This window comes from Achromobacter sp. 2789STDY5608615 (genome assembly GCF_001298995.1).
Classification (GTDB): domain Bacteria; phylum Pseudomonadota; class Gammaproteobacteria; order Burkholderiales; family Burkholderiaceae_B; genus Achromobacter; species Achromobacter insuavis.
The window spans coordinates 1-55361 of the sequence record NZ_CYTY01000002.1 but is presented as its reverse complement, the minus strand read 5'-3'; the positions used below and the strand labels follow the sequence as shown (position 1 = coordinate 55361).

49 protein-coding genes and 1 pseudogene (1 of these 50 running past the window's edge) are annotated in these 55361 nt (G+C 69.3%); 24 read left to right on the top strand and 26 right to left on the bottom strand.

What is annotated here, in order from left to right; all coding sequences use genetic code 11:
• The 4 genes in view from AOZ49_RS01900 to AOZ49_RS01885 are tightly spaced (at most 22 nt apart) and all read right to left on the bottom strand, a layout consistent with a single transcriptional unit that may run on beyond the window.
• A protein-coding gene (locus AOZ49_RS01900; RefSeq protein ID WP_054474166.1) for an amino acid ABC transporter permease crosses the window boundary here: on the bottom strand, positions 1 to 316 show its 5' end (the start). It extends 344 nt beyond the left edge of the window; the window shows 316 of its 660 coding nt (coding positions 1-316); the start codon lies at positions 314 to 316; its stop codon lies beyond the left edge, outside the window.
• Positions 317 to 326: 10 nt separating this feature from the next.
• A complete protein-coding gene (locus AOZ49_RS01895; RefSeq protein WP_006387173.1) occupies positions 327 to 1010 on the bottom strand; it encodes an amino acid ABC transporter permease in 684 nt (227 codons plus the stop codon).
• Between the two features lie 22 nt (positions 1011 to 1032).
• Positions 1033 to 2265 (bottom strand): UxaA family hydrolase, encoded by a 1233-nt coding sequence (locus AOZ49_RS01890; protein WP_054474165.1) that lies wholly within the window; start codon positions 2263 to 2265, stop codon positions 1033 to 1035.
• A gap of 10 nt (positions 2266 to 2275) precedes the next feature.
• Positions 2276 to 2602, bottom strand: a complete 327-nt coding sequence (locus AOZ49_RS01885; RefSeq protein WP_054431974.1) for a UxaA family hydrolase — start codon at positions 2600 to 2602, stop codon at positions 2276 to 2278.
• Positions 2603 to 2851: 249 nt separating this feature from the next.
• On the opposite strand from AOZ49_RS01885, the gene AOZ49_RS01880 reads away from it, so the two are divergent.
• Genes AOZ49_RS01880 through AOZ49_RS01870 form a run of 3 tightly spaced genes read left to right on the top strand, consistent with a single transcriptional unit; the run spans position 2852 to position 5391 of the window.
• Positions 2852 to 3622, top strand: coding sequence for an SDR family oxidoreductase (locus tag AOZ49_RS01880; protein ID WP_054474164.1), 771 nt, complete (start codon positions 2852 to 2854; stop codon positions 3620 to 3622).
• A gap of 37 nt (positions 3623 to 3659) precedes the next feature.
• The gene (locus tag AOZ49_RS01875; protein WP_054474163.1) at positions 3660 to 4514 is read left to right on the top strand and encodes a fumarylacetoacetate hydrolase family protein; all 855 of its coding nucleotides are present in this window, start codon (positions 3660 to 3662) and stop codon (positions 4512 to 4514) included.
• Positions 4515 to 4542: 28 nt separating this feature from the next.
• The gene (locus AOZ49_RS01870; RefSeq protein ID WP_054474162.1) at positions 4543 to 5391 is read left to right on the top strand and encodes an IclR family transcriptional regulator; all 849 of its coding nucleotides are present in this window, start codon (positions 4543 to 4545) and stop codon (positions 5389 to 5391) included.
• Positions 5392 to 5408: 17 nt separating this feature from the next.
• On the opposite strand, the gene AOZ49_RS01865 is transcribed toward AOZ49_RS01870, so the two are convergent.
• The 4 genes from AOZ49_RS01865 to AOZ49_RS01850 form a co-directional block, all read right to left on the bottom strand.
• Positions 5409 to 6404: an AraC family transcriptional regulator gene (locus AOZ49_RS01865; RefSeq protein ID WP_231689779.1), complete on the bottom strand. Its 996-nt coding sequence runs from the start codon at positions 6402 to 6404 to the stop codon at positions 5409 to 5411.
• Between the two features lie 140 nt (positions 6405 to 6544).
• The gene (locus AOZ49_RS01860; protein ID WP_054474161.1) at positions 6545 to 8047 is read right to left on the bottom strand and encodes a fumarate hydratase; all 1503 of its coding nucleotides are present in this window, start codon (positions 8045 to 8047) and stop codon (positions 6545 to 6547) included.
• Positions 8048 to 8059: 12 nt separating this feature from the next.
• Positions 8060 to 9040 (bottom strand): Bug family tripartite tricarboxylate transporter substrate binding protein, encoded by a 981-nt coding sequence (locus AOZ49_RS01855; protein ID WP_054431881.1) that lies wholly within the window; start codon positions 9038 to 9040, stop codon positions 8060 to 8062.
• 50 nt (positions 9041 to 9090) lie between these two features.
• A complete protein-coding gene (locus AOZ49_RS01850) occupies positions 9091 to 10446 on the bottom strand; it encodes a class-II fumarase/aspartase family protein (protein WP_054474160.1) in 1356 nt (451 codons plus the stop codon).
• Positions 10447 to 10540: 94 nt separating this feature from the next.
• Here AOZ49_RS01850 and AOZ49_RS01845 point away from each other — a divergent pair, with 94 nt between their 5' ends.
• Positions 10541 to 11293, top strand: coding sequence for a GntR family transcriptional regulator (locus AOZ49_RS01845; protein WP_231690223.1), 753 nt, complete (start codon positions 10541 to 10543; stop codon positions 11291 to 11293).
• Positions 11294 to 11369: 76 nt separating this feature from the next.
• Here AOZ49_RS01845 and AOZ49_RS01840 read toward each other — a convergent pair whose 3' ends face one another.
• The 3 genes from AOZ49_RS01840 to AOZ49_RS01830 form a co-directional block, all read right to left on the bottom strand.
• Positions 11370 to 12506, bottom strand: coding sequence for an AAA family ATPase (locus AOZ49_RS01840; protein ID WP_054474156.1), 1137 nt, complete (start codon positions 12504 to 12506; stop codon positions 11370 to 11372).
• Positions 12503 to 13372: an RNA ligase family protein gene (locus AOZ49_RS01835; protein ID WP_054474154.1), complete on the bottom strand. Its 870-nt coding sequence runs from the start codon at positions 13370 to 13372 to the stop codon at positions 12503 to 12505. The genes AOZ49_RS01840 and AOZ49_RS01835 overlap by 4 nt, the downstream gene beginning before the upstream one ends.
• 316 nt (positions 13373 to 13688) lie before the next feature.
• Positions 13689 to 14732, bottom strand: a complete 1044-nt coding sequence (locus AOZ49_RS01830; RefSeq protein WP_054474153.1) for an alpha/beta hydrolase — start codon at positions 14730 to 14732, stop codon at positions 13689 to 13691.
• Positions 14733 to 14901: 169 nt separating this feature from the next.
• Between AOZ49_RS01830 and AOZ49_RS01825 the strand changes: the two genes are divergently transcribed.
• Positions 14902 to 16089, top strand: coding sequence for a serine hydrolase domain-containing protein (locus tag AOZ49_RS01825; protein WP_231689781.1), 1188 nt, complete (start codon positions 14902 to 14904; stop codon positions 16087 to 16089).
• Between the two features lie 64 nt (positions 16090 to 16153).
• Here the strand turns inward: AOZ49_RS01825 and AOZ49_RS01820 are convergent, their stop codons facing one another.
• A complete protein-coding gene (locus tag AOZ49_RS01820; protein WP_054474144.1) occupies positions 16154 to 17599 on the bottom strand; it encodes an HD domain-containing phosphohydrolase in 1446 nt (481 codons plus the stop codon).
• Positions 17600 to 17757: 158 nt separating this feature from the next.
• Between AOZ49_RS01820 and AOZ49_RS01815 the strand changes: the two genes are divergently transcribed.
• Positions 17758 to 18531 carry an alpha/beta fold hydrolase gene (locus AOZ49_RS01815; protein ID WP_054431874.1) on the top strand — a complete coding sequence of 258 codons (774 nt, stop codon included), beginning with the start codon at positions 17758 to 17760 and terminating at the stop codon, positions 18529 to 18531.
• A 76-nt stretch (positions 18532 to 18607) separates the two neighbouring features.
• Here AOZ49_RS01815 and AOZ49_RS01810 read toward each other — a convergent pair whose 3' ends face one another.
• Positions 18608 to 19306, bottom strand: a complete 699-nt coding sequence (locus AOZ49_RS01810; RefSeq protein WP_054474141.1) for a Crp/Fnr family transcriptional regulator — start codon at positions 19304 to 19306, stop codon at positions 18608 to 18610.
• 39 nt (positions 19307 to 19345) lie between these two features.
• On the opposite strand from AOZ49_RS01810, the gene AOZ49_RS01805 reads away from it, so the two are divergent.
• From AOZ49_RS01805 to AOZ49_RS01770, 10 genes are all read left to right on the top strand, one after another.
• Entirely contained in the window at positions 19346 to 20494 is a 1149-nt protein-coding gene (locus AOZ49_RS01805) for an ABC transporter substrate-binding protein (protein ID WP_231690222.1), read from the top strand.
• 52 nt (positions 20495 to 20546) lie between these two features.
• Positions 20547 to 21548: a FecCD family ABC transporter permease gene (locus tag AOZ49_RS01800; RefSeq protein ID WP_054474270.1), complete on the top strand. Its 1002-nt coding sequence runs from the start codon at positions 20547 to 20549 to the stop codon at positions 21546 to 21548.
• Positions 21541 to 22275, top strand: a complete 735-nt coding sequence (locus AOZ49_RS01795) for an ABC transporter ATP-binding protein (protein WP_054474137.1) — start codon at positions 21541 to 21543, stop codon at positions 22273 to 22275. Before AOZ49_RS01800 ends, AOZ49_RS01795 begins: the two co-directional genes overlap by 8 nt.
• A gap of 5 nt (positions 22276 to 22280) precedes the next feature.
• On the top strand, positions 22281 to 22883 hold the full coding sequence (locus AOZ49_RS01790; RefSeq protein ID WP_054474136.1) for a hypothetical protein: 603 nt from the start codon (positions 22281 to 22283) through the stop codon (positions 22881 to 22883).
• On the top strand, positions 22880 to 23530 hold the full coding sequence (locus AOZ49_RS01785) for a hypothetical protein (protein WP_054474132.1): 651 nt from the start codon (positions 22880 to 22882) through the stop codon (positions 23528 to 23530). The genes AOZ49_RS01790 and AOZ49_RS01785 overlap by 4 nt, the downstream gene beginning before the upstream one ends.
• Before the next feature lie 42 nt (positions 23531 to 23572).
• The gene (locus tag AOZ49_RS33285) at positions 23573 to 24040 is read left to right on the top strand and encodes a TonB-dependent receptor plug domain-containing protein (protein WP_231690221.1); all 468 of its coding nucleotides are present in this window, start codon (positions 23573 to 23575) and stop codon (positions 24038 to 24040) included.
• A gap of 289 nt (positions 24041 to 24329) precedes the next feature.
• Entirely contained in the window at positions 24330 to 25742 is a 1413-nt protein-coding gene (locus AOZ49_RS33280) for a TonB-dependent receptor (RefSeq protein ID WP_369815766.1), read from the top strand.
• Between the two features lie 100 nt (positions 25743 to 25842).
• Positions 25843 to 26325 carry a TonB-dependent receptor plug domain-containing protein gene (locus AOZ49_RS33275; RefSeq protein WP_231690220.1) on the top strand — a complete coding sequence of 161 codons (483 nt, stop codon included), beginning with the start codon at positions 25843 to 25845 and terminating at the stop codon, positions 26323 to 26325.
• Positions 26326 to 26440: 115 nt separating this feature from the next.
• Positions 26441 to 28006 carry a TonB-dependent receptor gene (locus tag AOZ49_RS01775; protein WP_231690219.1) on the top strand — a complete coding sequence of 522 codons (1566 nt, stop codon included), beginning with the start codon at positions 26441 to 26443 and terminating at the stop codon, positions 28004 to 28006.
• A 121-nt stretch (positions 28007 to 28127) separates the two neighbouring features.
• Positions 28128 to 28988 carry a hypothetical protein gene (locus AOZ49_RS01770; protein ID WP_156355559.1) on the top strand — a complete coding sequence of 287 codons (861 nt, stop codon included), beginning with the start codon at positions 28128 to 28130 and terminating at the stop codon, positions 28986 to 28988.
• Positions 28989 to 29012: 24 nt separating this feature from the next.
• On the opposite strand, the gene AOZ49_RS01765 is transcribed toward AOZ49_RS01770, so the two are convergent.
• The 4 genes from AOZ49_RS01765 to AOZ49_RS01750 all read right to left on the bottom strand — a co-directional run bounded on the left by AOZ49_RS01765 (position 29013) and on the right by AOZ49_RS01750 (position 34532).
• Positions 29013 to 31175: a TonB-dependent siderophore receptor gene (locus tag AOZ49_RS01765; RefSeq protein WP_369815765.1), complete on the bottom strand. Its 2163-nt coding sequence runs from the start codon at positions 31173 to 31175 to the stop codon at positions 29013 to 29015.
• A gap of 436 nt (positions 31176 to 31611) precedes the next feature.
• Entirely contained in the window at positions 31612 to 32595 is a 984-nt protein-coding gene (locus AOZ49_RS01760) for a FecR family protein (protein ID WP_054474126.1), read from the bottom strand.
• Complete coding sequence (locus AOZ49_RS01755) at positions 32592 to 33095, bottom strand: sigma-70 family RNA polymerase sigma factor (RefSeq protein ID WP_054431866.1); 504 nt, start codon at positions 33093 to 33095, stop codon at positions 32592 to 32594. The genes AOZ49_RS01760 and AOZ49_RS01755 overlap by 4 nt, the downstream gene beginning before the upstream one ends.
• Positions 33096 to 33200: 105 nt before the next feature.
• Entirely contained in the window at positions 33201 to 34532 is a 1332-nt protein-coding gene (locus AOZ49_RS01750; protein WP_054431865.1) for an MFS transporter, read from the bottom strand.
• A gap of 120 nt (positions 34533 to 34652) precedes the next feature.
• Between AOZ49_RS01750 and AOZ49_RS01745 the strand changes: the two genes are divergently transcribed.
• The gene (locus tag AOZ49_RS01745) at positions 34653 to 36155 is read left to right on the top strand and encodes a MocR-like pyridoxine biosynthesis transcription factor PdxR (protein WP_054474123.1); all 1503 of its coding nucleotides are present in this window, start codon (positions 34653 to 34655) and stop codon (positions 36153 to 36155) included.
• A gap of 51 nt (positions 36156 to 36206) precedes the next feature.
• On the opposite strand, the gene AOZ49_RS01740 is transcribed toward AOZ49_RS01745, so the two are convergent.
• From AOZ49_RS01740 to AOZ49_RS01725, 4 genes are all read right to left on the bottom strand, one after another.
• The gene (locus tag AOZ49_RS01740; RefSeq protein WP_054474121.1) at positions 36207 to 37535 is read right to left on the bottom strand and encodes an aspartate aminotransferase family protein; all 1329 of its coding nucleotides are present in this window, start codon (positions 37533 to 37535) and stop codon (positions 36207 to 36209) included.
• Positions 37532 to 38611, bottom strand: a complete 1080-nt coding sequence (locus AOZ49_RS01735; RefSeq protein WP_054474119.1) for a phosphotransferase — start codon at positions 38609 to 38611, stop codon at positions 37532 to 37534. The genes AOZ49_RS01740 and AOZ49_RS01735 overlap by 4 nt, the downstream gene beginning before the upstream one ends.
• On the bottom strand, positions 38608 to 39906 hold the full coding sequence (locus AOZ49_RS01730; RefSeq protein ID WP_035359184.1) for an ArgE/DapE family deacylase: 1299 nt from the start codon (positions 39904 to 39906) through the stop codon (positions 38608 to 38610). The genes AOZ49_RS01735 and AOZ49_RS01730 overlap by 4 nt, the downstream gene beginning before the upstream one ends.
• 123 nt (positions 39907 to 40029) lie before the next feature.
• Entirely contained in the window at positions 40030 to 40620 is a 591-nt protein-coding gene (locus tag AOZ49_RS01725; RefSeq protein WP_231690218.1) for a DUF4304 domain-containing protein, read from the bottom strand.
• Positions 40621 to 40855: 235 nt separating this feature from the next.
• On the opposite strand from AOZ49_RS01725, the gene AOZ49_RS01720 reads away from it, so the two are divergent.
• Positions 40856 to 41848: a non-homologous end joining protein Ku gene (locus tag AOZ49_RS01720; protein WP_054474111.1), complete on the top strand. Its 993-nt coding sequence runs from the start codon at positions 40856 to 40858 to the stop codon at positions 41846 to 41848.
• Positions 41849 to 41850: 2 nt separating this feature from the next.
• Positions 41851 to 44400 carry a DNA ligase D gene (ligD, locus tag AOZ49_RS01715; RefSeq protein ID WP_054474109.1) on the top strand — a complete coding sequence of 850 codons (2550 nt, stop codon included), beginning with the start codon at positions 41851 to 41853 and terminating at the stop codon, positions 44398 to 44400.
• An 18-nt stretch (positions 44401 to 44418) separates the two neighbouring features.
• Here the strand turns inward: ligD and AOZ49_RS01710 are convergent, their stop codons facing one another.
• Together AOZ49_RS01710 and AOZ49_RS01705 are read right to left on the bottom strand one after the other, a co-directional pair.
• Entirely contained in the window at positions 44419 to 45831 is a 1413-nt protein-coding gene (locus AOZ49_RS01710) for an amino acid permease (protein WP_054474107.1), read from the bottom strand.
• A gap of 246 nt (positions 45832 to 46077) precedes the next feature.
• The gene (locus tag AOZ49_RS01705; protein ID WP_156355558.1) at positions 46078 to 47790 is read right to left on the bottom strand and encodes a hypothetical protein; all 1713 of its coding nucleotides are present in this window, start codon (positions 47788 to 47790) and stop codon (positions 46078 to 46080) included.
• A gap of 292 nt (positions 47791 to 48082) precedes the next feature.
• Between AOZ49_RS01705 and AOZ49_RS01700 the strand changes: the two genes are divergently transcribed.
• From AOZ49_RS01700 to AOZ49_RS01680, 5 genes and pseudogenes are all read left to right on the top strand, one after another.
• Positions 48083 to 48661, top strand: coding sequence for a hypothetical protein (locus AOZ49_RS01700; protein ID WP_054474102.1), 579 nt, complete (start codon positions 48083 to 48085; stop codon positions 48659 to 48661).
• Between the two features lie 2 nt (positions 48662 to 48663).
• The gene (locus AOZ49_RS01695) at positions 48664 to 49743 is read left to right on the top strand and encodes a hypothetical protein (RefSeq protein WP_156355557.1); all 1080 of its coding nucleotides are present in this window, start codon (positions 48664 to 48666) and stop codon (positions 49741 to 49743) included.
• Positions 49740 to 50069, top strand: a complete 330-nt coding sequence (locus AOZ49_RS01690) for a hypothetical protein (protein ID WP_156355556.1) — start codon at positions 49740 to 49742, stop codon at positions 50067 to 50069. Before AOZ49_RS01695 ends, AOZ49_RS01690 begins: the two co-directional genes overlap by 4 nt.
• A 13-nt stretch (positions 50070 to 50082) precedes the next feature.
• Positions 50083 to 50507 (top strand): annotated as a pseudogene (locus tag AOZ49_RS01685) (hypothetical protein); the annotation flags it as partial.
• Between the two features lie 125 nt (positions 50508 to 50632).
• The gene (locus tag AOZ49_RS01680; RefSeq protein WP_054474092.1) at positions 50633 to 53017 is read left to right on the top strand and encodes a catalase; all 2385 of its coding nucleotides are present in this window, start codon (positions 50633 to 50635) and stop codon (positions 53015 to 53017) included.
• Here AOZ49_RS01680 and AOZ49_RS01675 read toward each other — a convergent pair.
• Genes AOZ49_RS01675 through AOZ49_RS33270 form a run of 3 tightly spaced genes read right to left on the bottom strand, consistent with a single transcriptional unit; the run spans position 52956 to position 54813 of the window.
• A complete protein-coding gene (locus AOZ49_RS01675; RefSeq protein ID WP_054474090.1) occupies positions 52956 to 53669 on the bottom strand; it encodes a glycosyltransferase family 2 protein in 714 nt (237 codons plus the stop codon). The two genes, AOZ49_RS01680 and AOZ49_RS01675, sit on opposite strands and share 62 nt — an antisense overlap.
• Complete coding sequence (locus AOZ49_RS01670) at positions 53666 to 54268, bottom strand: SAM-dependent methyltransferase (RefSeq protein WP_054474085.1); 603 nt, start codon at positions 54266 to 54268, stop codon at positions 53666 to 53668. The genes AOZ49_RS01675 and AOZ49_RS01670 overlap by 4 nt, the downstream gene beginning before the upstream one ends.
• A complete protein-coding gene (locus AOZ49_RS33270) occupies positions 54256 to 54813 on the bottom strand; it encodes a hypothetical protein (protein ID WP_231690217.1) in 558 nt (185 codons plus the stop codon). Before AOZ49_RS33270 ends, AOZ49_RS01670 begins: the two co-directional genes overlap by 13 nt.
• Between the last annotated feature and the right edge of the window lie 548 nt (positions 54814 to 55361).

Below are 55361 nucleotides of genomic sequence, written 5' to 3'. Positions count from 1 at the left end.
AGATCTCGCCCAGGAAGGCGCTGGAGTAGATCGTCATGGCCAGGCCGGCCGCGGCCAGCGCCGACAGCTCGCCCAGGCCGAACAAGCTGGGGCCGAAGAAGCACAGGCCCATCAGCACCAGCAGCGGCGTGCCCTGGATCACCTGGATGTAGCCGGCGGCGGCCGCGCGCAGGGCGCGGCGCGGCGAGACGCGGGCCAGCGCCAGCAGCAGGCCGGCCAGGCCGCCGCCGGCGAAGGTCCAGGCCGACAGCTTGACGGTGCCCCAGGCGCCTTCCACCAGATACCAGGCGTGTTGTTCGGGAATGAAGAAAGCCATGGCGCGTCCCCTACAGCGGCGTGCCGAGCTTGCGCCGGCGCGGGAACACGACCTGGGCCAGCAGCCAGAACCCCAGCCGCATCAGCCACGACAGCGCCAGGTACACGCCCCACAGCACGATGAAGACCTCGAAGTTGCGGTAGGTGTCCGACTGGATGCGGTTGGCCACGCCCAGCAGTTCCTCGGCGCCCACCGCCGACATGATACTGGAGGCCAGCATCAGCAGCACGAACTGGCTGGTCAGCGACGGATAGACCCGTTCGACCGCCGGACGCAGCACCACGTGCCAGAACACCTGCAGCCGCGACAGCGCCAGGCACTCGCCGGCCTCGAGCTGGTCCTTGGGGATGGATTCGATGCCGGCGCGCACGATCTCGCAGGTGTAGGCGCCGATGTTGATCACCAGCGCCAGCACCGCGCCCGCCATGATCGGCATGGTGAGGCCGGCGCTGGACAGGCCGAAGATGAGGAAATAGGCCTGGATCAGCAGCGGCGTGTTGCGGATCAGTTCCACATAGCCGCCGGCCACGGCGCGCAGCCAGCCCAGGCGGCTGTTGCGCGCCAGCGCGCACAGCGTGCCGAGGATGAAGCCCAGCACGGTGGCGCAGAACGACAGCTTGACCGTGACCCACGCGCCCTGCGCGAGCAGGGGCCACTGTTCAAGCACCGAGGCGAAATCAAACGTGTAGTTCACCGTCTCGCTCCCTGGGGCCGCGTCAGGCGGCGCGACTCAATGGCAGGCAGGTCGGGCCGATCGGCTCGAACGCCTTGTAGGTGAGGATGAATTCGCGGTGGCCCAGGTCCTCGGACTTGCTGGGCGCGCCGTTGGCGACCGCGCGGACCTGGGCATGGATCTCCTCGGCCACCTCCTGCAGCGAGCCGCGGCCCTCCAGGATGCGGCCGGCGTCCACGTCCATGTCCTCGCCCAGGGCGCGGTAGGTGTCGGGGTTGGCGCAGACCTTGATGACCGGGGAGACCGCCGAGCCCACCACCGAGCCGCGCCCGGTGGTGAACAGGATCACGTGCGAGCCGCAGGCGATCAGTTCGACGATCTCGGCGTTGTCGCTGATGTTGGGAAAGCCGAAGCGCGGTTCGCCGTCGGGCACCACGTCCAGCAGGTACAGGCCGCCGAAGGGCGGCACGTCGCCCGGCTTGATGATGCCGTCGATGGGCGAGGCGCCGCTCTTGGCGTAGGCGCCGAGCGATTTTTCCTCGATGGTCGAGAGACCGCCGTCGGCGTTGCCGGGCGCGAAGCTGCCGTGGCCCATGATGCTGTAGTAGCGCGCCGCCTTGTTGACGCAGGCCACGATCTCCTCGCCCAGCTCGGGCGTGGCGGCGCGGCGCCGCATGTGGAATTCGCAGCCGACCAGTTCGCCGGTCTCTTCGAAGATACAGGTGGCGTCCTGCGCGATCAGCAAGTCGAAGGCGCGGCCCACCGCCGGGTTGGCGGTGATGCCGCTGGTGCCGTCCGAGCCGCCGCAGATGGTGCCGATCACCAGTTCGTCGATGCCCATGGGCACGCGCTGCTGTTGCGCCAGGTCCCTGGCGGTGGCGCGCACCCAGGCGCGGCCCTCGGCCACGGTGCTGCGGGTGCCGCCGCGCTGCTGGATGGTGAGGGTCTGGACCGGGCGGCCGGAGTCGGCGATGGCCGCTTCCAGCTTGCGCTTGTTCATGCTTTCACAGCCCAGCGACACCAGCAGCGCGGCGCCGACGTTGGGGTGGGTGGCGATGGCCGTCATCATGCGTTCGGCATAGGCGTTGGGGTAGCAGCCGGGAAAACCCACCAGGTGCACCTGCACGTCGCCGGCCAGGTCGCGGAAATCCAGCGCGATCTCGCGCGCCACGTGATGGGCGCATTCGACCAGGTAGGCGACGACGACCACGTTGCGGATGCCTTTGCGGCCGTCGGCGCGCGGATAGCCCTGCAGGGGCTGGGACAGATCGGTCATGGCGGAAACCTCAGTGCCGGTCGGTGAAGGCGCGGCCTTCTTCCAACGTGTAGGTGGGGGTGTAGTCGCTGTCGAGGTTGTGGGTGTGGATGTGGTCCCCGGCCGCGACGGCGGCGGTCAGGCTGCCGATGATGGCGCCGTACTTCAGGATCTTTTCGCCGGCCGGCATGGCGTGGCGCGCCAGCTTGTGGCCCAGGCCCAGCGGCGCGGCGATGACGGCGCTGCCGTCTTCGAGCTGCACGCGGGCGCCGGCGGGCAGGGCGTGGCGCACGATCAGGCAGTTGTCTTCGGGGGAAATCAGCAGGAGCTGAGGGTCCAGGGTGGCTTGTCTCGTCATGATTTTTTGTGTGTTGATGTTTTGCATATAAAAGCAAGTTTCATATTCGTGGTCAACACACGTTTGCCCTTGGGTGAGGAAAAAGGGGTTGAAATTCGGGTAATTACTGAGTTTTTCGGCATGTCGTCGGCTTGCGGTGCGCCATAAATCCCGTATATTTGTTTTTATGAATGAAATTTAATTTTCATAAGGCAAATGAAGACGGCCATCCGGCCGGCACTCCAGGCCTATCCACCCACGGGAAGAGACATGACCCTACGTTTGCAGGACAAGCGGGCGCTGGTCACGGCGGCCGGCAACGGCATCGGCCGCGCCAGCGCCCTGGCCATGGCGCGCGAGGGCGCCCAGGTCTGGGCCACCGACATCAACGAGGCCGCGCTGGCCGACCTGGCGAAGGAGGCCCGCGCGGCCGGCCTGGACGGGTTGCGCACCCGCGTGCTGAACGTGCGCGACGGCGCCGCCGTGGCCGACTGCGCGCGCGAGACCGGCGCGGTCGACGTGCTGTTCAATTGCGCCGGCTTCGTCCACGCGGGCTCGGTGCTGGACTGCGACGAGGCCGACTGGGACTTCAGCATGGACCTGAACGTCAAGACCATGTACCGCACCATCCGGGCCTACCTGCCGGCGATGCTGGAGCGCGGCGGCTCGATCATCAACATGGCTTCGGCCGCCTCCAGCGTGAAGGGCGTGCCCAACCGCTTCGTCTATGGCGCCTCCAAGGCCGCCGTGATCGGCCTGACCAAGGCGGTGGCGGCCGACTTCGTGGCGCGCGGCATCCGCTGCAACGCCATCTGCCCCGGCACGGTCGAATCGCCCTCGCTGCGCGAACGCATCGCCGCCCAGGCGCGGCTGCAGGGCAACGACGAGGCCGCGGTGCGCGCCGCCTTCGTGGCGCGCCAGCCGATCGGCCGCGTCGGCCGGGTCGAGGAGGTCGCGGCGCTGGTGGTCTACCTGGCCAGCGACGAATCCGGCTTCACCACCGGTACCATCCAGGTTATCGACGGCGGCTGGTCCAACTGAGCCGCCGTCCCGCTTTGTTCCCTTTCAAGGATTCCGCATGAAACTCGTACGCTACGGCCAGCCCGGCCAGGAAAAACCCGGCCTGATCGACGCCCAGGGCGCGCTGCGCGACCTGTCGGGCGTGGTCGCCGACATCGACACCGCCGCCATCGCCCCGGCGATGCTGGCCAGATTGGCCAAGCTCGACCTCGCCGGCCTGCCGCGCGTGGACGGCGCGGTGCGCTACGGCTGCCCGGTCAACGGCGTTGGCAAGATCGTCTGCGTCGGCCTGAACTACGCCGACCACGCCGCCGAGTCCGGCCTGCCGGTGCCGGCCGAGCCGGTCCTGTTTCTCAAGCCCAGCTCGTCGCTGAGCGGCCCGAACGACCCGGTGATCATCCCGCGCGCCTCGGTCAAGACCGACTGGGAAGTGGAGCTGGGCGTGGTCATCGGCAAGAAGGCCTCGTACGTGGAAGAAAGCGAGGCCATGGACTACGTGGCCGGCTACACCGTGGTCAACGACGTGTCCGAGCGCGAGTACCAGATCGAGCGCGGCGGCCAGTGGGACAAGGGCAAGGGCTGCGACACCTTCGCGCCGGTCGGCCCGTGGCTGGTGACGCGCGACGAGATCGCCGATCCGCAGGACCTGGACATGTGGCTGGAAGTGAACGGCCACCGCTTCCAGAACGGCAGCACCCGCACCATGGTGTTCGGCGTGAAGACGCTGGTCAGCTACATCAGCCGCTTCATGTCGCTGATGCCGGGCGATATCATCAGCACCGGCACGCCGCCGGGCGTGGGCCTGGGCCAGAAGCCGCCGGTCTACCTGAAGGCGGGCGACGAGATGCGCCTGGGCATCGCCGGACTGGGCGAGCAGCGCCAGGCCCTGCAGGCCTGGGTCCGCGCCGAATAAAATCGGGTTCCACTCCTTTGCCGCCGCCATGACCGCATCCAAGATTCCCGTTCCCGATCCCGCCACGCCCGAGGCCGACGCCGCGGACTCGCCGGGCGCGCAACGCTACGCCGCGCCCGCCCTGGAAAAGGGGCTGGACATCCTGGAGGCGCTGGCGGCCAGCCCGGCCGGCTACACGCTGGCCGAGCTGGCGCAGAAGATCGGCCGCAGCGTCAGCGAGATCTTCCGCATGGCGGTGACGCTGCAGCGACGCGGCTTCGTGCAGGTCGACGACAACGATCGCTACACGCTGACGCTGAAGATGTTCGAGCTGGCGCACCGTCAGCAGCCGCTGAAATCGCTGGTGAGCGTGGCGCTGCCGCTGCTGCGCGAACTGGCCAACCGCGCGCGCCAGTCTTGCCACCTGGCGGTCTACCAGGCCGGCCGGGTGGTGGTGATCGCGCAGGTCGACAGCCCCGAGCGCTGGTCGTTCGGCCTGAAGGTCGGCGTGATGATGGGGCTGACGGACACGTCCTCGGGCCACGTGCTGCTGGCGTTCCGCGACGAGGTCGAGCGCACCCGCATGCTGGCCGCCCACATCAAGGTGGAAGGCGAGCTGGAGTCCGACCCGGGCGAACTGTTCCCGATCCTGGCGGACGTGCGCAAGAATGGCTGCGCCTGCATGGCCAGCCGCCAGATCCGCGGCATCACCAACGTCGCCTACCCGGTGATGGGCGTGGGCAACCACGTCATCGCCGCGATCAACGTGCCGCACATCGAGCGCATCGACCGCAAGGAATCGCCCAGCATCGCCCAGGTGCAGGAGATCGTCGGCAACGTCGCCCAGCGGCTGTCGACCCTGATGGGCTACAGCGGCTACCTGCCGGAACAGACCTAGGGGGCGGTGGCGGCTGACTACAGCGCCCGCACTGGCACGCACAACTCGCACACGAAACGCCCGCTGGCAGGATCCTGGTCGGCGGGGCGGAAGCGTTCGAACAGCGGCCGCTCGTCGCATTGCAGGCCGCTGCCCGGCAGCCATTCGCGGCACAGCGTCATCCAGGCGTCGGCGATGCGCGCCGGCGGCGCATTGAACACGGCGGCGGCGTAGCGGCCGCCGGGCAAGGTCGTGACCAGCGCCTGGCCGCCTGCCTGGAAGCCGTCCGGCACGGCGACGCAGGCATCGTAGCGGCACCGGGCTGGCGCGGTGATGGCCGGATCGTCGTGGCCGACGCCGAAGCACTCGGCGTTGTCCAGGCCGTGCGACAGCATCCAGGGCTTGACCACGCCGCGCCAGAACTCGCCGATGGCAGGGCCGTAGGGGCCGATCTTGCGCAGGTAGGCGACGCGGGTCGCGGGCAGGTCGATGAGGCGGACTTCCATGGCGGGCTCGCTGAAGAAAACGGAGCCGTCATGGTCGCGGGATTGCCCGTCCGGCGCCTGACCGGGCTTGCGCTCGGCCTGATCAGGATTGCTGTCCGCGCCGCGCCGGCGCAGGCGGCGCTCCTGGATGTCGGCCAGGCGGCGGGCGTCGGCGCCGGCGCGCCAGGCCGTGGGGGTGCAGCCGAACTTCTGCTTGAAGGCGCGCGCGAACGCTTCGCCGGAGCCGAAGCCGGTGGCCAGGGCGATGTCGAGCACGGCGTCGGCCGGACGGCAGCACAGCAGGAAGGCGCCGTACTCCAGGCGCCGGCGGCGTGCGTAGTCGCCCAGCGTCTCGCCCATCCAGGCGGCGAACACGCGGTGGAAATGGAAGCGCGAGAAGTTGGCCACGTCCGCCAGCTGCGCCAGGTCCAGCGGCGTATCCAGGTGGCGGTCGATGTGGTCCAGCACCCGGTTCATGCGGCGCGCGTATTCGGCGCGGTGCAGCGGGGCGGCGGTATCGGGCGGGAGGTCGGAAGCGGGTGGGTTCAAGGCCGGGGCGCGACGAACGGAACGGTGACCGGCCGATGCGGCCGGGCGCCCGGGGGGCGGACGCCTGGCGGCACTATAGAAGATCGCGCCGCCGGCTGCACGGCGTGGCTGCTTCATGCAGCCGCCTCATGTGGCCAGCCTCAAGCGGCCTGGATCGGGATCACCGCATGCACCGAGCGGCCGCGCGCATCGATCGCCACCGTCACCGGCATGTCGCGCACCTCGAACTCATAGATCGCCTCCATGCCCAGGTCCGCGAAGGCGACCACGCGCGCCGCGCGCACCGCCTGCGACACCAGGTAGGCGGCGCCGCCCACCGCGCTCAGGTAGGCGCCGCCGTGGGTCTGGATCGCCTGCACCGCCAGCGGCCCGCGCTCGGCCTTGCCGATGGTCACCAGCAGGCCGCTGTCGGCCAGCAGGCGCGGCATGAACTTGTCCATGCGGGCCGCGGTGGTGGGGCCGGCCGGGCCGACCGCTTCGCCGGCCACCGGATCGACCGGGCCGACGTAGTACAGCGCGCGCCCTTGCAGCGGCACCGGCAGCGGTTCGCCCCGCGCCAGCAATTCGTCCATGCGCTTGTGCGCGGCGTCGCGGCCAGTCAGCAGCCTGCCGGACAGCAGCAGCGTTTCGCCCACCTTCCACGATGCCACCTCGGCGCGTGTCAGGGCGTCCAGGTCGACGCGCCGGCCGCCGCTGGCGGGCAGGGCGTCCGGAATGCCGTCCCACGTCGCGGGGTCCGGTTGCGGCCATTGCGCCGGCCCGCTGTCGGGCATGGTGAACGTCACGAAGCGGGTGGCGGCGCAGTTGGGCAGCAGCGCCACCGGCAGCAGCGCCGCGTGCGAGGTGGCGGTCGCGACCTTGACGTCGAGCACCGTGGTGTCGCCGCCCAGGCCCTGGGCGCCGATGCGCAGCGCGTTGACACGCTGGTGGACCTCGATCCGCAAGCGCTCGGCCGGATCGCCAGCGCCGCGCGCCAGCAGCTCGGGCATGTCGATCGGCGTGAAGAGGGCGCGCTTGGCCAGCGCCATGGCCTGTTCCGGCGAGCCGCCCACGCCCAGCCCCAGCACGCCCGGCGGACACCAGCCGGCGCCCATGCCCGGCAGCTGCGCCACCACCCAGTCGGCCACCGAGTCGCTGGGATTGAGCATGGCGTAGCGCGCCTTGACGTCGCCGCCGCCGCCCTTGGCGACCACGGTCAGCTCCAGCCCGTCGCCTGCCACCAGTTCCACGTGCAGCACGGCGGGCGTGTTGTCGCGGGTGTTGCGGCGCAGCCCCAGCGGGTCGCGCACCATCGAGGCGCGCAGCGGATTGGCGGCACAGCCATAGGCGCGCGCCACGGCCCGGTCGGCCAGGGCCTGCAGGGTGGGCGTGGGGCCGGGGCCATCGGCGCGGATGCGCGCGTCCATGCCGAGCCGGGCATAGACATGCGCCACGCCGGTGTCCTGGCAGACCGGACGCCGCGCCCGCGCGCTCATCTTGCTGTTGACCAGCAATTGCAGCAGCGCGTGGCGCGCGGCCGGCGCGGTTTCGCGGTCGTGGGCGGCCTTCAGCGCCCGCACGAAATCGGGCGGATGCGTGTGGCTGACCGCCTGCAGGGCCTGGGCGATGCTGGTCTCGATATCGGAAGCGAGCAGGACGCGCATGACGTGGCGGGCCTATTGCAGCGTGATGCCGGCCTGCTTGATGACGCCGGCCCAGCGCTTGCCTTCGTCGGCGGTGAACTGCTGGAAGGCGGCGGGCGCGTACTGGCCCTCGGGCAGCAACTGGATGCCCTGTTCCACCATCTTGCCGGTGAAGTCATTGTCGGCCAGCGCCTTCTGCCAGGCGCGGTACATCGTCTGCACCACCGCGTCCGGCGTGCCCCTGGGCGCGTACAGGCCGTACCAGGTGGACACCTGGAAGCCCGGCAGCGCCTGCGCGCCCATCGGCGCCACATCGGGGAACTGCGGCATGGCGGTGGCCGAGGTCAGCCCCAGCGCGCGCACCTTGCCGCCGCGGGTCTGCGGCAGCGCGGTGTTGGTCTGGTCGAACATGGCGTCGACCTGATTGCCCATCAGGTCGTTCAGCGCCGGCCCGGCGCCCTTGTAGGCGATGGGCGTGATCTCCATGCCGGCCTGGCTGGCGAACATGGCGGCCACCAGGTGCGAAGTCGAGCCGACCCCGGCGTTACTGAAGTTGAGCTTGCCCGGATGCTGCTTGCCGAAGGCGATCAGTTCGGACACCGACTTGTACGGCGAGCTTTCGCCCACCAGCAGCACCAGCGGCGTGTCGGGGAAGCGGAACACCGCCTGGAAGTCCTTGGTGGGGTCGTACGGCAGCCGCTGGTACAGCGACGGCGCGGCGGCCATGTAGCCGATGTGGCCCACCAGGAAGGTGTAGCCGTCGGGCGTCGACTTGGCCGCCTTGGCCGCGCCGATGGTGCCGCCCGCGCCGCCCACGTTCTCGATCAGGATGGTCTGCTTGAGTTCCTGCGCGACGCGGTTGGCGATGTTGCGCGCCATCGCGTCGGTGGGGCCGCCGGCCGCGAACGGCACGATCCAGGTGATGGCGCGGTTGGGGTAGGTGTCCTGCGCGTGCGCGCCCGGGGTCAGGGCGAACGCCGCCGTGGCGGTGATCGCCGCCAGCCAGTTCTTCATGGTTTGTCTCCGTGGGTGTTTTTTTATCGGGGGAAAGCCAGCGCCGCGGTTCAGGCGGCGCCGGGGTTGAGATGCGCGCGCATGCGGTCCACCATCCGGGGCGCGGCCCCGAGGTAATGGGCCGGATCGCACAGCCGTTCGATCTGGTCCGCGCCGAGCCGCTGCGCGACCCGCGCGTCCTCGCGCAGCACGTCGGCCAGGCGGCGGCGCGACGTGGCCGCCGCGCGGCAGGCGTCGTAGACCACGTCATGCGCGGTCTGGCGGCCGATGTGCGGCGCCAGCCCCATCATCACGGCCTCGGCCACGATCAGGCCGCCGGACAGATCCAGGTTGCGCGCCATGCGCGCGGTGTCCACTTCCAGTCCGCCGAGCATGAAGCGGGCCTGGCGCAGCGAGCCGGCCGTCAGCACGAAGGCCTCGGGCACGGCCGACCATTCGATGTGCCAGGGGCCGGTGGCGCGCTCGAAGTCCTGCAGCATGGCGTCCAGCGCCAGCCCGGCGTGCTGGCGCACGGTCTTGGACGCCGCCCACATCAGCTCGCACGAAATTGGATTGCGCTTCTGCGGCATGGTGCTGGAGGCGCCGCGGCCCTTCACGAACGGCTCGAACGCCTCGCCCAGTTCGTTGGTCATCATCAGCATGATGTCGACCGCGATCTTGCCCAGCGAGCCGCACACCAGCGCCAGGAACTGCACCGTTTCGGCCAGGCCGTCGCGCGCCACATGCCAGGTCACCGGCGCGGCGCCCAATCCCAGTTCGTCCATCAGGGCGCCATGCACCGCCAGGCCCTGTTCGCCGAGCGAGGCCAGCGTGCCGGCCGCGCCGCCGAATTGCCCGATCAGCACCCGCGGCCGCAATTGCGCCAGGCGTTCGCGATGGCGCCGCAGCATCAGCAGCCAGACCGCCGCCTTGTAGCCGAACGTGATCGGCAGGGCGTGCTGCAGGTGGGTGCGGCCCGCCATGGGGGTGTCGCGGTATTCGCGCGCCAGATTGTCGAGGATGGCGTCCAGCGCCGCCAGGTCGGCGTCCACCAGTTCCAGCGCCTCGCGCACTTGCAGCACGGTGGCGGTGTCCATGATGTCCTGCGTGGTCGCGCCCCAGTGCAGGTATTCGCCCTCCGGGCCGCATTGGCGCGACAGCTGGTGCACCAGCGGCAGGATCGGATAGCCGACGATCTCGGTCTCCTCGCGCAGCAGCGCCATGTCGAGGGCGGCGGCGTCGGCGCGGGCCTCGATGGCGCGGGCGGCCTCGGCCGGGATCACGCCCAGCCGGCCCTGCACCCGCGCCAGCGCGACTTCGGTTTCCACATAGCGCCGCACGGTGGCGGCGTCGTCGAACACGGCCCGCATCGCGGCGGTGCCGAACATGTCTTTGAACAGGGTGGATTCGAGGACCGAGACTGGCATAAATGTACGCTCTTAAAAAGTTGTACGTACATTTAAGCAGGGCCGTCGGCGGGCGTCAATGCCGGGGAATACCCGCGCCCGGGCAGCAGATAGAATGGAGCCTGTCGCAAACACCCCCGGTTCCATGTCCATCTCGCTGTACACCCGCATCTCCGAAGAACTGGCACGACGGATCGCCGGCGGCGTGTATGCCGTGGGGGCCGTGCTGCCGTCCGAGAATGCCCTGGCCGAAGAGTTCGACGCCAGCCGCCACACCCTGCGGGCGGCATTGCGCCAGTTGCAGGACCTGGGGTTGATCGCGCGCCGGCGCGGCAGCGGCACCGTGGTCACGGCGGCCCGGCCCAAGGCCGGTTTCAGCCAGTCGCTGCGGTCGCTGGAAGACCTGGTGCAACTGGCCGCGCGCACGCCGCGCACCATCCTGCAGGTGCAGGAAATCGTGGCCGACCTGGAGCTGGCCGCGCGCCTGGGCGTCGGGCCCGGCACGCGCTGGCTGCGCTTCGCCTCCACCCGCGGCACGCCGGGGCAGCCGCCGGTGGTGTGGACCGAGCTGTACGTGGATGCCCATTACAAGGGCGTGCGCAAGCTGGCGCGCCAGCATCCCGACCGGCTGGTGTCGGAATTGATCGAGGAACACTACGGCCGCCGCATCGCGTCGGTCGAGCAGACCATCTCGGCCTGCGCCATGCCGGCCGCGGTGGCGGGCGAATTGCAGGTGACGCCCGAGTCGCCCGGCCTGTTGATCCTGCGCCACTACAAGGACCAGGCCGGACAGATCGTGGAAGCGTCGTGCTCGTACCATCCGGCCGGGCGCTACGAGTTTTCGACGACGTTGATCCGCGAGCACTGAGCCGGTTGGCGCCGGCGCACGCCCAGCCAGCGCCGCCGGGCCATCCGCCCGCACGGATCGCCCGCGCCGCTGGCGCCTACACCGCGTACACCACGCGATGCGCTTCGGTCGGCAGCGGCAGGTCCCAGCGGTGCAGCATGCCCAGCAGGGTCTTGTTCGGCAGCGACGTGTCGCGCCGGGCGTTGCGCCGCAGCAGCTCGGCGCGCGGCTGCTCCAGGTACACCAGCTCGACCTCGGCGTGGTAGGCGTACAGCAGGTCCAGCGTCTTCTTGCGCATCAGCGGGCTGAGGTTGGTGGCGTTCCACACGAACGGCCGGCGCTCGCGCAGCAGCGCCTTGGCCTGGTCGGTCGCCAGGTGCGCCACCTTGCCCTCGTTCTTGCCGTGCGCCAGGCCGAGCGCTTCGCGCGCATCGTCGAACGACACCACCGGCAGGTCGGGGTGATGCGCCGCCACCCAGCTGTTCTTGCCGCTGGCCGGCAGGCCCGCCATCACGATGACGCGCGAGCCGGGCTCCTGGAACAGGGCGTAGTCCGGATGCACGTCGGCGCCACGGAAATAGCTGACGGCGGTGTGCGCATCGGCGAAGCGCCGCGGCTGGCCGTAGCAGTCTTCCTCGCGGGCGGCCTCGCGGAACAGCGCGATGTTGTCCAGCACCTGCTGCTGGTCGCGGCAGATGCGGCCGCGCATGTCGGCCTCGGCCAGCATCGCCAGCAGCGGAATGCTCAGTTGCCACGACAGCTCGCGCACGATGAATTCCACCGATTTGCCGCGGCGCGAGCCGGACAAGGCGAAGAACGGCACCTGGTGCACGCCGATCAGGCGGCAGACCGCCTCGCGCACGGCGAAGGGCACGCCCGCGTCCCACAGCGCGATGCGCGCGTCGATGGCGCCCCTGGCGGAATGGCCCGGTTGCGAAATCGCGCCGCTGACGGGGTCGATCACCGTGGTGGCGTGCTTGGCGATGTCGTGCAGCAGCGCCGCCAGGAACACGATCTCCTGGTCGGCGCGCGACGCGGCCTGGTAGTCGGGCAGCGCCAGCAGCGCCTCGACCACCATGCGGGTGTGGGTCCAGACGTCGCCTTCGCCGTGGTAGCGCGGGTCCTGCGGCGTGGTCTTGGCCAGCGCCAGCGCCGGAAACGCCGCCAGGCAGGCCGCGAAGTCCGGCGCCTGGCCGGCGGCGGGCGCCAGGGCCCGCAGATGTTCGTAGTTCATGATGCCTCCTTGTCGCCGCGCAGCGTGTCCCAATCCACCCGCGGACGCGGGGCGTAAAGGTCGACGCCGGGCGCGAGCTGGTTGGGGACGTAGGGCTGCTCGGAATGGTGCTTGTCGGCCGCCAGGATGGCCTGCACGAAGTCGGCGCGCACCCACTTGTAGCGGCCCAGCGTCCTGCCGTCGGCCTCCACCTTGAGATACAGGCCTTCCGACAGATCCGACTTGTCGCATTGCTTCCAGGCCAGCGCCAGGTCCAGGCCCTCGCGCCGCACGGTGGCCTCGAACGCGTCGCGCCATCGCGCCGTCTTGGCCAGCGAGGGCCGCAGCAGGGCCTTCAGGTCGGCCAGGCGCGCGGGCGCCAGGCCCTCGTACAGCACCGGCACCGACAGCACCGGGCCGCCGGCCAGCAGCGCGCGCCGTGCCGCGGTGGACAGGAAGGCGCCGGTGCGGCGGTCGAGCACGTCGAACTCGAAGAAGTGGTGCGGCAGCGCGTCGTAGAACACCGAGTGCTTCTTCGACAGCGTTTCGCCGTACATCACGTAGCGGTCTTCGAGCCGTTGCAGCAGCCAGCCGGCGTGGGCCTGGGCCCAGGCCTTGATGAAATTGAATTGGCGTTCGCGCCCGCCGCCCACCAGGTAGTGGCCGCGCGATTGCAGCAGCAGGTCGCCCGCGGGGCTGAAACTGATGCCGGTGTTGGCGCCATCCAGTTTCTCTTCCACCACCAGGTGCAGGCCGCGCAGGTCGCGGTAGGGCACGTGGTCGTGGCCGTGGTCGCCCTCCTGCAGCCGCGAGCCTTCCAGGTGCGGGGTGCGGGGGTAGCGGAACAGTTCAAGGGATTGCGCACAGGCGCGGAAATCCGGCGTCATGGGTCTTCTCCAGGGAAAGCGGGGAAGCCGACGACACGGTCTTGCGCAGGGAGGGAAGCGGGGGATGTGTTGCGCTTTCCGGAACCGCGCCTGCCACGCGTTGCGCTCAAGACCGGGAAGGTCGAGCCACGGGAATGGGCAGGCAGACCGCGATTACCGGAAGGTAGTCGTCGGCGTTAGGCGAATTGACGAATGGCAGACACGTTGGCACCCGGAAGGAAAGGGGTTGTCGAAAAGCAAGGGCGCATCCTAAGGCAGCGATGATGACGCTGTCAACGCCGTGTCCGCCGGGTGTTGCCCGGCGGACACGCGGCCGTCACAGCCGCGTCACCTGCAGCACCGCGTCGGCGAAGGCCTCGGGCGCTTCCTGCGGCAGGTTGTGGCCGATGCCGCCGGTGACGTCGACGTGCCGGTACTTGCCGCTGAACTGGCCGGCGTAGGCGGCGGGCGCGGGGTGCGGCGCGCCGTTGGCGTCGCTTTCCAGCGTGATGGTCGGCACCGCGATCTTCGGCGCCACGGCCAGGCGCCGCTCCAGGTCGTCGTAGCGCGCCTCGCCCTGGGCCAGGCCCAGGCGCCAGCGGTAGTTGTGGATGACGATGGCGACGTGGTCGGGGTTGGCGAACGCGCGGGCGCTGCGCGCATAAGTAGCGTCGTCGAAGCGCCATTGCGGCGAGGCCAGTTGCCAGATCAGCTTGTTGAAGGCGTCGACGTTGGCGGCGTAGCCGGCCGCGCCGCGCTCGGTGGCGAAGTAGAACTGGTACCACCACTGGAACTCGGCCTGCGGCGGCAGCGGCTTGCGGTTGCCTTCCTGGCTGCCGATCAGGTAGCCGCTGACCGACACCAGCGCCTGGCAGCGTTCGGGCCAGAGCGCGGCCATGATGTTGGCGGTGCGCGCGCCCCAGTCGAAGCCGGCGATCACGGCCTTGCCGATCTTCAGGGCGTCCATCAGCGCGATGATGTCGACCGCCACCACCGCCTGTTCGCCGTTGCGCGCGGTGTCGGCCGACAGGAAGCGGGTCGAGCCGTAGCCGCGCAGGTAGGGCACGATGACGCGGTAGCCGGCGGCGGTCAGGCGCGGCACGACGTCGATGAAGCTGTGGATGTCGTAGGGCCAGCCGTGCAGCAGGACCGCGACCGGGCCGTTGGCCGGACCGGCGTCGACGTAGCCGATATCCAGGTCGCCGGCGCGGATCTGGCGCAGGCCGCTGAAGGCGGCCGCGCCGCTGGCGCGAGGGGCGGTGGGCGCGGCGCCCTGGGCGCGTGCGCTGGCGCCCAGGCCCAGGTTCAAGAGGCTGGCGCCGGCCAGGGCCGAGGTGGTGCCGAGCAGGCGGCGGCGTTGGGTATCGATGGGGTCCGGCATGGCGGGTCTCCGAGAAAGGGAAGTGACAGGTTGTGGTGCCGTTGTAGCCAGGCGCGCGGACCCGGGGGTGTCGCAATGTACGGCGCGGGCGGGCGGATACATTGGGACTTGAATCTCGACCGCGCGATGCCTGTTGTGCAATCGGCGCGGACTTGGCATGATCCGCGCCATGGCTACGGACCCGACCTCCCGCATCACGCGCCCGCGCGCACGCCGCCCGGGCCGCGCCGCCTGGCGGCTGGCCCTGGGGCTGGCCGCGCTGGCGGCCGCCGCCTATGCGGCCACCGCCGTGATGGAGATCCCGCCGCCGCACACGTTGTGGCGGCTGGAAGTGTCGGCGCCGTCGCGCCGCGGCGATCTGTTGCCGGCGCGGGTCGTGCCGGCCTCGGCCACGCCATCCGTGCTGGCGGCCAGCGCGTGGCCGCCGCCCGCCACGGTGCCGTGGAAGGGCGCCGAAATCCCGTTCGAGCAGTTCCTGCAAAGCACCGCCACCAACGCGCTGGTGGTGCTGCGCGACGGCCAGCTGGAATACGAATGGTATCGGCCGGGCGTGCGCGCCACCGACACGCAGTCGTCATGGTCGATGGCCAAGTCGGTGGTGTCGCTGCTGGTGGGCCAGGCGATCGCGCGCGGCGAACTGCGCGAGGACGACCGCCTGACCGCGCTGCTGCCCGAACTGGCGGGCGCGGGCGACTACGACCGCGTCACGCTCGGGCATCTGCTGGACATGGCCTCGGGCATCGACGTGTCGGAGAACTACCGGGCCTACTGGCCCTTCACCGGCACTGCGCGCATGTACCTGACGCGCGACCTGGCCGGCTTTGCGCGCGATCACCGGCGCATGCATTTCACGCCGGGCAGCGACGGCGACTACCGCAGCATCGACACCCAGCTGCTGGGCATGGCGCTGACGCGGGTCACCGGCAAGCCGTTGGCCGACCTGCTCGCCGAGCGGCTCTGGGGCCCGATGGGCGCGGAGTCCGCCGCCACCTGGAACGTGGACCGGCCCGGCGGCGTCGAGAAGGCTTTCTGCTGCCTGAACGCCACGGCGCGCGACTTCGCCCGGGTCGGGCAGCGCGTGCTGGAGTCCGGGCAGGGCGGCGGCCTGGTGCCGGCCGCCTGGGTGGCGCGCATCGCGCGTCCCGCGCCGCATCCGGTCGATGGCTGGGGCTACGCCGCGCAATGGTGGCAGCTGGACCCCGCGGGCGGGCCGGACTTCGCGGCCGTCGGCATCCACGGCCAGTACCTGTACGTCCATCCTGGCCGGCGCGTGGTGATCGTCAAGCTCAGCGACTACGGCGAGAACCAGGACGAGCGGGAAACCTACGCCGTCCTGCGGGCGATCGCCGATCGTTGAGCCGGCGCCGTGCCGGGGGCCTGGCCGATCACTGCCTGCCGGCCGCGCCGGCGCGTGACGCCGGCTACAGCAGGCCCGAGGTCAGCGCCTTGAGCGTGGCGGCCGCGCGGGTCGAGCATTCCAGCTTGCGGAACACGCTCTCGACATGGGTGCGCACCGTGCTGGGGCTGATGTTCAGGGCGCGCGCCGCTTCCTTGTTGCTGGCCCCCAGGCTGATCTGCCGCAGCACCTCGAGTTCGCGTTGCGACAGTGGCGAGACGGCGCGGCGCGGGGCGGCGGTCTCGCCGCCCGCCGCGGCGATGGCGGCCTCGGCCACGTCGGCGTCGTAGCGGCCGGCGGCGGCCTCCTGGCGCAGTTGCCGCGCCGCGTCCGCCAGCGCAAGCGCGGGACGCCAGGGGCGGTCCTCGAGCAGCGCCTGCAAGGTCACGCAGGCGGCCAGCACGCGCTGGGGCAAGCCCAGAGCCGCGCCCGCCGCGCCGCGGAAATAGCCGCTGCCGTCCAGCCGTTCGTAGGCATACGAGGCCAGTTCGGCGGCCTCGCTCAGGCCCTTGATCTGGCGCGCCGCGCGCGCGGTCCAGTAGGGCATCAGGCGCACCTGCTCCCATTGGTCCGGCGACAGCTTGCCGGCGGTGTTCCACAGGCGGTTCGGCAGCGCGGCGCGGCCGATGCCGTGGACCAGCGCGGCGGCCTGCAAGCGCGCCTGCGTCGCCGCGTCCAGGTCGAGCCGCGCGGCGGTGGCCACCGCCAGCGCCGCCACCCGGCGCGAATAGCCGGCCAGCCAGGGCAGCTTGAGTTCGGCCACGTCGGCCAGCAGCGTCAGCGCGGCGGGCGCGCCGGGGCGGCCGCCGGCCAGGTTCCAGTCGGCGCCGTCGGGCGGATCGGCGTCGATCCGGTCGAGCCAGGCCGGGCCGTGGCGCACGGCCAGCGCGGCGACGTCGGCGGGATACTTGGCGCCGGCCTGCTGGCGCAGGAAGTCCAGCGCGCTGTCGCGGCCATGGGCGCGGCTGGGGATCTCCAGGTCGCTGGCGGCGTTGACGATGAACGCCAGCGGCGAGACGGCGTCGCCGCCCAGCGCCTGCGGCATGCCCTTGCCGTCGTGGCGCTCGAAGGCGTGGCGCAGCCCGGCCACCACCGCGTCGGGCATGCCCAGGCTGACGGCGACGTCGCCGGAGATCTCGCAATGGATCAGCGCCAGCGGCACGATCAGCGACTGCGTGCGCGCATCCAGCGGTGGCAGGGTCTGCGCCATCATGGCCTCGCGCGAGGCGATGTCGTCGCCCAGCAGTTCGGCGAAGCCGCCGGCGTTGGCGGTGCAGCCGGACCAGCGCAGCAGCGCCACCGCGCGGGCGTGGTCCTGGCCAGCCGCGTCCAGGCCTTGCGCCGCGGCCAGCAGTCCCGCCAGGCAGGCGGTGCGGCGCGAATGGTCGGTGGCGCGGCCCATGCTGAGGTCGCCGATGAAGGCCATGGCCAGCACGGCGTCGGTCAGTTCAATGGCGCTATCGGCGATCATGGGGCCAGGCGGGGCGATGAATGGGCGGCAACAGGAGAGGGCGGGAAGGCGAGAACCGGCGCATCGGTCAATCATCCGATACCGCGCGACCGGCGGGAAAACGACACTGGCGTCAACCAAGCGCCACGTCGGCGTTTGATCCCGAAAAAGGAATCTCCATGAAGCGCCATATTATCGCAGCCTCCCTCCTGGTCGCCGGCCTGTTCGCCGCGCCCGTCTCGCAATCGTTCGCCGCCGAGCCGGCCGCCGCGCGGCCGTCCGTCGTCATCGTGCACGGCGCCTTCGCCGACGGCTCGGACTGGGCCAAGGTGGTCGCCCTGCTGCAGGCCAAGGGCGTGCAGGTGCAGGCGGTGCAGAACCCGCTCGAATCGCTGGCCGGCGACGTGGCCGCGGCCAACCGCGCCATCGACAACCAGCCCGGCAAGGTGGTGCTGGTCGGCCATTCGTGGGGCGGCACGGTGATCACCGAGGCCGGCAACCATCCCAAGGTCGCCAGCCTGGTGTACGTGGCCGCGTTCGCGCCCGACGCCGGCCAGTCGGTGGCGACGCTGACCGAAGGCACGCCCAAGGCGCCGGGCTCGGACAGCATCGGCGCCGACAGCCACGGCTGGCTGAGCCTGTCGGCCGCCGGCCTGGCGCGCGATTTCGCGCAGGACGTGCCGGCCGCGCAGGCCAGGGTGATGGCGGCCACGCAGGGTCCCATCAAGGCCAGCGCCTTTGGCGAACCGGTGTCGACCGCCGCGTGGAAAACCAAGCCGTCGTGGTTCGTGGTCAGCAACCATGACCGCATGATCCTGCCGGCGCTGCAGCACCAGATGGCCAAGCGCATCGGCGCCAAGGTCACCGACCTGCAGACCAGCCACGTGCCGCAGCAATCGCAGCCGGAAGCGGTGGCGCGGGTGATCCTGGACGCGGTGGCCAGCGTGAAGTGAGGGCTGTGACCGCCCGGTGACGTGACATCGGGCGGTCACGCATGAACGCCGCGCGTCCGTCGGGACGCGCGGCGTTTCAGCATCCGGACGCCAGTTGTTCGAGCGGCGCGAGCCGCAGCACGTAGAGCGTGCCGCGGCGGCTGGCGATGATGCCTTCGCGGCGCCACTTGGAGAAGATGCGGCTGAGGGTCTCGGCCCGCATGCCGAGCTTGACGGCGATCTGCGAGTGGCTGAGCGGCAGGACCACAGGTTGGCCGACTTGCGGCTTGCCGAAGCGCAACAGGTATTCGGCCAGCCGTTCCTGTGCCGAACTGGAAGTGAGCCAGTCGATCCGGTCGGTGTGGTGCCGCACCAGCGCGGCGCCATGGGCGGCGACGCGGCTGGCGAAGCGGCCGTCTTCGCGGCACAGTTGCAGGAAGGCGCCTTGATGCAGCAGGCAACCATTGCCGCCGCGGCTGGCGCGGACATGATGCAGATGGCGCGGGGTCGGCTCGAACATCGCCAGCACCGACAGCCAGCCGCCCGGGCCGACTTCGCCAAATACCTTGTCATCGCCATCGGCGGTGTAGCGCAGGCCCTGGACCAGCCCCTCGCACACCAGCAGGCAGGCGGTGGCAGGCTGGCCTTCGGAAAACAGCGTGTCGCCCGCCTCGAAGCGCAGCCAATGGGCGCGCGCCGCCAGCGTGCCAAGCGCCGCGTCGGCGATGTCCTCGAACCAGGGATGGCGCCGCAATGCGGCGAGTAGAAGCGACTGAGACGAATTGACAATAGTCATTTGATCGGCGGAGGAGGCTACCTAGAATTCGAATCGAAAATGATTCCTGTTCAAGATGCCATCCCCGTGAAAAAATACAAGGCCTGGACCGCGCCGCAACCGCGCCGTCTTATAAGTTTTCCCATTGCCTTGAGCGCCTTGTCGGCGGCGTTGTCGTGGTCGTCCGGCGCGATGGCGCAGGGCCCCGTGCGCTTCACCGACATGCTCGGCAATCCGGTCACCCAGGCTGCGCCTGCGACGCGCGCGGTCTCGCTGCCGATGCCGGGCGGCACGCTGTTGATGTCGCTGGACGGCGGTTCGCCGCAACACCTGGCCGGCATGCACCCCGACTCCTATGCGCGCATGGCCGACCCGGTGCCGTCGCGCCTGTTTCCGCACATGGAACACGTGCGGTCGGACATCACCCGCTCCGGCTTCGTGCCGAACGTGGAAACCCTGCTGCAGATCCGTCCTGACATGGTGTGGCAGTGGGGACACATGGGCGATGATCTGATCGCGCCGCTGCGCAACGCCGGCCTGCCGGTGGCGGCGCTGCTTTACGGCACCGACGTGCGCACCCGTGAATGGATCCGGTTGATGGGCCATTCGCTCGGGCAGGACGCGCTCGCCGACCGGCAACTGGCGTGGCGCGATGACATACGCGCGCAGATCCTCGGCGTCACCGCCGGCCTGCGCGCCGACGAGCGCCCCGGCGTGTTGTACCTGTCGCGCTACCGGCCGCAATTGCGCACCTCGGGCGCGGGCAGCAGCTTCGATGACGACATCCAATTGACCGGCGGACGCAACGTGGCGGCGTCGGTGGTCGGCACCGGCCAATCGGTCGGCATCGAGCAAGTCATGGCCTGGGCGCCAGACGTGATCCTGCTGAACAATTTCGAGTCCGGCCTGACGCCCGCCATGATCTATGCCGACCCGTTGTTCGCGGACATTCCGGCCGTGCGCAGCCACCGCGTCTACATGATTCCGGCCGGCGGCTACATCTGGGACCCCCCAAGCCAGGAATCGCCGTTGTACTGGCAGTGGCTGAGCCAGTTGCTGCATCCGGGGCGGTTCGACTGGCCGTTGCGCGAGCACATCGCGCAGGCCTACACCTGGCTGTGCGGGTATGACATCGACGCCGCCGACATCGACAAGGTGTTGCGCATGCGTTTGAATCAGGGGGCAACCGGCTATGACCGCCTGCATTGAACGGGCCGCCGCCCCCGGCGAAGGCCGGCGGTGCGCGTGGCCCTGGTGGCTGATGATCGCCGCAGTGCCGCTGTCGGCGCTGGCCGCGTTGTGCGTGGGGCGCTATGCCTTGCCGGCGTCGCACGTGGCCGCCGCGCTGGCAAAGGCGGCATTGCCCGATGGCCTGGCATCGTGGCTGCCATCCATCGCCGACGCCGAGCGCCGGGTGGTGTTGCTGGTGCGCCTGCCGCGGGTGCTACTGGCGCTGCTGGCCGGCTCCAGCCTGGCATTGTGCGGCGCGGCCTTGCAGGGCGCCTTCCGCAACCCCCTGGTCGGGCCGCAGATCCTCGGCATTTCCTCCGGCGCCGCGTTCGGCGGCTGCGCCGCGATCCTGCTGTTCTCGTCGTTGGGGGCGACGCTGGGGCTGGCCTTCGCTGGCGGGCTGCTGGCGGTGGCCATCGTCTACGTGCTCGGCCGCTCGCAAGGGCGCACCACCGTCCTGATGCTGGTGCTGGCGGGGGTGGTCACCAGCGCGTTCTTTTCCGCGCTGATTTCGCTGGCCACCTATTTCGCCGACCCCTACGACAGCCTGCCGGCCATCGTGTTCTGGCTGATGGGCAGCTTCGCCACGGCGTCGTACGTCAAGCTGGGCGCGGCGGTGGCGCCCATCGCGGCGGGCATGGGGCTGTTGTTCGCGCTGCGGTTCCGCATCAACGTGCTGTCGCTGGGGGACGAGCAGGCCAGCGCCATGGGGCTGGCGGTCGAGCCGCTGCGCTGGATGCTGCTGGGCTGCGCCACGCTGGTGGTGTCGGCCAGCGTGGCGGTGTCGGGCACGGTGGGCTGGGTCGGGCTGGTGGTGCCGCATATCGCGCGCATGCTGGTCGGCCCCGACCACCGCGTGCTGCTGCCCGCCAGCGCGTTGCTCGGCGGCACCTACATGGTGTGGGTCGATACCGTGGCCCGCAGCGCCACCAGCGCCGAGATACCGCTGGGCGTGATCACCGCGCTGGTCGGCGCGCCGTTGTTCGCTTGGCTGTTGCGCCGCACGCAAGGCCGGGAGGCGGGCCATGCTTGAACTGGATCGCCTTGCCGTGCAGGCTGGCGGCCGCCTGCTGCTGTCCGATCTGTCGCTGCGCGTGCCGGCCGGGGGCGTCCTGGCGGTGCTGGGGCCGAATGGCCGTGGCAAGACTACCTTGCTCAAGACGCTGCTGGGCGTGCAGCCGCCGGCCGCCGGCGCGGTGCGCCTGCGCGGCCATGCCGCCTATGTGCCGCAGCGCACGGATTCGCTGTTCGCCTACGACGTGCTGGCCATGGTGACCATGGGCCGCGTGCGCCACCTGCGCTGGTGGGCCTCGCCCGGCCCGCGCGACCGCGACATTGCCCGCGAGTGCCTGCGCGCCGTGCGGCTGGAGCATCTGGCGGCGCGGCCCTTTCACGCGCTCAGCGGCGGCGAACAGCAGTTGGCCTGCATCGCGCGGGCCATGGCCAGCGCCAGCCCCATCATCGTGCTGGACGAGCCCAGCGCGGCGCTCGACCTGCGCAACCAGGACGTGATCCTGTCGCTGCTGCGGCGGCTGGCGGGCGAGGGCATGACGGTGGTGTTCTCGACCCACCAGCCGCAGCACGCGCAGCACATCGCCGACCAGACCCTGTTGATGCATCCCGACGCCTGCGAGGCCGGGCCCACCGGGCTGATGTGCACCGACGAACGCCTGAGCCGGCTGTATGGCTTGCCGGTACGGGTGACAACCATCACCGCCGACCGCCGCGAGGTGCCGGGCGTGATTCCTCTTTTCCATTGAATCCGATGAACACCATCGTCTATTTGAATCACTGGACCGGCGCCGGTCCCGCCGCGTTGACCGGCGGCGATGCGCCGCCGGCCATCGCCGAACCCCTGTACGCCCTGCATCGTTTGGAACTGGCGGCGGTACGGGCCCTGCTGGTGCCGGCCAATACCGACCAGCGCTACCTGCTGTCGCAGCAAGCGCGGCTGGAGGCGTGGCTGCTGGCCGGTGGCACGATGGTGTTCAACGGCCACGTGGCCTATCCCTTCCTGCGCTGGCTGGCGCCGTTCGTGCCGGGCCCGGCGCGCGGCATCGAGGGACTGCGGCTGCACCGCGCCCAGGCGCATCCCGTGTTCGATGGCGTCGATCCCGAACACCTGACCTTCCGCCGCGGCGTGGCCGGCTTCTACGCGCGCGGCGGCAATCCGCCGCCGGCCGGCGCCAGCGTGCTGCATACGCTGGGGCCGGACGCGGTGCCGGTGGACTGGGTGCTGTCCTTGCCCGGCGGCGGCCGCCTGCTCACGCATTCCGGCAACGACATGTGGATGTATGCGGGCAGCGCGGACAGCACCCGCCGCATTGTGCCGCAACTGGTCGACTGGCTGCGCGGGGAGGCGGCATGATCCACGACGCCCATTCCGTTTCGAACCGGCGCGCGCCGGTGATCGCCGCGCTGGACGCCGGCACCTACTACCACCATCGCACCTTCCGCACGCCGGAACTGGCGGCGCACATCGACCGGGTGATCTACCTGCCGGAACTGGATGACGCCGCCCTGGAGGGCTGCGACGCCTTGATCGTGTCGTGCCGCATCAACCCCGAGTTGCTGGTGGCGCAGCGGGCGCGCCTGGCCCGCTTCCTGGCCGCCGGCAAGACGCTGGTGGCGATGGGCGAGACCGGCTCGCACCGCTGGCTGGATGGCGTGCGCTGGACCGATTGCGAAGTGAATTTCTGGTGGTGGAAGACGCCGGGGGCCGATCCTGGCCTGCGGCTGGCGGCGCCCGACCATTCGCTGTTTCGCTACCTGACGCTGGCCGACGTCACCTGGCACCAGCACGGCACCTATGCGCCGCCGCCAGGCGCGGTATCGCTGGTCGACAAGGTCGGCGCCGGCTCGGTGCTGTACGAGGATCGGTGCAGCACCGCGGGCCGGCTGATCGTCACCTCGCTCGATCCGATGTACCACCACGGCAGCTATTTCATGCCGGCCACCAGCCGCTTCCTGCGCGGCTTCCTGCCGTGGCTGAAAGATTCCACGCCCGCCGCCTGAGGCGGCTTCCTTCCCGCCTCCGGGCTATTGCGTTTTTTTCGTATGACTCATTCCTTCCCGTCCTCGCCCTTCGTCCGCGCCATCCTGCTGGCCGCCGCCAGCCTCGGCGCGCCCGCCATGGCCGCCGAGACCGCCGCGCAACTTCCCGCCATCCGCGTCACGGCCGAAGACGCCGCCGTCGACGATGGCCGCCTGCATGCCATTGGCGCCACGCCGCCGCCGGCGACGCTCGACCATACGGTCACGCAATCGGTGTCGGTGGTGGATCGCCAGGATCTCGACCGACTCAGCGCCATCAGCACGCTGGAGCTGCTGGGCCGCATCCCGAACGCCACCATCAATCTGGGCGGCGGCATTGGCGGCACCCTGTTCCTGCGCGGCATGGACACGCTCGATATGCGGGTGCCCGTGTTCATCGACGGCGATCGCTTTCGCGGCCGCAATAAATTGCAGTTCATGCTCATCAGCCCCACCGAGCTGGAAGCGGTCGAGGTGGTGCGGGGGGGCTGATTCGGCGCGCTTTGGCAGCGATGGGCTGGGGGGCTTGATCAACTTCGTCACCAAGCGCGCCCATGGCAATCTGGAGCACGGGTTCACCGTGGATGGCGGCGAGGTGTCGACCACCTGGCAGAGCAATGGCAACGGCAGGCAGGCCAACGCGGCGCTGGAGGCGGCCGGCGATGGCTTCGACCTGCGCGTCTATGCCACCGGGCGGCGCGCCGGCAACTTCCGCAGCGCCGAGGGCGAAGTGCCGAACAGTGATTTCCGCAGCGCGGGCGGCGGCATCGTGCTGGGCTACATGCCCGACGCGCGCCAGCGCGTCGAGATCAGCGGCCGCATGGCGCACGTCAACGAAGGCTGGGCCGGCACGGTGCCGCCCTATCCGCTGGCCACCACCCGCAGCAATCCCTTGAACGTCAAGCAGGGAAGGCTGGCGTATCGGGGGGAGTTCGACGGCGTGATCAGCGAGTTGCGCGCCAGCCTTTATGTCAACGCGTTCGATACCACGCTGGTGGTGCACAACCAGGCCAATCCAAATCGCGTGCTGGATGTGCAGCGCCACGTGCCTGGGCCACTGGCCTACGGGGGAAGTCTCGCGGCAACGCTTCCGTGGGCCACTGTCGCCACCACGGTCGGCATGGATTTCATGCATGAAAACTGGCCCGGCCAGGGGCGGCGCACGCAGGTAACAGCGCGTCAGCCCGACGGCGGCACGATCGTCAATCGCGGTGCTTGGGTTCCCAGCGGACCGGCCCGCTACCAGACCAATATCGGCGCATTCCTCAGCAATGAGTGGACCATTTCGCCGAAATGGACGTTGACCGCCGGCGGTCGCCTGGATTGGTACCGTTCCGATGTCGACCTTGACCCCTTGCCGTCGCCCGATCTGCTGCCGGCGTTCCGCGCGGCGCGGAACAACCAGCAGACCGCCACCACGGGCAGCCTTGGGCTGTCGTACCGCGCCACCAAGGTGATCGAATTGTTGGGCAGCGTTGGCAACTCGTTCCGGATGCCGTGGATCTTCGACATGTTCGACGCCGGCTTTACCGGCGCCAGCTATTCCTTCCCCAATCCCCAGCTCAAGCCCGAGCGCGGCGCCAACGTGGATGTCGGCGCTCGGCTGCATTTCGAGGATGCCACGGTCGGCCTGACGGCGTTCCGCAGCGATTTCAGGGATTTCATCGAGAACATCAATACTCTGTACAACGGCCTGCCGGCGACGCAGAAGGGCAATGTCGGCAAGGTCCGCGTGCAGGGGCTGGAAAGCGACTGGCGCTGGCAAGTGACGCGCGCGCTCAACCTGTATGGCAGCGCCGGCTATCTGCATGCCACCAACCGGATCACCAATCGGCCGCTGCCTTCCATCGCCTCGCTCAGTGGCCTGATGGGCCTGCAGTACGTCGGCCCGAATGACGCCTATGCCTTCAGCGGCGAATTGCAGTGGGCCAAGGGGCAGGCCCGCTATGACGACCGCAAGGAATACCCGGCGGCCGGCTTTGGCGTGGTCAACCTGTCCGCGCAATTGCAGTTGGACCGGCTGGGCTTGCCGAAGGTGGGCAATACCCAGGCGGTGTTCAGCATCAACAACCTGTTCGACCGCGCGTATCGCACCGCCGCCACGGCGTCGAATGTCAATTACCCCATGACGGGCCTTAACCCGTTGCTGCAACCGGGGCGTAGCGTCAATGTGACGTTGCGGACGCGGTTCTGAGCCTGTCGCGCTGGGCCTTGTTGTCCCGCGCGACGGCTTTCATCGCCGCCGCGCAAGGCGGCGTTCCTCCGGCCTTCGGGCTTTGCTTCTGCATTCCTGTATGACTCATCCCTTTCCGCCTTCGCCCTTCGTCCGCGCTTTCCTGCTCGCGGCCACCACCCTTGGCGCGCCCGCCGTGGCCGCCGAACCCGCGCAGTTGCCGGCCATCCGCGTCACGGCCGGCGACGGCGCGGACGACGGCCGCCTGCATGCCATCGGCGCCGTGCCGCCGCCGGCGACGCTGGACCATGCGGTGACGCAATCGGTGTCGGTGGTCGACCGCCAGGACATCGACCGGCTCAGCCCCATCAGTACCCTGGAGCTATTGAGCCGGATTCCGAACGCCACCATCAACCATACCGGCGGCATCGCCGGCACCGTGTTCCTGCGTGGCATGAATACCAATGACATGCGGGTGCCTGTCTTCATCGACGGCAACCGCTTCCGTGGCCGCAATACCCTGCAATTCATGTTGATCAGTCCGACCGAGCTGGAACAGGTCGAGGTGGTGCGGGGGGCCGGATTCGGCGCGCTTCGGCAGTGATGGGCTGGGCGGCCTGATTAACTTCGTCACCAAGCGCGCCCATGGCAATCTGGAGCATGCATTTCAGCTCAATGGGGGCGAGGTGTCGGCTTCGTGGCGCAGCAACGCCAACGCGATGCAGGCCAACGCCGCGTTGGAGGCGGCCGGCGACGGATTCGACCTGCGCGTGTACGCCACCGGCCGGCGCGCCAGCAATTTCCGCAGCGCCACCGAGGAAGTGCCCAACAGCGGTTTTCGCGGCGCGGGCGGCGGCATCGTGCTGGGCTACATGCCGGATGCGCGCCAGCGCATCGAGATCAGTGGCCGCAGGGCGCACGTGAACGACGATGCGGCCGGCGCGGTGCCGCCGTATCCGCTGACCAGCAGCCACCGCGATCCGTTGGCCGTCAAGCAGGGCAAGCTGGGCTATCGCGGCGAGTTCGATGGCCTGATCAGCGAGTTGCGGGCCAGTCTTTACGTCAACGAATTCGACACCACCCTGGCGGCCCACAACGAGGTCAATGCGGCGCGCGTGGTCGATGTGCGCCGTCATGTCATCGGACCGCTGGTCTACGGCGGCAATTTCGCGGCGACCATCCCGTGGGCCAAGGTCGCCACCACGCTTGGCATGGACTTCATGCACGAAACCTGGCCGGGCCAGAAGCTGCGCACCTGGACGACGGTGCGCCGGCCCGATGGCGGCACCACCACCAACCGTGGCGACTGGATCCGCAGCGGACCGACCCGCTATCAGACCAACATTGGCCTGTTCCTGAGCAACGAATGGAATCCCGCGCCAAAATGGACGGTGAGCGCTGGCGGCCGCTTCGACTGGTACCGTTCCGACGTTGGCCTGAGCCCGTTGCCATCGCCCGATCTGCTGCCGGCCTTCCGGGCCGCGCAGAACAATCAGCAAACGACGACTACCGGTAGCCTGGGCCTGTCATACCGGGCCACGGAGGTGATCGAATTGCTCGGCACCGTTGGCAATTCATTCCGCATGCCATGGATTTTCGACATGTTCGATGCCGGCTTCACGGGCACCAGCTACACCTTTCCCAATCCCCAGCTCAAGCCTGAGCGCGGCGTTAACGTGGATGCCGGGACGCGCCTGCATTTCGACGATGCCACGGTTGGCCTGACGGCATTCCGCAGCGACTTTCGCGATTTCATCGAAAGCGTGGATACGATGTACCTGGGCTTGCCCGCGACACAGCGGCGCAACGTCGGCAAGGTGAGGGTGCAGGGGGTGGAGAGTGATTGGCGCTGGCAGGCGACGCGTTCGCTCAACTTCTACGGCAGCGCCAGCTACCTGCACGCGACCAATCGGGTTACGGGCCGGCCGCTGCCGTCCATCGCCACGCTCAGCGGCTTGATGGGAGTGCAGTATGTAGGGCCGAATGAGGCCTACGCGTTGAGCGGCGAGTTGCAGTGGGCGAAGGGACAGAACCGATACGACTATCGCAAGGAGTATCCAGCGGCAGGATTCGGGGTGATCAATCTGTACGCGCAGTTGCAGCTGGACAAGTTGGGCCTTCCGCAGATCGGCAACACTCAGGCGGTGTTGAGTATTAACAACCTGTTCGACCGCGCCTACCGCACCGCGGCCACGGCCTCCAACATCAACTATCCGATGACGGGCCAGAACCCGTTGCTGCAGCCGGGGCGCAGTGTGGGGGTGACGTTGCGCACCCGGTTCTAAGATGGGATAGCGGGGCCGTCATGCGCGGATGGACGGCTATGTTCTTGTTCCATCGCGGTGGGGGTGGATATGATTGCTGTCCTGCAAGGATCCCATCCACTCATCCCCAATTCCCTGTGCAATGAAAAATGAATTGAAGAGTAGGCGCAAGACGGCTGATTCTGACTGGCTGCAAGAGCGGCTCGACAGAATCCTTGCCTTCCTCCAGCAGAATACCCAATGGAACAGGAAATTCCAGGAAAGTGAGTACGCGCGTTGCCTTTCGGGTTGCTCCTCTGCTCGTGACAGGCTGGTCAGCTTCTTGCACTTGAATGTCAGCACACAATCCCGTGTCGACATGGACGGACTGACAGCGTTTTGGCAGCGGCTTCATCGGGCTAATGACGAGCAGACCTCTTCCTTGCGCGCTTTCACCGCGTACCTGCAAGAACAAGGCAGTGAGCGTGTCAAGAAGCAGACGCCCGCATTTACGGCCTCTGAAGCCGACGCTGACGAATGGGCCGCGCTATTTCTGGCTCTGAACGCCCAAGGAGGGTGGGGGATCAAAACGACCGCGCTTTTCGTCAAGGCCGCGATCAGGCTGCATGAAGGCCCCAAGCATCTCCATTTCTGGCCCGATGCGACGTCGACGGTGGGCGCCTCCCTGAAAAGTAAACCCTACCTGCCCGTAGACAGGGTCATCTTGCACATCTTTCGGACGCTGGGGCTTGCATCTCCCCGCGTTGAAACTATCAACGCGAGGCTGAGGGCGCGATACTCGGCCGATGAGATGCTCATATGGGATGACCTTTGGTTTTGGGGCTTCTTCACGCAAGAGGGCAATGGCGAGAACCGGACCCTGGGTTGGAATCCAGGCAAATTCTGGCACCAGCTGTCGTCGCCGAAGTGCGAGGCCGACAAGCTGGAGTTGCTATGCCTGGAGTTCCTGAAGTTGCTTGAGGCCGCGCCCACGGCCACCATCGAGCCGAGGCTGGCGGCTTGATCCACGGTTCAAGCCGCCGTCTGCCTACCAGTAGTACTTCACCGACGCCACCACCGTGCGGCCGTTGCCGAACATGCACACGCCGTACGACTGGCAGCCGCTGACGTAGCGCTTGTCGAACAGGTTGGTGGCGTTCAGGCCGAAGCGCCAGTTCGGCATCTCGTAGTGCAGGCCGGCGTCGTAGACGGTGTAGCTGGGGATCTTCAGCGAGTTGTCGGACGCGCCCGCGGCCGAGCTCTGGTAGCGCACGCCCGCGCCGGCGCCGAAGCCTTCCAGCGGCCCGGTGCGCCAGGTCCAGTCGGCCCACAGCGACGCCATCTGGCGCGGACGCGGGATGTCCACCGGCCACTTGCCCTGGGTCTCGTCGTTGGCCTTGGTGATCTTGACGTTCTGGAACACGTAGGCGCCGACGATGGACAGTTCCGGCGTGATCTTGCCGACCGCGCTCAGCTCGATGCCCTGCGAGCGCACCGCGCCGGTCTGCACGTAGCTGCTGTTGGTGGGGTCGTTCGGGTTGTTGGTGACGACGTCGGTCTGCTTGATCTGGTAGACCGCGGCGTTCAGCGTCAGGTTCTTGCCGTCGGGCTGCCAGCGCAGGCCGGCCTCGATCTGTTTGCCCTGGGTCGGCTTGGCCCAGCTGCCGTCGGCCAGGCGCGTGTTCGAGACCGGGTTGAACGAGGTCGAATAGCTGACGTAGGGTGACAGGCCATAGTCGCCCAGGTAGGTCAGGCCGACGCGGCCGGTGAAGGCCTGGTCCAGCTGCGAGGTGCGGGTGTCGGCCTCGCGGTCGCTCTGGCGGGTGCGGGCCCAGTCCTTGCGGCCGCCCAGCGTCAGCACCCAGCGGTCCCATTTGACCTGGTCCTGCGCGTACAGGCCGACCGTGTTCATGACGGTGTAGGTGTCGGTGCGCGGGTAGGCGTTGGGGCCGTAGAACAGCGATTTGTTGATCGGCGTGTAGACCGGGTTGTACAGGTTCAGCGACGGCGCCTGCGCCAGCCATTCGCTGTCGGTGGTCGACTGGCGGCTGTATTCCAGGCCGGTCAGCAGCGTGTGTTCGAGCGCGCCGGTGCGGAATTTGGCCTCGGCCTGGTTGTCGACGTCGAAGCGGCTGTAGTTGAACTGGAAGATGCCGGCGTAGCGCGTGATCGAGGCCATGGTCGGATCGCTGTCATCCAGGCCGCCGCCGTAGACCGAGCGGTTGTTCAGCTGCAGGTGCATCAGGCGGGTGTTCTGGCGCAGGGTCCAGACCGAATCCAGCTTGTGTTCCAGCGCGTAGCCGAGCGACCACTGCTTCTTGTGGTAGTAGTTGAAGTCCGGCTCGCCGGTGTAGAGATCGCGCGAGATGCGGCCGTTGGGGTTGGGCAGCACCGTGCCCTGGGCGGGCAGGAAGTTGCTGGTGACATCGCCCCAGTCTTCCAGGAAGGTGGCCGACAGCGTCAGGCTGGTGGCGGCGCTGGGCTGCCAGCGCAGCGACGGCGCCAGGACCACGCGCTGGTCCTTGTTGGGGCCGGTCTGGGCGTTGCCGTCGCGGCCCACGCCCAGGATGCGGTACGACAGCGTGCCGTCCTCGTTGAGGCTGTCGCCGAGGTCGAAACTGAGCTGCTTGCGGGCGTAGTTGCCGACCTGGGTCTCGATCTCGCGGATGCGCTCGCCGTTGGCCAGCTTGCTCTGCACGTCGACGATGGCGCCGGGATCGCCCTGGCCGTACAGCACCGAGGTCGGGCCGCGCAGCACGGTGATGCTGTCGATCAGGTAGGGATCGACGCGCCAGCTGGCCAGGTTGAGCGTGTTGGGCACCTGCAGGCCGTCGACGTAGGCCGTGGGGGTGAAGCCGCGCAGGGCCGAGTACCAGTCGGAGCGGTTGTCCGAGCCATAGCTGGAGAAGCCGGGCACGTAGTGCAGCGCCTGGTTGATGTCGGTGGCGCCGGTCATCTCGACCTGCTGCGCGGTGACCACGTTGATGGTCTGCGGGATCTCGTTGAGCGCCGTGTCGGTCTTGGTGCCGGTGCGGCTGCGGCGCGCAACCAGGCCTTCGACGGCCTCGCCGCGCGCGTCGCCGTAGACCGACACGCTGGGCAGGGTGGCGGTGTCGCCGGCCGGCTGCTGCACCACCGCGGTGTTGCCGTTGATGCGCGCCACCAGGCCGGTGCCCGCCAGCAGCCGGTCCAGCGCCTGCTGCGGTGTCAGCGTGCCGCTGATGGCCGGCGCGCGGCGGTCCTGCACGGCTTCGGGCAGGTAGTAGACCTGCAGCCGGGTCTGGCGGCCCAGTTGCAGCAGCGCTTGCGCCAGCGATTGGGCCGGGATGTCGATCTTGACGGCGGCGGCCTGCGCGTGGACGGCGGACGGCGCGGCGCCCAGGGCGACGGCGAGGGCAAGGGTCAGGGTGCCGAGGGCGGCATGCAGCGGCGTGGCGCGGGGGCGCGGGAGGCGGGTGGGCCTGGCGGAAATCTGGGTCACGATGGCGCTCGATCGGGGCGGCGGTTTCCGCGAGGGAACCGGCCGGCGGGTTCATGCGGGGCGACAGCCTCCGCTTACCTGCTAAGAGCGGATCGGACACCGAACCCCGTAATGATTCTCAAATCAAAATAGAAACAAGATGTATCTTCGCCGGCGCGGCGCCGGGTCAACGGGCGACGAGGTCGCTGCCGCCGTCGGCGCGCGGCGCCACGCGCACCGGGATCAGGGCGGGCAGGGCGGTCAGGAAGCCGCGCGTGTCGTCGATGTCGAACACGCCGGCGATGCGGATGCCGCGCAGCGCGGCGGCGACCCGGATGGGCTGTTCGCGGTAGCGGTTGATCTCGTCCACCACCTGCGCCAGCGGCACGTTGTCGAAGACCGCCTTGCCCTGTTTCCAGGCGGTGAGCGCGGCCACGTTCACGCTTTCGACCTGCAGCGGGTCGCCCTGGCGCGCCAGGCTGACGCCCTGGCCGGCGGCCAGCAGCACCCGTTCGCGCTGCCACCTGGCGCCGGTGGCGACCTCGACCGAGCCGGATTCGACCGCCACCGCCAGCCGCTGGCGGTCATAGCGCACGTTGAAGCGCGTGCCGGTGACGCGCACGCGGCCCAGCTCGGTCTCGACGATGAAGGGCCGGGCCTTGTCCGGCGAGACCTCGAACAGGATTTCGCCGGCCTGCAGCGCCACATGGCGCTCGTCGCGGGTGTAGCGCACCTCGGCCTGGGTGGCGGTGTTGAGCGTCAGGACCGAGTCGTCCTGCAGCGCCACCCGGCGGCGTTCGCCGCGGCCGGTGGCGTAGCGCTGCTGGAACAGCGTTTCGGCCGGCCACCACAGCGGCCAGGCCAGGCCCGCGCCGGCGGCGGCGCAGGCGGTGGCGGCCAGGCCCCAGGCCAGCCGGCGGCGTTCGGGCGATACGGCGCGGGCCGGCGGCCGCCGCGCCAGCAGCGGGCGCAGGTCGCGGTCGGGCACGGCCTGGGCCAGGCCCCAGACCTGCAGCATCTCCTGGTAGGCGCGCTCGTGGGCGGCATCGGCCTGGCGCCACGCGTCGAACTGGCGCCGTTCGGCGGCCGTCATCAGGCCGCCGTGGTCGCGCGCGAACCAGTACGCCGCCGCGTCCAGCGGATCCCTGGGAGGCTTGGCGAGCTCAGTCATGGCGAATAGGCATGCAGGCGGGTGTGCAGGTGCCGCATGGTGCGGGTGAGGTATTTTTCGACGCTGCTGACCGACAGCCCCAGCTGCGCGGCGATTTCCGGCACGGTCCAGCCTTCCAGCCGGTGCCAGGCGAAGACCACGGCGCAGGGTTCGGGCAGTTCGTCCAGCGCCTGGCGCAGCGCGCGCGACAGTTGCGCGGTGCGGGCGCCGGCCTCGGGGCCGTCCTGCGCGGGGTGCTCGTCGTCGTCCAGGTCCTGCAGCGGGATGGCGGCCGTGCGCAGCTGCCTATGGTACTGGTTCGCCAGCCCGTGGTAGACGCTGCGGTGCAGATAGGCGCGCGGGTTGTGGATCGCCGAGACGTCGCCTTCGAGCATGTTGGCGATGGCGTCGTGGGCGGTGTCCTCGACATCGCCGCTGGCGTGTCCCTTGCGCTTCCATGTGCCCAGCAGCTCGCGATAGTAGGCGAGCCAACCGTGTTCGGCGGGGCGGGTCCGGCGCATGCGGGGGCAACGTGGAAGGGACGAAACCGCCGATTATTGCAAATAAGAATAATTCTTGTAAAGCCGGCCGGGGCGTGCGGGCTGCCGCCCCGGCCGGCGCCGCCGCTACAGCGCGCGGCTATGCTGACCGGCGCCCAGCGCGCCGCCGCGCTGGCGGGCGGCCTCGCGCTCCGGCGTGGGCAGGTAGATGGCGCACAGCAGGTTGGCGCCGGCGATGAGGGCGAACATCAGCGCCATCGGCTGCCAGGTCAGGCCGAAGGTGTGCGCCACCCACAGCCCCACCAGCGGCGTGGTGCCGCCGAAGATCGCGCCGCACAGCTGGAAGCTGAGCGAGATGCCGGTGTAGCGCATCTCCACCGGGAAGGCCAGCGGCAGGTAGGGCGCCAGCACCGCGTAGTAGGCGCCGATCAGGAAGATGGCGGTGAGGATGCCGATGGCGATGTTCTGGATGTCGCCGGTCAGGATCAGCATCATCATCGGCACGGCCCACAACGTCGACAGCGCGGTGACCCAGATCAGGAAGCGGCGCTCGCCGACCCGGGTGGCGATGTACGAGGCGATCGGGAAGCTGATCAGCTCGACCACGCCGGCCCAGGTCACCACGTCCAGGATCTGGCTGCGCGTGATCTTCAGGTAGGTGGTGGTGTAGGTGATCATCAGGGTGGTGACGAAGTAGAACCCGGAGATGCCCAGCAGGCACAGGCCGATGCCCAGCAGCAGCGCGCGCTTGCGTTCGCGCAGCACCAGGCGGATGGGGGCGGTGCTTTCCTTTTTCTTTTCCTTCAGGCGCGCTTCCAGTTCGGGGCTCTCGTTGACGCCGCGGCGGATGACGAAGGCCACCAGCACCAGCACGCCGCTGATGATGAAGGGCAGGCGCCAGCCCCATGACAGGAAGTCCTCTTTGGGCAGGTCCGACACCAGGCGGAACACGCCGGTGGCCAGGATCAGGCCGATGGGGCTGCCGTACTGCGGCGCCGAGGCCAGGAAGGTGCGCCACTTGGGCGGCGCGTGTTCGGCCGCGATCAGCACCGCGCCGCCCCATTCGCCGCCCACCGCGATGCCCTGCACCAGCCGCAGCGCGACCAGCAGCACCACGGCGGCCAGGCCGATGGAGTGATAGGAAGGCAGCAGCCCGATCAGCGTGGTGGCCACGCCCATCAGCAGCAGCGTGATGACCAGGCTCTGCTTGCGGCCGACGCGGTCGCCCAGGTGGCCGAACAGCACCGCGCCCACCGGCCGCGCGAAAAAGCCGATGGCGAAGGTGCCGAGCGAGGCCAGCGTGCCCATGAAGGGATCGTTGGTGGCGAAGAACACGTCGCCGAACACCAGGGCGGCCGCCGTGGCGTAGCAGTAGAAGTCGTACCACTCGATCATGGTGCCGAAGAAAGCGGCGGCCGCCGCCCTGACCGGCTGTCTGCGGCCATTCTGGTCTTGCATGGAATTCCCCTTGTTTGTCGCGGCTTTCCACGTTGGCGCCGCATTCGATACGGCGTTGACGATAGCAACTACTGGCTATATCTTGTATAGCCACAATCCAATCAGAGATAGGTCCACTTCATGAAGGAAGTCCTGCTCGCCGACCTGCTGTCCGGCGCGCTCTCGCGCGAGTCGCCCGACCCGCTGCAAAAGCAGATCTACGACATCGTGCGGCGCGGCGTGCTGGACCACACGCTGGTGGCGGGACAGCGCCTGCCGTCGTCGCGCGTGCTGGCCTCGGAGCTGGGCATTTCACGCATCACGGTGACGCTGGCTTACGAGCGGCTGATCGCCGAGAACTACCTCAGCGCGCGCGGCGGCAGCGGCACGTTCGTCGAGAAGACCGTGGACCGGCCGCTGCTGCGGCCGGCCTCGCCGGAGCACGTGCAGCGCCATGTGCCGGGCCTGTCCACGCGCGGCGAGGGCATCGCAGGCGGCGCGGCCGGGCTGGGCCAGCACACCGGCGCGTTCGTGCCGGGCGTGGCCGACGCCAGCCTGTTTCCGTTCCACCTGTGGCGCCGGCTGGTGTCGCGCCACCTGGGCAAGTCGAATCTGGCGCTGTCGGGCTACGCCAAGGACGGCGCGGGTTTCCTGCCGCTGCGCGAGGCCATCGCCAGCTACCTGCGGCTGGCGCGCGCGGTGGTGTGCGAGCCCGGGCAGGTCATCGTCACGGCGGGCACGCACCAGTCGGTCGACCTGTGCGCCCGCATGCTGACCGAGTGGGGCGACGCCGCGCTGGTGGAAAGCCCCTGCCACTGGGCCTTTCCGCCGGTGCTGGCGGCGGTCGGCGTGCGCGCGCATGCCGCCGTGGTCGATGACCAGGGCCTGGACCTGACGGCCAGCAAGCTGCCGCGCCGGGCGCGGCTATTGATCACCAGCCCGTCGCACCAATACCCGACCGGCGTGGTGATGCCGCTGGCGCGGCGCCTGGAGCTGCTGCAGGCGGCGCGGGCGCGCGGCCTGTGGGTGCTCGAGGACGACTACGACAGCGAGTTCCGCTACGACGGCGCGCCGATCCCGTCGCTGCAGGGCCTGGACGCCGACGGCCGGGTGATCTACATGGGCACCTTCAGCAAGACCATGTTCGCGGGCCTGCGCATGAGCTACATGGTGGTGCCGCCGCAGGTGGCCGAATCGTTCTCGCGCGCCTGCGCCAGCATCTATCGGCCGGGGCAGCTGCACCTGCAGGCGGCGCTGGCGGATTTCATGGCGGACGGCCATTTCTCGCACAACATCAAGCGCATGCGCACCGAGTACGCGGAGCGCCAGATCGTGCTGCGCGATGCAATCGCGGCGCGCGTCGGCGATGCGGTGCAGCTGTCGCAGGCGCGGGCGGGCCTGCATGTGTATGCGCGGCTCGATCGCAAGGTGTCGGTGCCGCGCCTGGCCGAGGCCGCCCGCGACGAGGGCATCGTGCTGGGGCAGCCGCATTACCTGCCCGACGCCGCCCGCGCCGCGCAGCCGGCGGTGGTGCTGGGCTATGGCGGTGTGCCGTGCGAGCGCATCGACGACGGGGTAGTGCGCTTTGCGCGGGCGCTGGGGCGGGTCGCCGAGGCCCGGCCGGCGCGCCGCGCCAGGGGCTGAAGCGACGGGGCGGCGCTTGGCGCGACGCACACCGCCGCACCCGCCTGTCGCCTACAGTTCCGCCAGCGTCTGGTCCGCCGCCGCCAGCAGCAGGTCGGCGTGTTCCCGCGCGAACGGCAGCTGCGGCCGCAGCTTGAGCACGTTGCCGTGCAGGCCGGTGGCGCTGAGCAGCACGCGGCGCTGGCGCATCAAGTTGACGAAGCGGTGCGTCTCTTCCTTGGCGGGCGTCTTCGCGGCGCGGTCCCGCACCAGTTCGACGCCGATGAAGAGACCGTCGCCGCGCACGTCGCCGATCAGCGCGTGGCGCTCGGCCAGCGCGCGGAAACCGTCGCGCAGGTATTGGCCGGTGCGGGCGGCGTTGGCCTGCAGGCCTTCGTCCTCGATCACCGAGAGCGTGGCCTGGGCCGCGGCGCAGGCCACCGGATTGCCGCCGAAGGTATTGAAGTAGCGCGCCTCGCGGCCGAAGCGTTCCAGGATGTCGGGGCGCGAGACCATCGCGGCGATGGGGTGGCCGTTGCCCATCGGCTTGCCCATGGTGACGATGTCCGGCACGAGATCGTGGCGCTGGAAGCCCCACATGCACGAGCCGGTGCGGGCGAAGCCGGCCTGCACTTCGTCGGCGATGAACAGGCCGCCGGCGTCGCGGATGGCCTGCACCGCCGGCGCCAGGAAGCCGGCCGGGTCGCTGTAGACGCCGTCGCTGGACAGGATCGTGTCCACCAGCAGCGCGGCCGGCTTGATGCCGTGGCGCCGCATGTCGTCGATGGCGGCCTGCACCTGCTGGCCGAACCATTGCCCGAGGGTGGCCGGGTCGTGGCGGTAGCTGTCGGGCGCGGCCACGGCGCGGGTGTCCACGCCCAGCGGCACGGCCTGGCCGAGCGACGGCGACACGGCGGCCACCGCGGCGGTGACGCCGTGGTACGCCAGCTGCGTGACGATGACGCCGGTGCCGCCAGTGTGGCTGCGCGCCACGCGCAGCGCGAGGTCGTTGGCCTCGCTGCCGGTGCAGGTGAAGATGACCTGCGACAGCGGCTGCGGGAACGTCGCCAGCAGGCGCTCGGCGTAGTCCAGCACGCCGTCGTGCAGGTAGCGGGTGTGGGTGTTCAGCACCGCCGCCTGCTCGGCGATGGCGCGCACCACGCGCGGATGGCTGTGGCCCACCGAGGCCACGTTGTTGTAGGCGTCCAGGTAGCGTTCGCCGTCGGCGCCGGTCAGCCACACGCCTTCGCCGCGCACGATGTGCAGCGGCTGGTCGTAGAACAGGCGGTAGGCCGGCCCCAGCACGCGCTGGCGGCGGGCGATCAGGTCGCGTTCGGCCTGCGGCAGCGCGTCGGCCGCGGCGGGGTCGAAGGCGTTGAGCATGGCTTGGTCTCGGCTCATACAAGAGTCTCCATGGGGGTCTGGCTAGCGGCCAGCAGGATGTCGCTGGCCTGCTGCCGGGGCAGGGCGTCCAGGCGCGCCAGGCCGGTCCAGGCCAGGCCGTTGTTGCGCAGGATGTACTGGCGGTTTTCGGGGTGCTGCTGCGCGCGCCAGCCGGTGATGGCCACCGTGATCAAGAGGCGCGTGGCGATCAGGTCGGGCAGCAGCGCGATTTCGGTCTCGGTCAATGGCAGCGTCTGGTGGTAGCTGGCCAGGCACTGGCGCAGGCCCACCGACAGCGGGTCGGGCGCGTCGTCGAGCAGATAGGCGGCGGCCACGGCCAGGTCCTGCGCCAGCGGCGCGCGCACCATGTCGCCGAAGTCGAGCAGCGCCGCGATCTGTTCGGGATCGTCGCGCGCGACCATCACGTTGTAGGGGTTGAGATCGTTGTGGATGACCTGGCGCCGCAACCCGCCCAGGCGCGGCCGCAGGTCATTGGCGAAGCGCTCGAGCTGGCGCTCGGCCAGCCGGCGGCGGTCCGCCTCGGGAATCTTCGGCAGCAGGTCGGCGATGCGGTCGGCGTGCTGCAGGTCCCACAGCAATTCGTGGTCGGCCATGGCGTGGTCGAAGCCGGCCAGGGCCAGGTCGAACTGCGCCAGGGCCCGGCCCAGCGCGCGGTACTGCGCCGGACTGCGCGCCACCTGGTGCAGCGGCACGCCATGCACGAAGGTCATCAGCCGCAGCGCGCGGCGCGCGCCGTCACCGGCGTCGTGCCAATGCACGTACTCGCCCTGCAGGCCGGCGATCAGGCGCGGCACCGGCGGCTCGCCGTCGGCCCGCATCAGGCGCAGCTGCGCCTGGGTGTGGAAGTCGGTGACCGCCGGGTCCTCGGCGGGGTGGGTGGCCTTGAGCACGTAGGCGCCGCCGGCGGCGTCGCGCAGCAGGAAGTTCTGGTCGCGTTCGCTCGACAGCAGCGTGGCCTGTGCCGCCAGGCCGTAATGGCGCAGCGCCAGGGTCTCGGCCTCGGGCAGGGACAGCTTGGGCGGCTCGGCCGCGAACAGCGCCTGGCCGGCGCTGGGGAGGTTGCCGCCGCTCATGCCTGACGCTCTTCCAGGCCGCACCACTCGGCGATGAACAGGGCGATGGTCTGGGTGACCTTGCGCACCGATTCCAGGTTGACCGCCTCGTCGTAACCGTGCGGCATGCGGCATTCCGGGCCGTAGACGATGGCCGGGGTGTCGGCGTACAGGCCGTAGAAGCGGGCGTCGGTGGCGGCCGACGTGGCGTATTCGCGCAGCGGTTCGCCGAACACCTGTTCGTGCGCGGCGCGCAGCGCGGCCTCGGCCTCGTCGGCGTTCTGCAGTTCGTAGCCCTCGGCCATGAAGCCGTGGTAGATCACTTTGGGCGGATGCTTGGCCAGGAACGGATCGCGCGCCGCGGCCTGGGCCACGAAGGCCTCGATCTCGGCGCGCGCGGCCTCCAGGCTCTGGCCCGGATAGACCGCCACGCGCATGTCGAAGGTGCACCAGGCCGGCACGCTGGACGGCCAGTCGCCGCCGGCGATCTTGCCGAGGTTGAAGCGGATGGGGTGAGGGTGGTCGCAGAAGTGGCGGTGGTCGCACTTGTTGGCGTTCCAGCGCGTCTCCAGCTCGTCCAGCGCCTGGATCAGGAAGATCGCCTTCTGGATGGCATTGGCGCCCGCGCCGGTGAAGGCGGCCGAGGCGTGCTGGGGGTCGCCTTCGACCTGCACCTGGAACCACATCGGCCCGACCTGGGCGCGCATCAGCATGGGCAGCAGCGGCTCCGGAATGAAGGCGGCGTCGGCGCGATAGCCGCGCGCCAGGCAGGCCAGGGCGCCGTTGCCGGTGCATTCCTCTTCCACCACCGATTGCAGGAACACGTCGCCGGCCGGCGCCAGGCCGATCGCGGCCAGCGCGTCCATGGCCGACAGGCAGGCGACCAGGCCGGATTTCATGTCGCCGGCGCCGCGGCCGTGCATCCAGCCGTCGACGATGGCGGGGTCGTACGGGTCGCGGCTCCATTGCGCCAGCGGGCCGACCGGCACCACGTCGATGTGGCCGTTCAGGATCAGCGAGCGGCCTTTCAGGCTGCGGGCGCGGTGCGCGCCGACCACGTTGTAGGCGTTGTCATAGGACACCGCCACCGGCGAAAAACCCGGCAGGTGGCGGATGGCCTCGACGTCGATGCGCCAGCGGTCCACGGCGTAGCCGCGTTCGGCGTAGCGCGCCGCCATGAAATCCTGCGCGGTGGCTTCTTCGCCGCGCTGCGACGGCAGGCGCACCAGTTGCGCGGTCAATTCGGTCTGGGCCGCGAAGCCCGCGTCCACGGCTTGGAGGATGCGCTGGCGCAGCGCCGGGGTCAGTTCTGGCATGGATGTGCTCGAGGTTGACAGGGAACCCGGCCATGCTAGGGAAAATTGGATTGGTGAAAAATAGCCAATCCGGGTTATTTGATATAGCCACTTTGTGGCCCGCCGCGCGGGAGGCGGAAAACCCTAGCCCGCCAGCAGCGCCTGCAGCTTTTCCTTCAGCGAGGTGGCCCGTTCCGGCGCCCGCGCCAGCCCCGAGCGGACGAAGGCCTGGGCGCGTTCCGTATCGCCCAGGTGCAGCGCGATGCGCGCCAGGTTGAGCGTCCTGGCGGGATGGAGCTCGTCGGGATCGGTCTGCCGCAACAGCCGCTCGCAGCTGGCGGGGTAGGCGTCGTGGTCGGCGAAGAAGGCATGGCCCTGGCGCGCCCATTCGCTGACGATGAACGCGACGTTCTCCTCGGCGCTGGCCGCGTCGGGGCCATAGGCCCAGCCGAAGGCGGCGCCCGGCGGCGGCTCGATGCGCTCGCGGAACACGCAATGCGATTCCTCGATCTCGGCCGGCGGCACGAAGGCGCCGCCCTCGCAGGGCAGGAAGTCGTAATGCGCGCCCAGGTTCAGGTAGCAGGCCTTGCCGCCGCTGGCGCCCTGCACGTTGAAGACGTGCGCGATGGGGCCGCGGATGCGCCGCAGGGTCTGGCCCGAGCCCTCGAAGCCTTCGGCCTTGAGCACGGGGTACAGATGCTTGGTCAGGAGCTTGAGAAACGCGGTCCGGGTCATGGCGGCCATTGCGGGGCGGGGTATCGGGGCCACCATTGAACCGTGGGCGGGCGCCGCGTGTGCGGCAAATCGTGACTTGTGAAACCGAAGGTGGCGCGCCCGGGCATGCGGATTGCTGCGCGCCCGGCGCGGCCGGCGGATTGGCGCGGACGCCCGTCGGCGCGACAATAGGCCCGAGGCGGCAAACCCATACAGCGAACGGGGCGGCGGTCGGGCCCCGAAGGAGAGCGGCATCATGGCGACGCGAACCATCTGGAAAGGGGCGATTTCGTTCGGGCTGGTGCACATCCCGGTGGGCCTGCACACGGCCACGATCGAGTCGGGCGTGGACTTCGACTGGCTCGACAAGCGCTCGATGGATCCGGTTGGCTACAAGCGCATCAACAAGCGCACCGGCAAGGAAATCGACAAGGACAACATCGTCAAGGGCGTGGAATACGAGGACGGCCAGTACGTCATCATCTCCCCCGACGAGATCAGCGGCGCCTATCCGCGCACCACGCAGACCATCGAGATCCGGCAGTTCGTCGACGCCGGCGAGGTGCCGTTCGTGTACCTGGAGCGGCCGTACTACCTGGCGCCGATCGACAAGGGGCAGAAGGTCTACGCGCTGTTGCGCGACACGCTGGCCAAGAGCGGCAAGATCGGCATCGCCAAGGTGGTGATCCAGACCAAGCAGCACCTGGCCGCGCTGATCCCGGCGGGCGACGCGCTGGTGCTGAACCTGATGCGCTGGGGCGACGAGGTCAAGGCCGCCGACGACCTGGACCTGCCCAAGTCCGGCGCCAAGGCCACGTCGCCCAGCGCCAGCGAACTGAAGATGGCGCGCATGCTGGTGGACGACATGTCCGGCCATTGGGACCCGGAACAATACAAGGATGAATTCAAGGCCGCCGTCATGGACCTGGTGGCGCGCAAGGTCAAGGCGGGCAAGACCGAGACGGTGATCGAGCCGCGGGAGGAATCGCCCGCCTATGCCGATAACGTCATCGACCTGACCGAATTGCTGCAGCGCAGCCTGAAGGGGCGCGCGCCGGGCAAGGCGTCGAACGGCGGCGGGTCTCGGACGGCGGCCAGGAAGACCGCGAGGAAGGCGGCAACCAAGGCGGCTACCAAAGCGACCCACAAGACGACCACGAAGGCAACCACGAAGGCAACCACTAAGGCAACCACGAAGGCCGCGAACGGCAAGGCCGGCACGTCGGCCAAAACCCGCAAGGCGGCCTGACCATGGCCGACACCCTGGCGAAATACCGCGCCAAGCGCGACTTCAAGGTGACGTCGGAACCGGCGGAAGGCGGCCAGGCCAATGATGCCGCGCGCGCCTTCGTGATTCAGAAGCACTGGGCCAGCCACCTGCATTACGACTTCCGGCTGGAACTGGACGGCGCGATGAAGAGCTGGGCCGTGCCCAAGGGGCCCAGTTTCGACCCGTCGGTCAAGCGCATGGCGGTGCAGGTCGAAGACCATCCCATCGCCTACAACCGCTTCGAGGGCGAGATACCGAAAGGCCAGTACGGCGCCGGCAAGGTCATCATCTGGGACCGGGGCACCTGGACGCCGGTGGGCGACCCGGCCGACGGCTACCGGCGCGGCCATCTCAAGTTCGACTTGCACGGGGTCAAGCTGCGCGGGCGCTGGGCGCTGATTCGCATGAAGGGGCGGGGATCCGAGAAGCAGCCGCCCTGGCTGCTGGTGAAGGACCGTGATGCCGCCGCCCGCGCCGAAAGCGAATTCAGCGTGGTCGATGAGCAGCCCGACAGCGTGGCGTCGACGCCGACTGCGCGGGCCCGCCGGGTGCCCGCGGCGGCGTCGGCGGCGTTGCCGGATCCGGCCGCCTCGCCGTCGCCCGAGGCGCGCGAACCGCGCTTGCCCGGCGTGGCGGCGGCCTTGCCCGACCGGCTCAAGCCGCAACTGGCCACGCTGGTCGAAGGCGTGCCGCGCCAGGCCGACCCGGATTGGCTCTACGAAATGAAGTTCGACGGCTACCGGCTGCTGGCGCGGCTGGACCACGGCGAGGTGCGCCTGTACACGCGCAACGGCCACGACTGGGCGCCGAAGCTGCCGCATCTGGTGGCGGCGCTGCGGCGCATGCCGTTGGAAACCGCGTGGCTGGATGGCGAGATCGTGATGCTGGCCGACAACGGCGCGCCCAGCTTCCAGGCCTTGCAGAACGCCTTCGACGGCGAACGCACCGGCGCCATCCTGTTCTATGCGTTCGACCTGCCTTATGTCACCGGCCGCGACCTGCGCGGCGAGCCGCTGCGCGTGCGCCGCGCGGTGCTGGCGCGGGTGATGGATGCCGCCGGCGGCGACCCGCTGCGTTTGAGCGACGCGTTCGACGCGGCGCCGGCCGACCTGGTGGCGTCGGCCTGCAGGATGGGGCTGGAGGGCATCATCGCCAAGCGCCTGTCCTCGCCGTATGTCTCGCGCCGCAGCGACAACTGGATCAAGCTCAAGTGCGCGCGGCGCCAGGAATTCGTCGTGGTCGGCTATACCGATCCGCAAGGCGCGCGGGTGGGGCTGGGGGCGTTGCTGCTGGCGTATCACGACGAGGCCGGCCGGCTGGTGTACGCCGGCAAGGTCGGCACCGGGTTCGATGACGCCGGCCTGGCCGCGCTGCGGGAACGGTTGCAAGCGCTGGAGACGCGCCAGGCCAGCGTCAAGGCCGGGGGCGGCGGGCGCGGCACGCATTGGGTGCGGCCCGAACTGGTGGCGGAAGTGTCGTTTGGCGAATGGACGGAATCGGGCCACGTGCGCCACTCCGTGTTCCGCGGGCTGCGCACCGACAAGCCGGCGCGGGCGATTACCAGGGAGGTGGCGATGACCGCTGGAAAGACCCCAGGCAAGACGACCGCCAAGGCCGCGGCAAAGCCCCCACGCCAGGCCGCGAAGACCGCTACCGCCGCCGGCAAGCTGACCCACCCCGAACGCGTCATCGACCCGTCCACCGGTCTGACCAAGCTGGACCTGGCCCGCTACTACGGCCTGGTGGCGCCGATGCTGCTGCGCCATCTGAAGGACCGCCCGGTGTCGTTCCTGCGCGCGCCGGCCGGCATCGAGGGCGAATTCTTCTTCCAGAAGCACCTGGAGGCGCCGATGCCGGGCGTGAAGCCGCTGCCGCAGGCCCTGGATCCGGACCATCCGCCCCTGATGGAAGTGCCGACGCCACAGGCAATCATGTCGGCCGCGCAGATGAACGTGGTGGAGTTCCACACCTGGAACGCGGTCAAGCGCGCCATCGGCAAGCCCGACCGCATGGTGTTCGACCTGGATCCGGGCGAGGGCGTGACCTGGGATGCGGTGCGGCGCAGCGCGCAGTTGCTGCGCGTGCTGCTGACCGAGATCGGCCTGGCGTGCTGGCTCAAGACCAGCGGCGGCAAGGGGCTGCACGTGGTGGTGCCGCTGCGCCGGCAACATGATTGGGATACGGTCAAGGCGTTCTCGCAGGCCATCGTGCAGCATCTGGCGCGCACCCTGCCGCAGGTGTTCGTGGCCAAGAGCGGGCCGAAGAACCGGGTCGGCCGGATCTTCGCCGATTACCTGCGCAACGGCTTCGGCGCCACCACGGTGGCGGCCTGGTCGGCGCGCGCGCGGCCGGGAATGGGGGTGTCGGTGCCGCTGGCGTGGGAGGAACTGGACGCGGTCCGGGCCAGCGACCAGTGGACCATCGCCAATATCCATGAACGCCTGGATGTGGGCGACACCCCGTGGGACGACTACGCGCCGCAGGCCATCGCCGGCGCCATGCGGGCGATGGACTTCAAACCCGGCGGATAGCCCGCGGACACGGCGGCGTCAGTCGTCGCCGGCCCCTGCCAGCGCGCCGGCTGCCCGCTCGCGCGTGCCGATGCGGAACACCTGCGCCACGATGCCCATGGCGACGATGACGCCGGCCAGGATCGAGGTGTAGACCACTTCGTTGCGGTAGGTGCCCTCGATCACCATGGTGACGAGCGCGGCGATGATGCAGACGATCACCGCGTACGTCAGCCACGGGAACAGCCACATCTTGAACTCCAGCCGCACGCCGCGGGCCTGCAGGCGCTGGCGCATGCGCAGTTGCGAGCAGGCGATCGCCAGATAGACGAACAGCGCGATGGTGCCGGTGGCCTGCATCAGCACGTCGTACACATCCATCTTCGAGGTCGCCATCATCCACACGGCGGCGAAGGCGAACACGCTGGAGATGATGACGCCGACATAGGGCGTGCCGGTCTTGCGTCCGGTGATCTGCATCACGCGGTGGGCGTCGCCGCGCCGGGCCAGCGAATAGAGCATGCGCGAGGCGGTGTAGAGCGCCGAGTTGAAGCAGCTGCACACCGAGGTCAGCACGATGAAGTTGACGATCAGCTGCGCGTGCGGAATGCCCAGCGCGTCCAGCGCGACGTTGTAGGTGCCCTGGGTCGGCTCGGTCAGGCCCGGGGCGTTGTACGGCACCAGGCAGACCACGATGAAGATCGAGCCGACGTAGAACAGGCAGATGCGCCACACCACCGAGCGCGTGGTCCGGATGATCTCGCGGCCCGGGTCGGCCGATTCCGCGGCGGCGACGGTGACGATCTCGGCGCCGATGAAGGCGAACATCACGCCCAGCAGGGCCACCACCACGGACTTGGGACCGTTGGGCATGAAGCCCTGGCTGGTCAGGTGGCTCCAGCCGTTGGCCTCGCCCCATGGCCACAGGTGCGCCAGCGCCAGGCTGCCCATCACCAGGAACAGCACGATGGCCACGACCTTGATGAGCGCGAACCAGAATTCGAATTCGCCGTAGTTGCGCACGTTGAGGAAGTTGACGATCAATAGCGATACCGTCACCAGCAGCGCGTAGCCCCAGGCCGGCGCCATCGGGAACCAGCCGTGCAGGATCTGCCCGGCGACGTAGGCCTCCCAGCCCATCAGCAGGGCCCAGAAGTACCAGTAGAGCCAGCCGATGGTGAAGCCGGCCCAGCGCCCGATGGCGCGGTCGGCGTAGGTCGAGAACGAGCCGGTGTCCGGCTGCGCGACGGCCATTTCGCCCAGCATGCGCATGGCCAGGATGACCAGCACGCCGCCGCCGATATAGGCCAGGATGACGGCCGGGCCGGCCAGGGCGATCTGCTTGCCGGAACCCACGAACAGCGCGGCGCCGATGACGCCGGCGATGGACATCATCGTGAGATGGCGGGACTTCAGGCCGCCCTTGAGTTCGGTATTGGGGGTGTTCTCCAACTGCTTCTCCTCTCCAGATGCGCGGGGGCCATGGCGTGTTCGCCATCGGAATGGAAAAGAGGCATGTCCCCTGCCGGTTTATCGCTTTTTGGTCTTGAGGCTACGAGGATACGCGCGCGGCGGCGATCGTTGGCGCCTGTGCCATGTCCTGTTGCAAGTGCCAGGTTTTGTTGCCGGGGCCGCGGCCATGGATGCAAAAAATCGGACGAGCGGCCTTGCGCGGGGCCGCGCGTCAAGGGCGCGTGGTCAGCGCGCCAAGCCCGACAGGGAGAGATCGAAATCGAACGGCAGCCGTTCCGTCTTGCCGGGACCCAGGACCTCCAACCGGGCGATCCGGCCTTGGAAGAAGGCCGCCAGTTGTGTCCCGCCGGCAGCGCCGGTCAGGCCGATGCGGCCGACCTCGCGCAGCAGTCCGCCCGTTGCGTCGGTGGCGTTCAGGATCGGGTCCTGGCCGGCATACGGCAGCCGCGCGGGATCCAGCAGCGCCAGGTTGTCGTTGACCGCGGCGCCCGGCGGCAGCGCGTCCAGCGGCAGCGCCTGGCGCTCGATCGTGGCCATGCGCAGCACCGACAGCCGGCCTTTCGCGCGCACGGGCATCACCGGAAAGCGGCGCGGATCGAAGGCAAAGCCGTCCTGCACGCGCTCATAGGCTTCGCCTTCGCGCACGTCGATCGGCTGGCCGCGGGCATCCAGGAAGGTGATGGTGGCGTCCGCCAGGCCGAAGCGCGCGGCGGCGGGAATGAAGCGATCGCTCAGCACGTCGGGATAGCCGAAGCGGATGACCGGCCTGTCGTCGCGCCGCACCAGGGCCACCGATACGCTGGCGGCCATGGCCCGCGGCTCGATGTCGGGCCGCAGCCTGGGCGTGTCGTGGTCGTAGGCCGAGCCAGCCAGCGTGAGCGGGGTCAGGCCGACGCCCTCCAGGGTCTGTCCGAGCGGCAGCACCGAGGCCGACAGCCGCCGCGTCAGCGTGGGGCCGCCGGGCACCAGCAGTGTGACGCGCACGCTGGCGATCCTGCCCTTGAAGCCGAAGCGGGCCTCCAGCTGGCCGTTGGCGTCCTTGAAGCCCGCCTTGGCCAGCAGGGTGGCGGTGTCGGGCACGGTGAGCTGGCCCGCGGCCGCCTGCGCGCTCAGTTGGTCGAACTGGCGCAGGCCGCGCGCGAGCTGGTCGCGCGTGCCCCACAGGCGCAGGGGATTGAACAGCACCTGGCCCGCGGCGTCGCGCGCCTCGATGATGACGGCGTCGCTGCTGAAGCCGCGCGGCGCGCCGCCGTCGTGCTGCGTGACGCCGATCGTCACGCTGTGGTCGTCCATGGCCTGCAGCGTGAAGGCATAGTCGCCCAGCCGGCGCGTCTGGCCCCGCGCGGCGCGGGTGAAATCGGCATGCGGGGTGGCCTTGGGCAGCGCGATGCGCAGCTCGCCATCGAGCGATTCCGGCAGGCCGCGCCGGCCGTCGGGTTGCGAGAGCGTCAGCAACTGCCCCTGCTGCTGCACCGAGATGGCGACGCCGGCGCCGGCGGGCTGGCGGGTGGGGACCACGCTGCCATCCAGGAAGCGGATCGCCGACCAGTCGAAGGCGTGCGGATAGGGCAGGTCGAACGGCGCGACCACGCCGATGTCGCCGCGTTCGTTCAGGACCCCGATCACGCCCGTGGCGTAGACATCCGCCAGGCGGGCGGCGTCGGCATAGTCTCCAAGGACATCCAGCCGCGAGGTGGCGTGCACGGTCTGCGCCGGCGGTTCGCGCAGCATGTCTTCGCTGCGCCGCTGCTGGTGCAGGATGAACAGCATCTCGCTCAGGGCGCGGCGGGTGGGCGCGTCGGCGACGGCGGCGATGCGGGCCATGCGCGCGTCGTCGACCACCACCGTCGGCGCGGCGGGGGCGCTGTGGGCGGCGGGGGCCAGCCCCAGGCTGGCACTAACAAGCAAGGTGGCGACGGACGGATAGAGGCGGGTCACGATGGACGGACGTTGGTCGAAAATCTGGTCATCGTAGCGGCAAGCAGGGCCGATGCGAATACGGCATGTTTGGGGGCCGTGTCGCGGTTTATGGGCCGAAGACTCTCGTCTATGGACTCCTTAGACTGTACGAGCCTCCGTCGGCCTTGTCCCAATTCAACTTGGGTAGCGGGGGCTTTGTACTTTTTGTATCATTTGCCCGGCTTTCAATTTCAACCATAGGCTGATTCCGCAGTCCGGCTTGCGAGACGATCACGCTGCAAGCCGACGGGTCGGTAGAGGAACGTAGTCAATGTTCGCAACCAAGCAAATTATCGTGGTCTATCCGGCGAATTATGAGGATCTCGCCATTACCCTGCAACACGAGTTGACGAAAGTTGATGGCTTGGATAGCGCGGCCTGGACCGTCGAGCATTACCAGCAGTCGGCACCGGCGCTGTCGGGTCGCAGTTTTGTGATCTTCATCGGAAATTCGGAAGAGAACCGCTATTCCAAATTCTATTTGGAATCAATGCCAAAAATCGTCAACTTAAAAGGGGCCTGCTTTACCCGCGACGGAAGCAAGGCGATCGTTTTCGGGGAGGGTCAGATCGAGCAGCGTGCGGCTTTCGAAAAACTCAAAAGTGAATTGGGCTATGGCCCACGCGTGGGCGGAATAATTGGTGCTGCGGTCGGCAGCGGGTTTCTTACCGCGGCTCCTTTAGCCGTGGGCGGAGTATTCGGTGTTTTGGGCTTCTTGGGTTATCGAGCCGCCAAGTATTTCAAAGGGGAAAGTGACGCGAAGAAGCTCCGTCATGAGCAGACGAAACTAGCGATTTATAGTTTTCTGTTGACGGAACTGGACGACTGGCTTGGCGCGCCGGAGCAATAGGCATGAGTACTTTCGCTGACGCCTATCGCCGCGCCAGTAGAGATAGCGCTGGAGTTTCAGGCGCATTGGAATCGGCAGACTTCATCAATGAGGTAGAGATCGCTATCGGCATGGCCACAGACGCTTTGGCGAAAGAGGCCGGACGCCGTGCCAACGTTGGCGTCGACTACGTCAAAGGGAACCTTGCCGAAGTCTGGCACGCCGAAACGCTGAATGTTTCGGCGGTGGCGAAGCGAGCGGATGATGTGTTCGCCTGCGCCGTAGGCACCAATAAAACCGGCCAAGACGTACTCTACGGTAGCGCGTCAGGCACTTCCCAAGCAGAGTTGAAGTACTACAAGACGGCCGAGGAGACAGCTAGGCAACTAGGCAACCCCGCCTATTCCAGCGGCGATAAGATCGTGCCGTCGGACCAGCTTGATGGCGTTATTGCGGAATCGATGAAACAGGCGGAGCGCAATCGGGAAGGCCGTCCTGATGTGGCGGCAGCGTATCAGAACACTGCTGACAGCGTGAGCGACCGCCTCGAAGTGGGGGGGGGGGCTTCATCCAAGCCGCTGAGCGAGGCTGACGCAAAAGGAATGGCCACCGACTTCAAGCGCGACGGAAAAATTGATCCTGAAGACTACGGTCTGAATACCGAGGGTTTTGTCGAGTGGTCCGATATCTTCAGAGAGTCTGGAAGCGCGGTGCTCAACGCGGCTGCGTTCTCTGCGGCGGTGACGGCCGCGCCGCATGTTCACGCGATTCTGGCCCATTACCTGAAATCTGGTGAGTTCGATCCCGCGCTCATGCGCGAGGGCGCCAGTCAGGTGTTTTCTAGTGCTGGAGCCGCCGCGGTGCGGGGCGGCCTGGCGGCCGTTATTACGGGTTCCTGCAAAGCGGGTTTGATGGGGCGGTCCCTTAAAAGCGTGTCACCTACTGCTGTCGGCATGGCAACGGCCATGGCGCTCAATTCCATCGAAAATACCTGGCGCTACGCGCAAGGTGAGATTTCCGGAAAAGAACTGGCTTTCCTCTCATCGAGGGATGCGGTAGCGCTTATCGCCGGCGGGGGGGCTTTGCGGTGCTGGGGCAGATGATCATCCCCATTCCGGTCTTCGGGGCCTTGTTGGGAAACCTCGTGGGCTCCACGCTGGGTTCGATGGGGGTCAACTATGCTAATAGCAAAGTACTCGGGATCTGCGTCGAATCGGGCTGGACATTCTTTGGACTGGTGGAGCAATCCTACTCTGTGCCGGAGGAGGTGCTAAAAAGCGCTGGCTTCGATATTTTCGCGCGCAAAGTCTTTGCGTCGTCAGCGTTCAATACCCCTCGTTTCAAGCTACAGCCCTTTGCGCCAGATTCCGTGGGTTTCACCCTGCTGAGACGCGGCGTCATCGGGTTCAACACGGTTGGCTACCTGTAGAGGTTTTGCCAAGGACGGGCTGGGCTGGACGCTGGGCGGCTACACCCAGAAGATCGTGGTGCGCGAGCGCTACGTGCTGCGCGTCAGCCATCCCGCCGGGCAACTGGCCGCGGTGGCGCCGCTGCTGTGCGCCGGCTCACCACCTATTCGCCGCTGTGCCACTGGAACGCCGGGCCCGGCAAGAGGGCGGGCGCGCCGGCCACGCCGCATCCCTTGCCGAACGTGTTCAACTTCATCATGAAGCGCCGCTCGCTGGCCGGCTCGATGATCGGCGGCATTCCCGAGACGCGGGAGATGCTGGACTTCTGTGCCCGGCACGGCATCGTCGCCGACATCGAAATGGTGCGCGCCGACGAAATCCTCGCCGCCTACGAGCGCATGCTCAAGGGCGACGTCAGGTACCGCTTGGTGATCGACAACGCCACGCTGGCGGGCTGATGCGGATACCGGCGCCGGGCAGGCGGCGCCCGCGCCCACAGGCATGGGTATGGCGCTTGCTGCAAGGCGCGGATCGAGCCGCATCGGCTTGCGCCGGGCGAGCCGGCGCGCACCAGGAGATATCCATGCCCAGCAAGAAACCCAGCAAGGCGAAGGCGCCGGCTCCCGTCGACACCGCGTTCCACAACACGGACAGCGGGCCCGCCGCCCCGCCAGCGGCCGGCGCCGGCGCGCCGGCAATGCAGCGCGCCGCCGCGGTGGCCGCCACCGCGCAGGCGCTGCCGCGCAACCCCCATAAAGAGAGTGAATACGGCGAGGCGGGCGCGCGTTGTCCCTACCAGGGGGCGCAGGCTGCCGCGCCGGACGCCTCGGTGGGGGCCAGTTCCCTGTCCGAGCGCCAGCACACCCCCAAGACGGGCGAGCCCGCCGAGCCGGGGGTGAACGCGGTGGGCGGCGAACTGGCGCGGGTGCGCTCCGACGCGCAGGGGCAGGCGCTCACCACCAACCAGGGCGTGCCGGTGAGCGACAACCAGCACTCGCTCAAAGCCGGCCTGCGCGGCCCCGCCTTGCTCAAGGATTTCATTCTGCGTGAAAAAATTACGCACTTCGACCATGAACGCATCCCGGAACGCATCGTCCACGCGCGCGGCTCGGCGGCCCATGGCTACTTCGAATGCTACGAGTCGCTGGCGCCGCTGACGCGCGCCTCGCTGTTCGCGAAAAAGGGCAAGCGCACGCCGGTATTCGTGCGCTTCTCGACGGTGGCGGGCGAGCGCGGGTCCAAGGACACGGCGCGCGACGTGCGCGGCTTCGCGGTCAAGTTCTACACGGATGAGGGCAACTGGGACCTGGTGGGCAACAACATGCCCGTGTTCTTCATCCAGGACGCCATGAAGTTCCCGGACCTGGTGCATGCGGTCAAGCCCGAGCCGCATCACGGCATGCCGCAGGCGGCCTCGGCGCACGATACCTTCTGGGACTTCGTGTCGTTGATGCCGGAATCGACTCACATGCTGATGTGGCTGATGTCGGACCGCGCCATTCCGCGCAGCTACCGCATGATGCAAGGCTTTGGCGTGCACACCTTTCGTTTCGTCAATGAGCAGGGCGAGTCGCGGCTGGTGAAGTTCCACTGGAATCCGGTGGCGGGCACGCATTCCCAGGTGTGGGACGAAGCGGTGAAGGTGTCGGGCGCCGATCCGGACTTCCACCGCCGCGACCTGTGGGAGGCGATCGACGCCGGCAACGGCCCGCAATGGGAACTGGGCGTGCAGGTCTTCACGGAGGAAGAGGCGGAGCGTTTCAGTTTCGACGTGCTCGATGCCACCAAGATCGTGCCGGAGGAACTGGTGCCGGTGCGCCCGATCGGGCGCATGGTGCTGGATCGCAATCCGGACAATTTCTTCGCGGAAACCGAACAGGTGGCGTTCTGTACGGCGCATGTGGTGCCGGGCGTGGATTTCACCAATGATCCCTTGTTGGCCGGGCGCATCCATTCCTACGTGGACGCGCAGATTTCGCGGCTGGGCGGACCCAATTTCCACGAACTGCCGATCAATGCGCCGCTGGCGCCGGTGCACAACAACCAGCGCGACGGCATGCACCGGCAGGCGGTGCATCGCGGGCGCGTGGCCTATGAGCCCAATTCGCTCGGCGGCGGCTGTCCGTTCCAGGCGGGCATGGAAGGCTATGTGTCGTTTCCCGAGCCGGTCGCCGGCGACGAGCTGCGCGGCCATCCGGAACGGTTTGCGGAGCATTACAACCAGGCCACCCTGTTCTACGACAGCCAGACCGACTGGGAGCGGCGGCACCTGACGGGCGCCTTCGTCTTCGAGCTGAGCAAGGTCACGGTGGCGGCCATCCGCCAGCGCATGGTGGCGTCGCTGCGCAACGTGTCCGAGGAACTGGCGCAGACGGTCGCCGACGGGCTGGGCATGGCGCTGCCGGAACCCCTGCCGCGGGCGCTGCGCGAGGTGCCGCGGCCAGAGGTGGCGCAATCGCCGTCGCTGTCATTGAGCGCGCGGCCGGGGCAGGTAGGCGTGGCCACGCGCAAGGTCGCCATCCTGGTGGCCGAAGGCGTGGACGGCGCAGCCGTCTCCAAGGTGGCGCAGGCCCTGATCAAGGCTGGCGTGGTGGTGCGCCTGGTGGGGCAGCGCATCGGTCCGGTGGCCACGGCCGACGGCGGCGCGCTGGATGCGGACGCATCGCTGGACAACCAGCCTTCCGCCGTGTTCGATGGCGCCGTGGTGCCCGGCGGGGCCACGGCGCTCGAGCGTTGGCGCCAGGATGGACGCGCGCTGGAATTCGTGCGCGACACCTACCGCCATGGCAAGACCCTGCTGGCGCTGGGCGAAGGCGCGGGCCTGCTGCAGGCCGCGGGCATCGACCCGGCGGCCGACGACGAGGGACTGGTGGCGGGCGATGCGCCGGCCGCGGCCGCGGCCGCGTTCATCCAGTCGTTGGCGCGGCACCGCCATCCGGCGCGGGAGACCACGCCGACTCGCGTCTGACCGACACGCGCAGCGCCGTGGCGAAGCCGCCTTCGACCCGGGAATACGGCCGGGCGCTGGTGGTGACGCGCGGTAGCGCCGACCAGGCGATCGTGCAGCCGGCCCGCGCCATCCGGTCCACCAGGGCCTGATCTTCGCTGCAGGGCAACGGCGCGAAGCCACCCACGCGGCGGTAGGCCTGGGCGGCGACGCCGAGGTTGGCGCCGTGCACGTGGCGGTGCCCATCCCGGTCCTGGTAGCGCGAGGCAAAGCGGCGCTGGGCGGCATGGGCGCGCGGCCCATGGGCGGCCCAGCCCGACACCCCGACCGTGCCGCACACCACTTCCGCATCCAGGGACAACTGGTCCACCAGCCAGCGTGGCGATACCACGGTGTCCGCGTCGGTATGCGAGAGCCAGCGCGCGCCGCCGTCCAGCAGCAGCTGGGAACCGGCCGCGCGGGCGGCGCCGACGTTGCGCGCGCTGATGGCCAGGCACTGCACCGGCCAGGCGGCGGCGAGCCGGGCGGTGGCGTCGCGGCAATGGTCCAGCACGACCACGATCCGCACCGGCTCGGCCCGCAGCAGCGGGTGCCGCGCGGCCTCGGTGACCGCGCGCAGGCAGGCCGCGATATAGCGCTCTTCGTCATGCGCGGGAATGCAGATGCCGATCATTGGGGGTGTCCTTGGGCTGGATGCAGGGTCCAGGCATCGAGCCGGAAGGCGGGTTCCTGGTGGCTGAACAGCGGGCGGGCGCCGGGCAGCGCGGCGAAGGCGCCGTGCAGCGCGTCCGTCTGCTGGCGCCGGTCGTCGAATTGCCCGCGCCAGTGGCAGGCGATGAGCTCGGCGCCGGGCCGCAGGCTGGCGCTGGTGCGCGCCAGAAAGCGCGTCAAGGCGTCGTCGTCCAGGTAGTAGGCCATTTCCGATACGACCATCAGGTCGAATCCGCCCGGCGGAATCGCTGGCCAGGCGTCGGGCAGCCGCAAGGCCAGCGTCTCGACGCCCGCCATATGGCCGGCCTGCATGAGTTGGCGGCAGCGGTCGATGGCGGTGGCGGCCAGGTCCACGGCGGTGACGCGGTGGCAACGGCTGGCCAGCGCCAGCGTCATGGCGCCACTGCCGCAGCCGGCCTCCAGCGCGTGGTCATAGTGGGCCCGCCCCAGGCTGGCCAGCAGCAGGGCGCGCTTGCGGCGTTCGTACCAGGCGCCGCGCACGTTCCACGGATCGTCGCAGGCGCGATACAAGGCTTCGAAATGGCGGGCTACAGCGTCCATGTGGATTGCCCGGCTTGGGCCACCGCCGCGCCGTGCGCGGCCTGGTCGCGTTCGGCGTGGCTTTGGCGGATGTAGAGCGGCAGGTCGGCCATCGCCTGGGCGACGGCCGGATCCTTGCACAGGGGGCCGGCGCCGAGCGCGCGGCCGGCGCGCGCCAGGAGGTCGTCGGCCGCCGCCTCGACCGCCAGGCGGGCACGCGCCGTGGCCAGCGCGCAGCTGTCCAGCGGGTCCGCGTCGATGGCCGCGGCCGCCGAGCGCAGCGCCCAGCGCGCCTGGCACAGCGCCACGTCGGCCGCGCCCAGGTGCGCCAGGCGGAACGGGTCGAGCGGCGGACGCGCCGCGCTGGCCTGCAGGCGCTGGAAAATCCGGGTCAGGCCGCCGTACCAGCAGGCGGCCACGCCCGCGCCGCCATGCAGGAAGCCGGGGCGGTTCACATACTGCCCGGGTGCGCCGAGCGGCATGCCCACAGCGTGCTGGAACGACACCGCGACCGTCGCGCTGTCGCGCATGGCCGGCGCGAACCAGGGATCCGGCAGCAGGCGCACGCCCGGTTGCGCCAGCGCGACCGAGGCCAGCCATGGCGCGCCCGCCGGGGTCCAGCCGCTGACGACGGCGTGGCTCGATCCGGCGGCGCCCGAGCACCAGGCCTTGACGCCCGTCAGGTCGAGCCGGCCGTCGCCCTGGGGGCGTCAGCGTGACCCGGTGCTGCGGCGGTTCGGCGCACCAGACGCCCCAGACACTGTCCGGCGGCGGCGCCGGCGCCCCGAGTTCGGCCAGAATCGCCAGGGCGTCGGCGTGTCCCTCGAAGCGTTTGGCCAGGGACAGGTCGACGGCGGCCACGGCGGCCAGCGCCCGCCACCGCGTCAGCGTGTCGCCGCCGCCGGGCAGGGGCAGGCGGTCGCAGCCGGCCGCCACCAGGGCGCGCATCAGGGCCTCGGACGCGCCGATGGGCGAGGTGGCGCGGGCCAGCACGGCGTGCAGGCCATCGAGACGGAAGCAAGGGGGGGCGCGAAAGCGTAGTCGAGGACATTGGAATGGCCGAGGGTCGGGCCGGCAGTTCAGCAAACCGCATGCCTGGCGCCGGCGGGGGGGG

Excerpts from the sequence above, each read along its gene's own strand:
- AOZ49_RS01805 (WP_231690222.1), top strand. The coding sequence starts at position 19,346 with ATGATTCCTGTTCAAGATGCCATCCCCGTGAAAAAATACAAGGCCTGG.
- AOZ49_RS01785 (WP_054474132.1), top strand. The coding sequence starts at position 22,880 with ATGATCCACGACGCCCATTCCGTTTCGAACCGGCGCGCGCCGGTGATC.
- AOZ49_RS33280 (WP_369815766.1), top strand. The coding sequence starts at position 24,330 with ATGCCCGACGCGCGCCAGCGCGTCGAGATCAGCGGCCGCATGGCGCAC.
- AOZ49_RS01825 (WP_231689781.1), top strand. The coding sequence starts at position 14,902 with ATGGCTACGGACCCGACCTCCCGCATCACGCGCCCGCGCGCACGCCGC.
- AOZ49_RS01745 (WP_054474123.1), top strand. The coding sequence starts at position 34,653 with ATGAAGGAAGTCCTGCTCGCCGACCTGCTGTCCGGCGCGCTCTCGCGC.
- AOZ49_RS01815 (WP_054431874.1), top strand. The coding sequence starts at position 17,758 with ATGAAGCGCCATATTATCGCAGCCTCCCTCCTGGTCGCCGGCCTGTTC.
- AOZ49_RS01775 (WP_231690219.1), top strand. The coding sequence starts at position 26,441 with ATGCAGGCCAACGCCGCGTTGGAGGCGGCCGGCGACGGATTCGACCTG.
- AOZ49_RS33275 (WP_231690220.1), top strand. The coding sequence starts at position 25,843 with ATGACTCATCCCTTTCCGCCTTCGCCCTTCGTCCGCGCTTTCCTGCTC.
- AOZ49_RS01735 (WP_054474119.1), bottom strand. The coding sequence starts at position 38,611 with ATGAGCGGCGGCAACCTCCCCAGCGCCGGCCAGGCGCTGTTCGCGGCC.
- AOZ49_RS01850 (WP_054474160.1), bottom strand. The coding sequence starts at position 10,446 with ATGCCAGTCTCGGTCCTCGAATCCACCCTGTTCAAAGACATGTTCGGC.
- AOZ49_RS01795 (WP_054474137.1), top strand. The coding sequence starts at position 21,541 with ATGCTTGAACTGGATCGCCTTGCCGTGCAGGCTGGCGGCCGCCTGCTG.
- AOZ49_RS01760 (WP_054474126.1), bottom strand. The coding sequence starts at position 32,595 with ATGACTGAGCTCGCCAAGCCTCCCAGGGATCCGCTGGACGCGGCGGCG.
- AOZ49_RS01755 (WP_054431866.1), bottom strand. The coding sequence starts at position 33,095 with ATGCGCCGGACCCGCCCCGCCGAACACGGTTGGCTCGCCTACTATCGC.
- AOZ49_RS01680 (WP_054474092.1), top strand. The coding sequence starts at position 50,633 with ATGCCCAGCAAGAAACCCAGCAAGGCGAAGGCGCCGGCTCCCGTCGAC.
- AOZ49_RS01840 (WP_054474156.1), bottom strand. The coding sequence starts at position 12,506 with ATGAACTACGAACATCTGCGGGCCCTGGCGCCCGCCGCCGGCCAGGCG.
- AOZ49_RS01730 (WP_035359184.1), bottom strand. The coding sequence starts at position 39,906 with ATGCCAGAACTGACCCCGGCGCTGCGCCAGCGCATCCTCCAAGCCGTG.
- AOZ49_RS33285 (WP_231690221.1), top strand. The coding sequence starts at position 23,573 with ATGACTCATTCCTTCCCGTCCTCGCCCTTCGTCCGCGCCATCCTGCTG.
- AOZ49_RS01845 (WP_231690223.1), top strand. The coding sequence starts at position 10,541 with ATGGAGCCTGTCGCAAACACCCCCGGTTCCATGTCCATCTCGCTGTAC.
- AOZ49_RS01700 (WP_054474102.1), top strand. The coding sequence starts at position 48,083 with ATGTTCGCAACCAAGCAAATTATCGTGGTCTATCCGGCGAATTATGAG.
- AOZ49_RS01690 (WP_156355556.1), top strand. The coding sequence starts at position 49,740 with ATGATCATCCCCATTCCGGTCTTCGGGGCCTTGTTGGGAAACCTCGTG.
- AOZ49_RS01890 (WP_054474165.1), bottom strand. The coding sequence starts at position 2,265 with ATGACCGATCTGTCCCAGCCCCTGCAGGGCTATCCGCGCGCCGACGGC.
- AOZ49_RS01720 (WP_054474111.1), top strand. The coding sequence starts at position 40,856 with ATGGCGACGCGAACCATCTGGAAAGGGGCGATTTCGTTCGGGCTGGTG.
- AOZ49_RS01695 (WP_156355557.1), top strand. The coding sequence starts at position 48,664 with ATGAGTACTTTCGCTGACGCCTATCGCCGCGCCAGTAGAGATAGCGCT.
- AOZ49_RS01880 (WP_054474164.1), top strand. The coding sequence starts at position 2,852 with ATGACCCTACGTTTGCAGGACAAGCGGGCGCTGGTCACGGCGGCCGGC.
- AOZ49_RS01885 (WP_054431974.1), bottom strand. The coding sequence starts at position 2,602 with ATGACGAGACAAGCCACCCTGGACCCTCAGCTCCTGCTGATTTCCCCC.
- AOZ49_RS01835 (WP_054474154.1), bottom strand. The coding sequence starts at position 13,372 with ATGACGCCGGATTTCCGCGCCTGTGCGCAATCCCTTGAACTGTTCCGC.
- AOZ49_RS01670 (WP_054474085.1), bottom strand. The coding sequence starts at position 54,268 with ATGGACGCTGTAGCCCGCCATTTCGAAGCCTTGTATCGCGCCTGCGAC.
- AOZ49_RS01855 (WP_054431881.1), bottom strand. The coding sequence starts at position 9,040 with ATGAAGAACTGGCTGGCGGCGATCACCGCCACGGCGGCGTTCGCCCTG.
- AOZ49_RS01675 (WP_054474090.1), bottom strand. The coding sequence starts at position 53,669 with ATGATCGGCATCTGCATTCCCGCGCATGACGAAGAGCGCTATATCGCG.
- AOZ49_RS01800 (WP_054474270.1), top strand. The coding sequence starts at position 20,547 with ATGATCGCCGCAGTGCCGCTGTCGGCGCTGGCCGCGTTGTGCGTGGGG.
- AOZ49_RS01830 (WP_054474153.1), bottom strand. The coding sequence starts at position 14,732 with ATGCCGGACCCCATCGATACCCAACGCCGCCGCCTGCTCGGCACCACC.
- AOZ49_RS01725 (WP_231690218.1), bottom strand. The coding sequence starts at position 40,620 with ATGACCCGGACCGCGTTTCTCAAGCTCCTGACCAAGCATCTGTACCCC.
- AOZ49_RS01810 (WP_054474141.1), bottom strand. The coding sequence starts at position 19,306 with ATGACTATTGTCAATTCGTCTCAGTCGCTTCTACTCGCCGCATTGCGG.
- AOZ49_RS01875 (WP_054474163.1), top strand. The coding sequence starts at position 3,660 with ATGAAACTCGTACGCTACGGCCAGCCCGGCCAGGAAAAACCCGGCCTG.
- ligD (WP_054474109.1), top strand. The coding sequence starts at position 41,851 with ATGGCCGACACCCTGGCGAAATACCGCGCCAAGCGCGACTTCAAGGTG.
- AOZ49_RS01790 (WP_054474136.1), top strand. The coding sequence starts at position 22,281 with ATGAACACCATCGTCTATTTGAATCACTGGACCGGCGCCGGTCCCGCC.
- AOZ49_RS01740 (WP_054474121.1), bottom strand. The coding sequence starts at position 37,535 with ATGAGCCGAGACCAAGCCATGCTCAACGCCTTCGACCCCGCCGCGGCC.
- AOZ49_RS01770 (WP_156355559.1), top strand. The coding sequence starts at position 28,128 with ATGAAAAATGAATTGAAGAGTAGGCGCAAGACGGCTGATTCTGACTGG.
- AOZ49_RS01860 (WP_054474161.1), bottom strand. The coding sequence starts at position 8,047 with ATGCGCGTCCTGCTCGCTTCCGATATCGAGACCAGCATCGCCCAGGCC.
- AOZ49_RS01750 (WP_054431865.1), bottom strand. The coding sequence starts at position 34,532 with ATGCAAGACCAGAATGGCCGCAGACAGCCGGTCAGGGCGGCGGCCGCC.
- AOZ49_RS01870 (WP_054474162.1), top strand. The coding sequence starts at position 4,543 with ATGACCGCATCCAAGATTCCCGTTCCCGATCCCGCCACGCCCGAGGCC.
- AOZ49_RS01820 (WP_054474144.1), bottom strand. The coding sequence starts at position 17,599 with ATGATCGCCGATAGCGCCATTGAACTGACCGACGCCGTGCTGGCCATG.